Here is a 52,732-nt window from a genome sequence, read left to right as displayed (position 1 = left end):
GACACCAGCTTCGAAGACGGGATGGAAAAAGGATTGGAAAAAGGCAAGGCGGAAGAGCAATGCCTTATCGCTGCCAATTTTAAAAGACAAGGGATCAATGTCGAGACGATTGCTCAATGTACCGGTTTGTCGGTGAAAGAAATTAACGAGTTGTAACAGAAAAATCATCATTTAACAATTCAAATCTTCTTAAACACGATTATCCCTTCTTATCCTGATCTGGGAAGGGGGTTATTGTGTAATATTGTTTCGTTAACAACAAAACACATTCTTTGGGAATAGCTGTAAATTCCGGTTCTTCATCGGGAAATAAAGGTTTTCTGCCATGAAGTGCGCGGTTTTTCACAACGAAGACGGTCGCTATCACCGTGAGCTGCCGTTGCCACGGACTATGAAGACGGTCTTCATGGTAACGAGGACGGTCGTCACGGTGATGAAGACGGTCGTCATGCCGGCAAAGGGGTAAATCTCTTTTGAGATATTCAGACCTGCGGCAACATTTGTTTGCTACAAGCGATTCTCCGGGAGTTCAGTTTTTCCATAATGTCAGGATATTCAGCTTTTCGGAAACAAAGAAATTTTGTTTTTCGATTTTCTGCCGTACTCGTTTTACCGGTTGCTTATTAATTCCAATCTGAAAGAGGAAAATGTCAGACACGAATCGTCCGGGATTTCATACCAAATAGAAAAACGTTCCAATAAGGGTTATTGTCTGTTTTGCAAACATGGCTTATCTTTGTGTTTATCTCATATGTTTTCGGTATGAGTCGTGATTATCTGTTTTGGTATGATCCAGTATGGCAAATACCGGTTTCTTTTGTCTCTTTCGTTATTATTATAGGCTTTTACATTAAAGTATGTATCGAATATTTTCATTTACAAGTGCCAAATGAATAACTTTGGGATAAATTGCGGGGCTTTTTTATCGGGAGCATTCCGTTATTCGTCGGGATTTGGCCGTTGCTGGCCGTTTTTCTATTGTATAAACGGTTGTGTGACGGTAGTTTTGCAACAAATTAAAAATGTACGAGTATGAGAACAGATCATGAGGGGAATTTTGTCAGAGGTGGTTATCCCCGCCACAGTAAACTGAATACAATTGTGACGGCTGCTGTATTTATTATAGTAGGTTTGTTGTTCCTTGGACGGAATTTCGGGGTAATCGATTCTTATCTGTTCGATATCCTGGTTTCCTGGCAGATGCTGCTGATCGTGGTCGGTATTGTCAATTTGATTAAGCGGCATTTCCTGGGTGGAGTGATTACGATTGCAGTGGGAGCTTATTTCCTGTTGCCGGATATAACCGGAATAGAAGGTAAGTGGGCGGGAATGTTCTGGCCTGTCTTGCTTATTCTGGTGGGAATCATGATCCTTTTTAAACCGAGGCATCACTGTTTTAATGGTCATGGAGAGGGAAGATGGCCGGAGTATGCTAAGGAGGTATATAGCTCTGAAGACGGTTTTGTTGTGTCGGACAATACTTTCGGATCGGTCCGGCAGATTGTTTTGGACCCGGTGTTCAGAGGAGCGCGGATTAAAAACACATTTGGCGGGACTATCCTGGATTTGAGGCGTAGCAAGCTGGAGGCTCCACAGACATGCATAGATATCGATTGTACATTTGGGGGAGTCGAGATTTATTTGCCGGCGGATTGGAATTTGCAGACACAGATTGATGCGCTTATCGGAGGATGTGACGATAAACGATATAATACTTCTGTGGAGATAGATCTGGAGCATACTTTGATTGTGAGAGGAAAAGTCTCATTCGGAGGAATCGAATTTAAAAGTTGATCTATGCAGACGCATCCGTTTATAGAATCGGTCATAAATCGTATGGTGGGGATCGCCCTGACGATTCTGGTTTGGATGATTTATTCATGGCTCCTGTTCTGCTATGGGAAAGAGGGGTTTTGGATGGCTTGCCTGGATGGATGGGTCTCTGTCGGTTTATTGGCTGTCGCCGGATTTCTGTACGGGTATATCGACGGTGCTATTCATGCCTTGCAGATACAGATTGCCTTGGTTGTGTTGGTGCAGGCGATCAGTTTGGCAGGAGCCTTTGAACTGCAAGTACTTCTGGAATGGGGAAGTATCGGGGATTTTATGAATAGTATATCCCTTCGTTTGGTCTTTGGTGTATTATGCTGGATTATCTTACTGCAATGGTATTGGATGAACCGGATAAACGAGCCGGATTTAGAGGAGATGCCCGAGGATACCGGCTACAAGCTCCTGAAAGAACGTCTTTCTCTTTAAAAAGGAGAGGCTGAGATGTTAATTTTAGCATAATTTGATTCCATTGTATAAAGCTTTGCCCTTTGTAACATTTTTTACCGAAAAGTTTCTCCTGACTTAACATATATTGTCTGTGAAAGGCTTGACAAACGGGCTTGACGCATGTATCTTTGCATCATGGTTTTTTCATAATAGTATTAGATTTAAGGTTAACAAAGTTGGTTAGGGGTTGTCGTGAGACAGCCTTTAATTTTTTATAGAGGTTTCTTTTCCTCTTTTTTATCTTTCAGATGATGAGTCTTGTTATATTTATATATACTCTTCCTTTGTTTTAAAAAAGAACGTGTATCTTTATCTTCAAATAACTGGAATGTGATGGAATTACGAACAGCGAATGTGACGCGCTATATCATGCCTCTCCGCGAAGGCGGATCGTTGCCGGCATTGGCCGAAGCCGATGACGAATTTAAATATGTCGTGAAGTTCCGCGGGGCAGGCCACGGGACGAAAGCGCTGATAGCCGAACTGGTTGGCGGTGAAATAGCCCGTGCACTTGGTTTCCGGGTTCCCGAACTGGTCTTTTTGAATCTGGACGAGGCCTTCGGACGTACCGAGGGTGACGAGGAAATCCAGGATTTGTTGCAAGGCAGCCGGGGATTGAACCTCGGACTGCATTTTCTGTCGGGAGCTCTTGCCTTCGATCCGGTAGTGACGAAGGTCGGGGCTGAGTTGGCGTCCCGCATCGTGTGGCTGGATGCATTCCTGACCAATGTGGACCGTACGTTCCGGAATACCAATATGCTGATGTGGCATAAAGAACTGTGGCTGATCGATCATGGTGCTTCCCTTTATTTCCATTATTCATGGGTGAACTGGCAAAAACATGCCGTAAGCCCTTTTGTGCAGGTCAAAGATCACGTGCTGTTGCCCGAGGCTTCCGGCTTGGAAGAGGCAAATGCCGATATGAAACGCTTGCTGACGGAAGAGAAGATTCGGGAGATCGTGGCTCTGATTCCCGACGACTGGTTGCATTGGAGCGAAAGTCCCGGTACGCCGCAAGAGATAAGAGAGATTTATATCCGGTTCTTATGTGAGAGACTGACACATTCCGAAACATTTATAAAAGAAGCACAGGATGCAAGGAAAGCACTTATATGAATATGCCGTTATCCGTCTGGTTCCCAGAGTAGAGCGGGAGGAGTTCTTCAATGTGGGAATTATCCTGTTCTCGAAAAGAGCGAAGTATATCAAGGCGCTTTATAAGATAGACGAGAACAAGCTGGACCTGTTTTCTTCCGAGTTGGACCGTGAAACGTTGTTTGCCAATCTGCATGTTTTCGATAAGATCTGCTCCGGTGCGAAGGAGGGTGGTCCTATCGCCGCCTTGGACATCCCGGAACGGTTCCGCTGGCTGACAGCCGTGCGGAGTGCCTCTATCCAGACTTCGCGTCCGCATCCGGGCTTCTCCGACGACTTGGACCGAACGTTGGAGACATTGTTCAGAGAACTGGTTCTGTAGCGATTGCCTTGTCCGACGGCCATGCCCATGGAGTGATTGTCGCATGCTCATGGAATAACCGCCGCATGCCTATGGAACAAAAGAGTGACGGCGGGCGGGAAGTCATGGTTCTGCCGGAGGCGGGAGAAAGGGAGTGTCAAAAATTTGGACGTTCGGGCGTCCAAAAATTAGACGGTAGGCGGGAGATGTTTTTGAAATGTCGCTGAAAACCTGTTTGTTACATTTCTGGCACGTCATTTGCTTCCTTTCTGCCATGATGAATGCGCAAATAACGATTAAACGAAGCTTATCTCTTTTCCTTCTCGTCTTCCTGGTCTCGCCGGGAAGTTTGCGGGCACAGTCCGGTTGGACGGTGGACGATTGCATGCGTTATGCTGTCGAACAGAACTACCGGATACGGAACAGTCGCTTAAATACGCGAATTGCAGAGGAAGACCTTACCGCTGCTTATGGCGATTTCCTGCCCTCGGTGAGTGTTAACGGTGCGTTGGGCAAACGTGTGGGGCGTACTGTGGATCTGAATGTGTCGCTTCCGGTGTTCGATGGGTTTACACGTGTCAATCGTTTACAGTTCCGCAAGCTGAACAGGCAGATCAGCGGCCTCGCGGAGAAGACCGAGGAGAATCGGGTCGCTTTTGAGGTGATGGAGGCTTTCTTCCGCCTCTGCTTCGACGAGAAGATGTATCAGCTTGCCGTCGAACAGCGGAAGTTGAGCGAGCGTTATCATGAGCAGATGCTCGAATATGTGGATCTGGGCATGCGTTCCCCTTCCGATTTACAGGAAGTGAAGGCACGCTTGCAATCCGATGTTTACCAGGAGACGGTAAAGGCGAACGCTTGCCGCTTGTCGTTGCTTGCCTTGAAGGAATTATTGAATATGCGGGGTACCGATACATTGGCCATCTTTCCCGATGAGGAGAGCGAACTTCCCGTATTGCCTGCTCTCGAATCCAACGAGATCTGTGCCGCCTCCGAAACTTCCCTGCCGGAGTTCCGGGCGATGGAGTTGAGGGAAAGAGCTTCCCGCAAGTCCTTGGCGCTGGCATCCGGTGCTTTCTTTCCCTCTGTCAAGGCGGAGTTCAGTCTCTATTCCGGTTACTACGACACCGGAAGGGATGAGCAGGGCGGGGTCGTCCCGATGAAAGAGCAGCTGAAGAATAATATGAATAAATATATCGGTGTGAGTGTTTCGCTGCCTTTGTTCAGTGGACTTTCCCGCCTGACCGGTGTCAGGAAGGAGCGTTTCCGCCTGCGCCGGATACAAAATGAGAATGAGCAGCAACGTCTTGGTCTCTATAAAGAGATAGACGATGCTTGTCTGTCTCTTCGGGCAGCCATTGAGGAGCATAGGCTGGCGCTCGAACAGCTTCGTGCTTCTTCTATCATGTTGAAAGAAAGTGAGGAAAAATGGGAGGAGGGAATGATCTCCGTCTTCGAACTGATGGAAAAGCGGAACCTTTACATCATGGCAAAGGCGGAGCTAAGCCGTGTCCGGTTGCAGTATGCGTTGAAAAGGAGATTGGTGGAGTTTTACCGAACAGGGTCGTTTGTTGCGTTGGGCATGATCCGAAAGTAACGGGTATAAATATAATAATGAATAATGATGAATAATAACATGGACACCCGCATCGAGCGGAAGTCTCGGCTTCGGAAGAAACACATCTATGCCGTATCAGGAGGTGGCATCGTGCTGTTTTGTCTGTTTTGGTTTATCTTTCGTGACACATCCTCTTCCATGAAGGTGGAGAAAGAACGAATTACGATCGCCACCGTGCAGAAGGGAGAGTTTAACGATTATATCCGTGTCATCGGACAGGTATTGCCGGACCGTATCATCTATCTCGATGCTATCGAAGGAGGCCGTGTCGAAGAACGCCTGATCGAAGAAGGGGCGCAGGTTCGGGCGGGAGACGTGATCCTCCGTCTCAGTAACCCGCTCTTGAACATCGGTATCCTGCAGAGCGAAGCTGACCTGGCCTATCAGGAGAACGAACTGCGCAACACCCGTATCAGTATGGAGCAGGAGCATCTTCGGTTGAAACAGGAACGCATTTCCTTGAGTAAAGAACTGACGCAGAAGGAACGCCGTTTCCGGCAATACGACCGTCTGTATAAGAAGAATCTGTTGTCCCGCGAAGACTATTTGCAGGCACAGGAAGATTATGAAGCCGCCCTCGGACAATTGACTGTCGTGGACGAACGGATCAAACAGGACGACTTGTTTCGCAGTAGCCAATTGCAGAGCCTCGACGAGAACATCCGGAATATGAAGAAGAGCCTCGCTCTGGTTCGTGAACGACTGGAAAACCTGAAAGTGAAAGCTCCCGTCGACGGACAGTTAGGAAATTTGGAAGCTCAGATCGGCCAGTCCATCGCACAGGGCGAACGTATCGGCCAGGTGATCACGCCCGAACTGAAGGTGGAAGCTAAGATCGACGAACACTATGTGGAACGTGTCATGCCCGGCCTTCCTGCGAGCTTCGAACGCGAAGGAAAGAAATACGATATGGAGGTTGCGAAAGTCTATCCCGAAGTGCGGGAAGGGCAGTTTCGTACCGACCTGCGTTTTGTCTCCGGCCGGCCGGAGAATATCCGTGCCGGGCAAACCTACCACCTGAACCTGCAATTGGGCGATCCCGTGCAGACGGTGATCGTCCCACGCGGGAGCTTTTATCAGGCAAGCGGCGGCGAGTATATGTATGTGGTGGATGAGGAAGGAAAGACGGCTCGCCGCCGCTCTGTCCGTATCGGCCGCCAGAACCCGCAGTATTACGAGGTCGTGGATGGACTGCAACCGGAGGAGAAGGTGATTGTTTCCGGATACGACCTGTTTGGTGATAACGAAAAACTGATACTAAAATAATATATTTGCTTTATGATTAAAACAGAGAATCTGTCTATGGTCTTCACAACGGAAGAGGTGCAGACGAAAGCATTGGACGAAGTGAACCTTGAAATCAAACAAGGTGAGTTTGTCGCCATCATGGGACCTTCGGGCTGTGGCAAGTCGACCTTGCTGAATATCTTGGGAACGCTCGATTCGCCGACTTCCGGCAAATACTTCTTTAACGGCAAGGAGGTGGACAAGATGGGAGAGAGCCGGTTGACGGCTTTCCGCAAAGGGAATATCGGTTTCGTTTTCCAGAGCTTCAACCTGATAGACGAGTTGACGGTGTTCGAGAACGTGGAATTGCCGTTGGTCTATCTCGGCGACCGAAAATCTGAACGCAGACGGAAGGTGATGGAAGTTCTCGACCGGATGAATATCGCCCATCGCGCCGGACATTTCCCGCAGCAGCTATCCGGAGGACAACAGCAACGTGTGGCGATCGCGCGTGCCGTGGTGACGGATTGCCCTTTGATCCTTGCCGATGAACCGACAGGAAACCTGGATTCGACGAACGGGGCGGAGGTGATGGAATTGCTTCGCGAATTGAACAGGCAGGGGACGACAATCGTCATGGTCACCCACTCGGAGCGGGATGCCGGCTTCGCACACCGGATTATCCATCTTTTGGACGGCCGGATCGTTTCCTGAATATTCATCTTTGAAAATCTTCATCATAATGATAATAACAAACTATTGGAACAGTGCGTGGCGTAGCCTTACCAAAAGGAAAGGTTTCAGCGCCATCAATATAGTCGGTCTGGCAATCGGCATGGCGGCCGCCCTGTTGATCCTGACCTATGTGGCTTTCGAGTACAGCTACGACGACATGCACAGCCGGCAGGACCGGATCTTCAGGGTTGAAGCCCGCTTCTATGAGAACGGGGAGCTGACGGACGATTGGGCCAGTTCGTCTGCCGGCTATGCTACGGCTATGAAGCAGAACATGAGTGCTGTCGAGGATTATACACGCGTCGGAAGCCAGTATTATCCGGAGCAGGTCGTGAAATACAACGAACTGTTGTACCGCGAGACCGGTATCGGTTATGCGGAGGCCAACTTTTTCGACTTCTTTGACTTCAAACTCTTGAAAGGAAATAAGGAGAGTTGTCTGGACGGACCGAACAAGGTGGTTATCACCGAACGTATCGCCCGGAAATATTTCAAAGGAGAGAATCCGATCGGGAAAATACTGATCTTCCGGAGCAATATAGGGGAAGAAGCTTGCGAAGTGACGGGCATCATGGAGGACATGCCGGTCAATACGCATGTCCGCTATCATCTCCTGATCTCTTACAAGACGCTGCCGAAGTGGATGGATGAATATTGGTATCGCCACGAAGTCTATTCGTATGTCCTGCTGAAGTCGGCAAACCTGAAAACGCAGGTGGAAGAGGATTTCCCGGCAATGGCGGAGAAGTATAAGACGGAAGAGGCATTGAAGAATAAAACTTGGGCGATCCAGTTGACGAACCTTCGCGATATCCACCTGAATCCGCAGAAAGCGTACGAACCGGAGGTGAAGGGGAATCGTTCTTCCATCTGGGTGTTGATCTGTACGGCGCTTGCCATCCTTTGCATTGCCTGGATCAACTATATCAATATGACGGTGGCCCGTTCGATGGAACGTGCCAAAGAGATCGGTATACGCCGGGCTTCGGGGGCAAGCCGGAAGCAGGTTATTTCACAGTTCCTTTTTGAATCGTTGGTGACGAACAGCCTCGCTTTTATCCTGGCTATCGGGCTGATGGAGGCGTTGATGCCTTCCTTCAACAACCTGACGGGACGGGATCTGAGTTTCTCCGTCTGGTTTACGACTTCGCTGGGGGGATATCTGTTGCTGATCTTTGCGATCGGTGTGTTTCTGTCCGGCTTTTATCCGGCGACGGTCTTGTCCGGTATCAAGCCGATCCGGATGCTGAAAGGGAAGTTTACCCATACGCGCGGGGCGACGACCACTCGTAAGGTGCTGGTGGTGTTGCAATACACGGCTTCCTTGGTGCTGCTTTGTGGGACGTTGATCGTGTACGCTCAACTTCGATATATGCGGAATGCTTCTTTGGGAGTACGGGTGGATCAGACGTTGGTGCTTAAGTTCCCGGCACAGTGCGAGGAATTGGCGATGAAGTTGGAGGCTTTTAAGAAAGAGGTGGCGTTATTGCCCTCTGTCGGGGCGGTGACGGTTTCCGGTGCAGTTCCCGGAACGGAAGTGACCGACTTCCTGTCTATCGTCCGCGAAAGTGATGTGACGAAGCAGACGCGCCTGTTGGAGATGTTGAACTGCGACGAGTATTTTCTGGATGCCTACGATCTGAAGTTTGTTGCCGGCCGCGGTTTCTCCGAAGATTACGGGGGAGATGTTTATAAGATCGTCCTGAACGAATCGGCTGTCCGTACGTTAGGATTCGAATCGTCCGATATCGCTTTGGGGCAACGCTTGTCTGTCGAAACTGTCGACCAGCCGATGCAGATTATCGGGATCGTGAAGGATTACCATCAACAATCGCTTAACAAAGATTTTACGCCGATCTTGTTTGCCCTGCATGAGAAGTTGAGTTGGATGAAACAACGTTATATCTCTGTCGTTATGGAGAACGGTAACCCGCGTGATCTCGTGAAACAGGTCGAAGGGGTGTGGGAACGTTATTTCCCCGATTCCAGCTATGATTATTTCTTTCTCGACCAGTTCTTCGACCAGCAATACCGGCAGGATGAAGTGTTCGGGCTGATGGTGGCGCTCTTCGCGATACTGGCGATCTTTATTTCTTGTATGGGATTGGGGGTCTTAGTCATGTTCTCTTGTTCGACCCGTATCCGGGAGATGGGAATCCGGAAGGTTCTGGGAGCTTCCCGGATGCAACTTTTCTATGAGTTGGGACACGAGTTCTTCCTGTTGATCGCCATAGCTGTTGTCATCGCCCTTCCGCTTTCGGGTTGGATCATGGGGGATTGGCTGAACCATTATTCGTTCCGTACGGACTGGAAAGCGTGGTTCTTCCTCGTTCCGGTCGTTTTATTGTGTGTGATCTCCTTGCTGACCATCGGTTGGCAAACCGCCAAAACTATCTTTAGCAAACCGGCTCGCTCTTTGCGTTACGAATAAAGTAAAAATGTACGCTATTGCTGCCAGATTAGCCAATAGCGTACACTTTTATTCTATCGGGGCAAAAGGAAGTTCCGTGTCTTTCCTATAGCCTGTTCCGTTGAAGGTGGCGATCAGGTCGCCCGTTTCATTGGTGATGCGTACTTCACAGTTGGCGAGCCGCTTGTGGCTGAACACTTCACGAGCTTCGGCATAAAGAAACCCTTTGTTTTCGGCTTTGAAGAAGTGGATACTGGATGTGATGGAAAGCGTCAGGCGTGCATGGCTATTTGTTGCGGCAGCGAAGGCCAGGTCGGCCAACGTGAAGATGGCTCCTCCCTGGCATACGCCGCCGCCGTTCAGGTGTTCCGGTTTGATTTCCATGCGGGCCTTTGCATACCCGTTGCCGGTTTCCAATAGTTCGACACCGGCCAATAGGGCAAACTTATCGCCTTGAAGAAATTCGTGTATTGTCATAAACCAGTCTTACTTGCTTAATTTCCATTCGGCTCCGTCTTTCGTATCTTTGATCTCGAAGCCGATAGCTGTCAGTTCATTACGAATCTTATCCGATGTCGCCCAGTCTTTATTGGCTTTTGCCTGCTGGCGAATGGTCAGCAACAGATCCATGGCCTTGCCGAACGCTTCGTTGCTGTTGCTTCCGGCTGAAGCAGCTTCATCTTTCATTCCGAGAATATCGAAGATGAACGTATGGAATACATCCTGTAACTCTTTCAGGTCTTCGACCGAAATCGTAGCCTTGCCGTCTTTTACGGAGTTGATGGCGCGGGTTGCATCGAACAGGTGGGCGATCACGATCGGCGAGTTCAGGTCGTCGTTCATCGCATCGTAGCATTTGCGGCGCAAATCCTTTACATCCACGGTTGAAACATCGGCTGCCTTCAACTTCATTAGATGGTTGTAGGCGTCCATCAGACGTTCCAATCCCTTTTCGGCTGCTTGCAGGGCTTCGTTGCTGAAATCCACCGTGCTGCGATAATGGGCCTGGAGGATGAAGAAACGGATGGTCATAGGCGAATAGGCCTGGCTCAACACTTTATTGTCTCCGCTAAAGAACTCGTCCAGTGTGATGAAGTTGCCCAAGGACTTTCCCATCTTCTGTCCGTTGATGGTGATCATATTGTTGTGCATCCAGTAATGGACCATATCTTCGCCTTGTGAAGCGACTGCCTGTGCAATCTCGCATTCGTGATGCGGGAAGATCAGATCCATGCCACCGCCGTGGATATCGAAATGTTCGCCCAAGTATTTTTTGCCCATCGCCGTGCACTCGCAATGCCAGCCGGGGAACCCGTCGCTCCACGGAGAAGGCCAGCGCATGATATGTTCCGGCTGCGCACATTTCCAAAGGGCAAAGTCGATCGGATTATGCTTCTCGTCCTGTCCGTCCAACGCGCGGGTCGTATTCAACATATCGTCGATGTTACGTCCGGAAAGAACGCCGTAGTTATGATCCTTGTTGTATTTCTCCACGTCGAAATAAACGGAACCTTCGCTTTCATACGCATAACCGTTATCCAGGATCTTCTTGACCAGTTCGATCTGCTCGATGATATGGCCGGACGCATGCGGCTCGATGCTGGGAGGCAGTACGTTGAGCGCTTCCATTGCATGGTGGTAACGGTTCAGGTAATACTGCACGACTTCCATCGGTTCGAGTTGTTCGAGACGGGCTTTCTTGGCAATCTTGTCTTCGCCGTCGTCCGCGTCATGTTCCAGATGGCCGACATCCGTTATGTTGCGTACATAGCGTACTTTGTATCCTATATGAGTCAGATAACGAAACAGCAGGTCGAATGTGATCGCCGGACGTGCATGCCCCAGATGGGCATCGCCATAAACGGTGGGACCGCAAACATACATACCCACATGCGGTTCGTGCAGCGGGATGAACTGTTCCTTTTTTCTTGTGAGTGTGTTGTAAATGCTTAATGGATGTTCCATATCTATTTGTATTTAAGAGGGGCAAATATAGGAATAATCTCTGCCTTCGCCAACCTGTTTAAAATGTATTTCATTAATTAACCTGTAATGGAGGCGGAGTTGCAGGCGATCGTGAACCGGAATGTACTTCCCTTTCCTATTTCCGACTCCACCGAGATCTGTCCGCCCAGTTTATGCACGATCAGCTGGCAAATGGAAAGCCCCAGACCGGTACCGGGTACGAAACTGTCGAATTTGGTGAAGCGTTCGAATACCTGTTCGAGGTTCTCCTTCTCGATCCCTTTTCCCGTATCGGTTACATAGAACGACAGCTCTCCTTCGGTTACCCGGTATCCCATCGTGATGGAACCTTTGGAAGTAAACTTGGCTGCGTTGCTTAGCAAATTGGATAAGACCTGCGTCAGCCGGTTCTTTTCGGAACGGATTATGCAGGTAGGATAGGGGATGTCGCAAATAAGTTCGACTCCCTTTTCCAGTCGTGGCGTGTACACTTGCCGGAGATCGGTCAGAATCTCCGAAACGTTGAAATCAGTGATAATGAATTCTATCTTTCCGGCTTCTATCTTGGATAAGTCGAGGATGTCGTTGATGATCTGAAGCAACAGGTTGTTATTGTTTTCGATAATACGGACAAATTCGGCCTGTTCTTCCTTGTCTTCCGTTTGCGCCAGAAGTTGTGAGAAGCCGACGATAGCGTTGAGCGGCGTCCGTATCTCATGGCTCATATTGGCAAGGAAAGCGCTTTTCATCCGGTTGGACTCTTCCGCCTTTTCCAAAGGAGTCAGGTCTATCTGCAATCCGGTCAGCTTTGTAACGAACCCATCCGCATTCTTTTCGAGCGGGACAGCGAAAGAGTTCACCCATCTGTATTCGGTTTCTCCTTCCAGCATGACGCGAAGGTGAAGGGAGTGGGAACCGTCTTTCCCTTCCGTGCGTAAATCCTCTTCATTCTTTAAGACGAGCCGGTCTTCCGGATGGAGGGAGAAGTTGTACGGTTTACGGATAAACAGGTCCGGTTGTGTCGAATCGACGAAAAGACGGGTGAATTTCCGGGTTGCAACATCATAATCCCATTGGATGATGTTGGCGGAACGGATCGCCAGTTCGGAACGCTGGATATACTTTCGAAGGGCCATTTCGCGTTTGGCTTGTGCGGTGATGTCCTTTTGCGTCCCGATCAGGCGCCTGACTTTTCCGTTCTCGTCCTTGACTCCCATTGCGTAGATTTCATATCAACAGATGTTACCATCCGGTGTGACAAGCCGGAATATCTCGGCTTTCCTGTCGCATTTCCCTTCTACGATGTCCCAGACGAGGCGGCGATGCTTTTCCTGGTCTTCCGGCACGAGCTGCTTGGTTACATCTTGTAATTTCATTCCCGGCTGGGGAACCGTGCTTGTGTCCGCCAAGTCGAAACCGTCTTCTTCCGGCAGGTATGACCATACCGATAGTTCGCCTGCCTGAAGTGCAAGCGTGAGCTTGTTTTTCAGATCGATCGTTTCCTGCTGGGCTTTCAGTCGTTCGTCGATCTCTCTTTGGCGCTTATTGTTCTTTTTGCATAGTAGAAAAATAAGTATGGAGAGAAGAATAACGGCTAATGCCGATAATACCAGAATTGAAATTTGTAGCATTGACTTTATTTATATGTACCTATCAAAGTATCCGACAATGGGCAAATTTACAAATAAATGGTATATTTGCCCGTATAATTGAAAATATAATCAACGAAAGATTAAGCCATGAAATTAAACTCTGTTTTGACATTCTTGTTTATCGCCCTGTTTACGGCTTGTAAAGGCGGCGCGTATGATCTGTCCACGTATGGACTGAAACCTGATACCGGCGAAAACGCTTCTCCATTGATCGCGAAAGCCCTTCAGCAAATAGCGGCGGAATCGGACTCCGACACGGTCCGGATCTTCCTGCCGAAAGGCCGCTATGATTTTTATCCTTCGGGTTCTTCGGAGCGTGAATATTTCATCTCCAACCATGATCAGGATAATCCGAAGCAGGTGGGGCTGGCTTTCGAGAATATGAAGAACGTGGTTTTTGACGGACAAGGCTCCGAACTGGTTTTCCACGGACGGATGCTTCCGGTCTCTTTGGTAGGTTCGGACAATTGCACGTTGAAGAATTTCAGTATCGACTTTGCGAATCCGCATATCAGCCAGGTGAAAGTGTTGGAGAACGACACGGTCGGCGGTATGATCACCTACGAGGTCGCTCCCTGGGTGGAATATGAAATACGCGACAGCAACTTTGTCGCCAAAGGGGAAGATTGGGAACATGTTCCTGCTTGGGGTATCGCTTTTGAAGGAGATACGAAGCGATTGGTCTATACGACCAGTGATATCAGTGTGGGCAGCAAGCAGGTCGCCGAGATCGCTCCGCGTAAGATTCTCGCTCCCTGGAAGAACAAGAAGCTGATACCGGGTACGGTTGTCGTTTTCCGTGGATACGGTCGTCCGACTCCGGGCGTTTTCATGTATCATGATACGAATACGACACTCGAAAATATACAGGTGCATTATGCGGAAGGAATGGGCTTGTTGGCACAGATGAGCGAGAATATCACGCTGGATAAATTCTCGGTCTGCCTGCGTGGCGAGGATGATCCGCGTTATTTCACGACACAAGCCGATGCGACTCATTTTTCAGGTTGCAAGGGTCTGATCCGTTCGGTCGGCGGTCTGTACGAAGGCATGATGGATGATGCCATCAATGTGCATGGAACCTATCTGAAAGTGCAAAAGCGGATAGACGACAAGACGTTGGTCGGCGAATACATGCACGGGCAGTCCTACGGTTTCGAATGGGGCCGTCCGGGTGATGCCGTCCAGTTTATCGATTCCAAAACGATGGAAATTTTAGGGGAACAGAACGAGGTAACCGCTATTGAAGCTGTCGATAAACCTGACGATCATGGTGCGAAACAGTTCCGCATCACGTTCGAGAAGCCTGTCGATCCCGCTATCAGTGAAACCGGCACTTACGGCATCGAGAATCTGGAATGGACGCCGGAGGTTTATTTTGCCGACAATGTGATCCGTAATAACCGTGCCCGCGGTTCCCTGTTCAGCACTCCTAAGAAGACTGTAGTCGAGAATAACGTTTTCGATCACACTTCCGGTACGGCAATCCTGCTGTGCGGCGACTGTAACGGATGGTTCGAGACGGGGGCTTGTCACGATGTGGTGATCCGGAATAACAAGTTTATCAATGCGTTGACGAATCAGTTCCAGTTTACGAATGCCGTTATTTCCATCTATCCGGAGATACCGGATTTGAAAGATCAGAAGAAATATTTCCATAGCGGGATCGTGATTGAGGACAACGAGTTCGACACCTTTGACATGCCGATCCTGTATGCCAAATCGGTGGACGGCCTTGTTTTCCGCAATAATGTGATCAGGCAGAATCATGATTATCCCGCTTTCCATTGGAACAACCATCGTTTCTTTTTCCAGCGTGTTATTAATAGGGAGATCAAGGATAATCGATTTGAGGGAGGGTTTGACGAAGCTAAGGATATAATTACTGAGAACTAACCGTCTCAGTAATTATATTTAATGATCCGTCCAATCCCCGTTCTCCTTTATCAGCTGGACCAACCGTTCTACGGCTTCTTCTTCGGGAATGTTTTTCAGGACACATTCTTTGCCTTTGTACAAGCTGATCCGGTTTTTTCCGGCGCCGACATAGCCGTAATCGGCATCCGCCATTTCGCCAGGGCCGTTCACGATACACCCCATGATGCCGATCTTCAAGCCTTTCAGGTGTGAAGTGGCCTCCTTGATACGAGCGATTGTCGTTTGCAAGTCATATAAGGTACGTCCGCAGCTTGGGCAGGAGATATATTCTGTCTTGCTGATACGGGTACGGGTCGCCTGCAGGATGCCGAACATGCAACTGTCAGTTACCATCGTTTCGCAGCCTTCGTTGTGAAGCATGATCCCGTCGCCGAAACCATCTAACAGCAAAGTCCCGAAGTCGGCGGCCGATTTCAATTGCAACGCTTCGATATCCGTCTCTCGATAGTCGCGGTGCAGGACGACCGGCACATCGCAACCGGCTGCCAGCAGGCGATGCATGGCTGCCCGCTCGGCGGCGATACCATTACGGTGATGCGTGCTCAGGATCACGATTACGGAGGTATCCTTTTTCAGAACCTCGATTACGCGGTCGGTCAGATCCCGGTAGGTGAGGCGGATAAATTTCAGAGGGACGGAATAATCTTTCAGTTCCTCTATTTCCGATGCGATAAAGAAAGGATAGGCATTCGGACGTTCTTTCCAGAAGTGGGCGTCTACCAAAAGACGGAAGTTGTCCGGCAGGTTATCCGGATCTTCCTTACCTATATATATATAGTCCGGCTGTGACGCATGGTCAAACTCGAAATCACCGTTGCTGCGGTCGGAAATGACGATCGGCGGGAAGTTTCCCCCGATCCCTTCCGTCACCCGGCTGCGGCGGCGTTCGACAGTAACCGGATCATATCCCGGAGCAGGTGCGGCCTTTACCGGTTCGTGCCCTTCGCGTTCGAGTATGTAGTCGACCAGCTTGCGGGCAACCGGGATTTCTGCCTCCGGATCTTCGCTCAAAGAGACGCGTATCGTGTCGCCGATGCCATCGGACAGCAAGGTGCCGATGCCGACGGCACTCTTGATGCGGCCGTCTTCGCCGTCGCCGGCTTCCGTCACACCGAGATGCAACGGGTAGTGCATATCTTCAGCATCCATCGTCCTGACCAACAGGCGGACGGTTTTCACCATGACAACCGTGTTCGAGGCTTTAATGGAAATCACGACATCGGGAAAGTCTTCATCCCGGCATATACGCAGAAATTCCATGCACGAGGCAACCATGCCTTCGGGAGTGTCGCCGTACCGGCTCATAATTCGGTCGGACAGCGAACCGTGGTTCACGCCAATACGGATGGCGGTTCCGTGTGCTTTGCAGATGTTAAGGAATGGTATGAAACGGTCGCGTATCTTCTGTAACTCTGCGGCGTATTCCTCGTCGGTATATTCCAGCAGGTCGAATGTCTTCACCTTATCCACGTAGTTTCCGGGGTTGATGCGCACTTTTTCCACCTCTTCGGCAGCAGCATCGGCCGCACGCGGGTTGAAATGGATGTCGGCGACTAACGGAGTCGTATATCCGGCCTCGTTGAGTTGTTTGCGGATTACGCCTAAATTGCGGGCTTCACGTTCTCCCTGGGCGGTGAAACGTACATATTCGGCACCGGCTTCGATCATCCGGATCGCTTGGCAGACGGCCGCATCGGTATCCATTGTGGAGACGTTTGCCATCGACTGGATGCGAATCGGATTATCGCCTCCTAACGGAGTATTTCCTATGTTGGCAACAGACGATTTGCGGCGGCGATAGTTAAAAAAATCTTCCATCTTTATAATTGAAAATGGAAAATTGAAAATTAAAAATCAAAAAACAGGCAGAGACAGCATCTTCCCATTTTCAATTTTCAATTTTCAATTTTCAATTGGTCAGTTTGTTTTGTATTTGAAAGAAACCTTAGCCAGTTCTTCGTTTGCTTTTACGATTTTCTTTTTAAGATCTTCCTTATAGGCTGCAAGCTTATCTTGAAGCTGTTCGTCTCCGACGGCAAGCATTTGGACTGCCAGGATACCGGCGTTCAAAGCACCGTTGATGCCGACAGTGGCAACCGGGATTCCCGGAGGCATCTGTACGATGGCCAGCAAAGCGTCCATGCCGTCGAGCGTCGAATTGATAGGCACGCCGATCACGGGGACTGTCGTCATCGAAGCGATCACACCGCACAGGTGGGCAGCCATACCGGCAGCCGCAATAATCACTTTTATACCGCGACCCTTGGCTCCTTTGGCGAATGCTTCCACCTCGGCAGGCGTACGATGGGCGGACAGGGCGTGCATTTCGAACGGGATCTCCATCTCGTCGAGCAGCTTGGCCGCTTTTTCCATTACGGGCAGATCCGAAGTACTGCCCATGATAATACTTACTACAGGTGTCATTTCGCAATCATTTGTTCGTATTCGGCAGCAGACATCAGTTCATCCAGTTCGGAAGGATCTGAGATGGAGATCTTGATCAACCATCCGTTGCCATAAACATCTTCATTCACCAGTTCAGGTTTGTCATCCAGCTCGGCATTCGCTTCGATCACCTCACCGCTTACCGGCATGAACAGGTCTGAAACGGTCTTGACTGCTTCGATTGTACCGAAAACTTCTTCTTTGGCAACGACTTCGCCTTCTGTCGTGATGTCGACGAAAACGATTTCACCCAGTTCGCCCTGAGCGTAATCAGTAATACCAACGTAGGCTACATTGCCCTCTACACGGATCCATTCATGATCCTTTGTGTACTTTAAATCTGCAGGAAAATTCATAATTTTAGTGTTTTTATTAGATGAATAAATAGATATAACTCAAGAATGAGGCTACAAAGGTACATATAAATCCGAGACAAAACCCGGCATATACCTGCATGGGAGTATGCCTTTTCAGAAAGATGCGCGAAGTACCGACCAGTCCCGCTATTATGATCACGATGATAAAGGCCCAGTAAGGGTTTATCAGGTGGATCCGCGCCACGCCCATAATGCCGCCCAACAACCCGCCTATCCCGATCGCATGGGCGCTGATCTTCCAGAAAAAGTTGACGAGCAGCGCTAAGATTAATGCCACACAAGCACCTAACAATAAGGAAATAAACCAGAACGGCAACATCATCTTATACATATAAAAAGCGCAGACCATGATCGACGTGATAAAGATCAGATAGGGAACCACGCGCTCATGCCGGTCCGACAACTCCATATCGACCGCCGCCCCGTTTTTTACCATCATAAAGATGAAAACACCGGGGATAACCGCCGTGGACAGGAATGCTCCGCCCGCGAGCAACAACTTCATTGCCGGCGGATAGATTGCCAGATACGTGAAGGTGAGAGCCAGCACGACTCCATACGTCACCATCAGCAACGGATGGAACATACCGGATATGATATTTGAAAATAACCTCATGACGCTTCAAATTTATATTTCTTTTCTGAGCCGTGCAACCGGAATGCCCAATTGTTCGCGGTATTTGGCTACCGTACGGCGGGCGATGATATAGCCTTTCTCTTTCAGGATGGAGGCCAGCTCCTCGTCGGTAAGCGGTTTACGCTTGTCCTCGCCGTCGATATGCTCTTTCATTATCTTCTTCACCTCGCGGGTGGAAATTTCTTCGCCGCTGTCGGTCTGCATCGATTCGGAGAAGAAATATTTGAGCGGATAGATACCGAAATTCGTCTGCACGTACTTGCTGTTGCTCACACGCGAGATCGTCGAGATGTCGTATCCGGCCTGTTCCGCCACATCTTTGAGGATCATAGGCCGCAGGGTCGCTTCATCGCCGGTGAGGAAGAAATCGCGCTGCAAGAGGATGATCGTTTCCATCGTGCGCTGCAAGGTCTCCTGACGCTGCTTGATGGCATCGATGAACCATTGGGCGGAATCGAGTTTCTGCTTCACAAACTGGACGGCTTCCTTCATCTGGGCTGTCTGGTTCGCCTTGTTGCCGGCATAATCCTGAAACATCTCCGCATATTCGCGGTTGATGCGCATATCGGGAATTCCCCGGTTGTTCATGCTCAGGATCAGTTCGCCGCCTACCGCTTCCACTACAAAATCAGGAATGATCTGGCTCAAAGCTGTCTCCATAGAACCGCCCCAACTGGCGCAAGGTTTAGGATCGAGGGTCGTTATTTCACGGATGGCCTTTTTCAGCGCAGTTTCGTCGATGTCCAGCCCTCTCATGATCTTGTCGTAATGCTTGCGGGTGAACTCTTCGAAAAAGTCGGTCAACATCCGGGTTGCCAACTCCGTCTCAGGTGTTTTTTCCCGGCGGGCCAACTGGAGCAGAAGGCATTCCTGAAGATTACGGGCGCCGACTCCTGCCGGATCAAAGTCTTGTATGATGGTAAGAACTGCCTCTATTTCTTTTTCCGTCACCTCCTGTCCCGCTTGAAACACCAGGTCATCGGCTATGGCGGACAGGTCACGGCGCAGATAGCCGTCATCATCTATATTTCCGATGATATATTCGGCGATCTTCACCAACTTCTCCGGCAAATCCCGCAGTCCGAGCTGTTGGAGCAGATATTCGTTCAGGGATTCGCTGACCGAGAAAGGGACATCCTCTTTCTTTTCCGCCCGCTCGCTCAGCTCACGAAGTTTGTAATCGGGTATGTCGTCCTCGCTCATATAGTCACCGAGTGAAAGGTCGGTGTCTGTCTCGTTTCCTCTCTCCATCTCGTTAGATGCCAACTCCTCACCACCTTCGTCAGTACGGTCAAAGTCATCCGCAATTTCCTTTCCTTCTTCCAAAGCGGGATTGTCCTCCAGTTCATGCTTCACGCGTTCTTCCAGCTCTATGGCGGGGAGTTCCAGAAGCCGGATCAACTGAATCTGCTGCGGAGAGAGTTTTTGCTGTAACTTTTGTTGTAACTGTTGCTTCAACATAATCGAATTCAATAATGAAAGGACAATCAACCCGACCGTCCAATGTTAGAACATGCAAATATAACTTTTTACACCGAATGACCTCGACATACAAGATATAATAGTTCTAAAAGGAAGCATCGAACCGCTATGGTATGGTTCAATACGGCATATCATGGAATACACCTGTTTGTTAAAACCGATAAGGGATGTTGTGGGAACAAGCCTCCGTCTTGATGCCTTACGCCCGGATCCCGAATATTATTATTTCCAAAAACAACTCAAAATCAAAACTATTTTCTATTTTTGCGATCAGATAAAGAATCTGATATGACTCTTAAAACATCGCCATACGATCGGTTGCCCCGGGAAGAATTAATACGATTACTGGAAGCCAGAGATAATGAATCTGACAATGCCGAGGTTTGTATATCCTCGGAAACGCCAACTATCAAACGTATTATTTCTGAAGTCCTGGTGATCCTTTTCAACGAAGAGAACAAGCCTATCGAAAAAGCAATGAACTTGTTACTGGACTATTTCGTTGCCGATTGGGGCTACGTTGCCATCTTTGAGGAAGACGGACTGACGGCCAATTTTACCTGTGAAGTGTTGAGTGAATGGACAAAGATCCCTAAAGATGACCGGAATAAGTTGACGTACGACACGATCCCGTGGATTATCGACACCGTCAAAGCCGGACACGATATCGTGCTGGGAGATATTGCCGGCCTGCCCGCCGAAGCGGATATCGACAAAATCCTGTTGACCGAACAGCAACTGAAGTCCATGCTGATCATCCCGCTTACCTTCCATAATAAAGTACAAGGCTTCATCGGTTTCGATTCGATCCGGACGAGCCGTTTCTGGACAGCTTCGGAAGTGGAGGACATGCACATCATTGCCGGTATTTTCTCTATCATAATCGAGCGTTGGCAAACCAATAACAACCTGGAAGAGTCGAGAAAACGCATCTCCAAGCTGAGCACGAAGTTTCAGCAGTTTTTCAATAATCTGCCGATCGGGGTGGAACTATACGATGCGGAAGGGAGCCTGATCGATATAAACGACGCCGACACTAAAATCTTCGGCAGCTCCCGTGAACAGTTGTTAGGAGTCAACCTGTTCGAGAATCCGGCCGTCCCTGAGAAAATCCTTAATCAGATCAAAAGAAAGAAGGCATTCAGTTTCCCGCTTGCATACGATTTCAATCGCATCCGGGATTCCCGTTACTATCGTTCCGATATTTCCGACCAGACCAAATACCTGATGGTGAAAGGAATCGGGTTGAACGACCGGGAGTTCGGCCATATCGGCTATTTGCTGATCATCTCCGACGAGACGGAAAATCAGGCCAAAGAGGAGCAGACGCAAAATAATCTGGCGATCCTCAAGGCCGTTCTCTTGTCCGGCCATTCCCTTATTGTCGAATATGATATCGAAAAGAAAGAATTGTTTGTCAATCCGCTTCTGAACGAAACGCCGGAAGATAACAAGCTTTTCAACTACTTGAGAAGTAATAAGTATATGACGCTCGAAGGCGTACAGCGGATTGTCCGTTCGGCCGATAATGTCAACCAGCTTTTCCAGGTGATAGAAGGGAAGCAGGATCATTGCAGCTTCGAATGCCGTACCGCCATCGAAAACGAAACGATCTGGATCCGTATCAACGCGCAGGCTTATAAGACGAAAGGGAGCAAGCGGCAGAACAAAATGATCTGCCATGTCACCAACATCACCGAAGAAAAGCTGTTGGAAGAGAAACTGCATCATGCGGAATACGAAACCCGGCAGTCGGAACTGGAGATACAGAAGGTACGCGAGGCGGACAAGCTGAAATCCGCCTTCCTTGCCAATATGAGCCACGAGATCCGGACACCGCTCAACGCCATTATCGGATTTTCCAATATTCTCGCCGAGACTGAAGATAAGGAAGAAAAAGAAGAGTTTGTCAAAATAATCAATAAGAACAGCGACCTGCTCCTGCGCCTGATTACCGATATCCTGGACTTTTCCAAAATAGAAGCGGGTATCTTAGATTACTCGCTTGCCGACGCCAGCCTGAAGGAGATCTTCCATGAACAGTATCAGGTGCACGCGTTGAAAATGCCCGAAGGTGTTTCCCTGATCTGCGACTTCGACGCCCTGCCGGACATCCTCGTCCATACCGATCCGAAGCGGGTCACGCAGGTGATCTCGAACCTGATCTCGAACGCTGCCAAGTTTACGGAGGAGGGAAGCATAAGGATTTCTTACCGCATCGTGGAAGGGCATGTGCTGATCGAAGTAATCGATACGGGCATCGGAATCCCGCTCCAGCATCAACTGACGATCTTCGACCGTTTCGTGAAAGTCAACTCGTTCAAGCAGGGAACGGGCTTAGGCCTGACAATCTGCAAAACCATCATCGAAGCCCTCAACGGGACAATCGGCGTCGATTCGAAGCCGGGAGAAGGCGCACGGTTCTGGTTCACGCTTCCTTACAACGGATAGCCTCTGCCTATGGAAAACCTTTCCCATGCCTATGAGAAACTTTTCTCATACGGGTGAGAAAGATTTCTCACTTGCATGAGAATCTTTTCTCACCGAATCGAGAATGCCTGTGAAAAACAAACGATTGTTTCGTAGTCTACGCCCTTTCTGATATAAACCGTATATGTGAGGAATAGATCAGTACCGGAAACTTCCGCCTCCGAGGAACTCGCGCAACAGGGAAGTACCCGGAAGCCCGACGTCGGGGATATAATTGAAGTAGCGGAGGAAACGGAGCAGACGGTACGCCTCGGCATTCTCCGGATCGCATTCGCGCACTTCGCCCAGAATCGGTTCGGCTTCCTTGCGCAGGGCGGCCAGCTCATACAACATGGCGCTGTTGAACATCGCATCCGCGTTCTCCTGGTACGGGAATATCCATTTGTCCTCGCCCCGGCGCACACTGGGCCAACGGGCGATCGTATCGCGGGCGGAATATCCGCGGAAGCGGTAATCGCGGATGATGCGGCGCAAAAGGCGGTTGTCGGTCGTCGGAATCCAGTTATGATTGTCAAGCGAGATGGAAGTCAGCACGGACACGTAGATCCGGTATTTGTAGCGATCCTCGATCATGGAGGTCAGTTCGGGGTTCAAGGCGTGGATGCCTTCTATCACCAGGACGGAGTTTTTGTGCATCTTCAGTCTCTTTCCTTTGAAAACGCGGCGGCCTGTTTCGAAGTCAAAGCTCGGCACATCGATCTCTTCGCCTGAGAGGAGTTTCTGCAATTCACTGTTGAAATAAGGCAGGTCGAGCGCATACAGCGACTCGAAGTCATATTCGCCGGATTCGTCCTTCGGCGTATCTTCACGGTTCAGGAAGTAATCGTCCAGTGAAAGTCCGACCGGATGGATCAGGTTTGTAATCAGCTGGACTTCCAGCCGTTTGCAGAAAGTCGTTTTACCCGAAGAAGACGGTCCGGAAATCAGCACCATGCGGATGCCGTTGTCGTAGCGGGCGGCAATCTCTTCCGCGATCTTGGCAACCTGCTTTTCCTGCATGGCTTCGGAGACCATAATGACTTCGGATGCCATGCCTTTCTCTATCGCCCGGTTCAGGTCTCCGACGTTGTCCAATCCGACCGTGCGTTGCAGGGTCAGGTGTTCCTTATAAACCTGAAACATTTTGTCCTGGCGGATGACCGGTTCCAATTCCGCCGGATTCGCCCTTTGAGGCACGCGCAGCAACACGCCGTCGAAATAGGGAACGAGGTCGAAATGCCGGATATAGCCGGTGGAAGGGGTCAGGCAACCATAGAAGTAATTGATGTAGCCGTCCAGTTCGTAATAGGACGTATAAGGCATACCGGCGCTTTCGATCAGGCGGGCCTTGTCGTTCATGCCTCTTTCGCGGAACAGGACGGCGGCATCGACCGTGCGGACCGTCTTCAAATGAAAAGGAAGGTCGGCGTCGATGATTTCACGCATCCGCTTCTTGATTTTGCCGATCGTCTCCTCGTCTATGTCTTTGCCGTTGTGGATGACGCAATAGTAGCCTTTCGAGATGGGATGCTCCAGGTTCAGGGTTGCCGAAGGGAGCACGTCGTTCACCGCTTTCGAGAAGATATGGCAAAGGGAACGGACGTATGTCCGCATTCCCGAAAGCCCGGAATAATCGACATATTCAATGTCTTTCGGATGCCAGCAACGGAAGGTCAGCCCTTCTGTTTTATTATTTACCTGCGCATTCATCGGGCGTAACCGGAGCGGTGCGCCGACCAGCGAATAGATGTCCAACAGCGAAGAACCCATCGGCACTTCTCTATAAGTATTGTTATTTTTGCAATAAATTGTAATAGTTTCAGACATGGTATCTCAGTTATTATTTATACTTTTGTCCCCTAAAGTTAGGAATATTAATCGGATATACATCCACTTAAACGTATTTTAAATGGACTATTCATTTTTTGATTTTCTACGCCTTATAGGTTCCTTGGGGTTGTTCCTGTATGGTATGAAGATCATGAGCGAAGGTCTGCAGAAGTTTGCGGGGGACAGTCTGCGCAGGATTCTGACGGCCATGACGACCAACAGGGTTACCGGTGTTCTTACGGGGGTCTTGATCACCGCCCTGATCCAATCATCGTCCGCCACTACAGTCATGGTGGTCAGTTTCGTAAACGCCGGCCTGCTCACCCTTACCCAATCCATCGGAGTCATAATGGGAGCCAATATCGGTACGACCGTTACCGCCTGGTTGATCTCGGCTCTCGGATTCAAGGTCGATATTGCGGCTTTCGCCCTTCCTCTACTCGCGTTCGGTATTCCGCTTTTGTTTTCCGGGAAAAGTTCACGTAAATCGATCGGAGAATTCATATTCGGTTTCTCTTTCCTCTTTATGGGACTTCAAGCCCTGAAAGCCAATGCTCCGGATCTCGGAGCCAATCCGGAGATGCTTGCCTTCGTGCAGAATTATGCCGATATGGGCTTCTTCTCTATCATCCTCTTCCTGTTTATCGGGGCTATCCTGACCATGATCGTGCAGGCTTCCGCTGCGACGATGGCTATCACGTTGATTATGTGTGCCAACGGGTGGATCGACTATCAATTGGGTGTGGCGCTCGTATTGGGCGAGAACATAGGAACGACGATCACGGCCAACCTGGCGGCTTTGACCGGTAACACGCAAGCCAGGCGGGCGGCGCTGGCGCATCTTGTCTTTAATATATTCGGCGTGATCTGGGTACTGATTCTGTTTTATCCGTTCACCAATGCCGTTTCCTGGTTCGTCACGAACGTGATGCGCATTTCCGATCCGTCGGTGGCAGTCTCTTTCAAGCTGGCGGCTTTCCATACGGCTTTCAATATCAGCAATACGTTTATCATGATCTGGTTTGTCGGGCTGATCGAGAAAACAGTCCGGTTCCTTATCAAAGGCAAGAAGGAGGAAGACGAAGAGTACCGCCTGCGCTATATTACGGGTGGTATGCTGTCGACCGCCGAACTTTCGATCTTGCAGGCACATAAGGAGATCACGTTGTTTGCCGAGCGTACCGGCCGTATGCTGGATATGGTGAAAGAGCTGTTCTACGAGAAGAACGAGGATGCTTTCCTGAAAACCTATAGCCGTGTCGAGAAATACGAAAGCATTAGCGACCGGATGGAGATAGAGATCGCCAACTATCTGACCTGCGTGGCTGAAGGCCGCTTGAGTTCGGAAGGTAAGGAAGAAATCCGCATCATGCTGCGTGCCGTATCGGAAATCGAGAGTATAGCAGACTCTTGCAATAACATGGCGCGAAGCATCAAACGCCGCAACGAGTTCAAATCGACATTCACAGACGAGCAGAACCATAATGTGGACCAGATGCTGGCACTTACGGAGAAAGCCTTGCATCGCATGATCGAGATTCTGAAGAAGTCGGAGCTTGTGCGCGACGATGTCAACCCGTCTTACAACATCGAAAACGAAATAAACAATTACCGCAACCAGTTGAAGATCCACAATGTGGAAGACATCAACAACAAGAAATACCAGTATCAGGACGGTGTCTACTACATGGATATCATTGGCGAAGCCGAAAAGTTGGGCGACTACGTGCTGAATGTGGTACAGGCGGTTATCGAGAAGAAGATATAAGGAGATATAAGAATATTTGAAACATTAAAGAACCAGGTTCGCGGATGACGCGGATCGGGCGGATCTTAACGGATAAAATAATTAAAATCCGCTTTCATCCGTTTCATCCGCGTCATCCGCGAACCTGGTTCTTTAGTGGGACATTTAGTTTCACACCTGCCAACACCGAGCTGTTCTTTTATATTGGACTTGAGTGAATCACAGCGTCACGCCGGATTTGAAGATTGCGATCTCCCTGTAGCCGTTTTTTTCGTTGTTAGTCGGGCTGCCGCTTGCGATACCGATGATAAACCGGATAAAGCATTCACAAAGTTCCTCCATGCTTTTGCCCTCCAAAAGGGAGCCGGCATTGAAGTCGATCCAGTTCGGCTTGCGGGCATATAGATTGCTGTTGGTCGAAACTTTGACCGTCGGAACAAATGTTCCGAACGGAGTTCCTCTGCCGGTCGTAAACAAAACCAGATGGCAACCGGAACCGGCAAGTGCCGTACTGGCCACGAGGTCGTTTCCGGGAGCGCTCAACAAATTCAGTCCCTTTGTCTTTAGCCGTTCACCGTAAAGCATGACATCCCGGACAGCAGAAGTTCCGGCTTTTTGCGTACAACCCAGTGATTTTTCTTCCAGGGTGGAAATGCCTCCCGCCTTATTACCCGGAGAAGGATTCTCGTAAATCGGCTGTTTGTTCTCTATAAAATAGGATTTGAAGTCGTTAATCAGATGAACGGTCTTCTCGAAGACGGCTTTCGATTCGCTCCGGTTCATCAGAATCGTCTCGGCTCCGAACATCTCCGGAACTTCCGTCAGGACAGTCGTTCCTCCTTGTGCTACCAGAAAGTCGGAAAAGACACCCAGCAACGGATTGGCCGTAATGCCGGAAAAGCCGTCCGATCCTCCGCATTTCAGTCCTACACGCAATTCACTTAAAGGAATATCCGTCCGCTGGTCGTGCGAAGCAATCGCATAGAGTTCCCGCAACAGTTCCATTCCCGTTTCCAGTTCATCGTCCACCTTCTGCGTTTCCATAAAGCGGATGCGTTCCGTATCGTAATCGCCAAGCATTTCCCGGAAAGCGCCGGCCTGATTGTTTTCACAGCCTAATCCGACAACGAGAACGGCGCCGGCATTCGGATGCAGGACCATGTCCCGCAAAATCTTCCGGGTGTTTTCATGATCGTCTCCCAGTTGGGAACAGCCATAGTTATGAGGGAATGCGACGATCGCATCGACTCCGGCGCCTTGCGTCTCCTCACGCAATTTGTCTGCCAGCCGGTGGGTGATGCCGTTGACGCAACCGACGCTCGGGATGACCCATATCTCATTCCGGATTCCCACTTCTCCGTTTTTGCGGCGATATCCTTTAAAGGAAAGCGGTTTTCCGGATGGCTGTTCCGGAATGGGCTGCGGATTGAATTCATACTCCCGTAACCCTTCCAGATTGGTCTTGATATTCTTTTCGTTCACCCAACTTCCGGCAGTGATCGTCTCGCGGGCATGTCCGATCGGAGCACCATATTTAACGATAAGGTCTTTCTCCTTAAAGTCCTGTAAGGCTACTTTGTGTCCTGCAGGGATATCCTGCAGGACGACGATCGTTTGACCGTTGATGTCCAAAGTTGTACCGGCCTGTAAATCCTTTACGGCGACAACGACATTGTCTGCCGGATTTATCTGTATATAAGTCCGCATCAGCAAATTTCTTTAACGACATTAAGCATTCCTTTTTCTTCAATGGCATCCAGGAACCCTTTTACCATACCGGTCAATCCCGGAATGCGGTTCAGGTCTTCCCCCCAAATGGAAGTCGCTGCCAATACGCCTTCGGCGACCTGTCCGGTCGAGCCGGTAGCCCAAAGGTCCTGTAGCAGTTGAAGGATTTCGGCGGAATCATTCGGCTCGGATCTTGTCCCGTCGGTACGGACATATCCCTTATAATAGGTAATAATGGCTGCCAAGCCTAACACCAGTCCTTGGGGCAACTCGCCTTTCCGTTCCAGATAGGTTTTCAAACCCGGCAGGTCGCGTGTTTCATATTTAGGGAAGGAGTTCAGCATGATGGAAACGACCGAATGGTCGACGAACGGGTTATTAAAACGCTCCATGACGTCATTGCCGAACTGCACCAGTTCTTCTTTCGGCAGATCCAATGTTTCCAGCAGTTCCCCGAACATCACCTTGCGGATATATTTTCCCAAAATATCGTGTTGGCAGGCATCCCGCACGATATTCACCCCGGAAAGCCAGGAAACGGGAGCCAAAACCGTATGAGGGCCGTTCAAAAGGGTCACCTTCCGCTGGTGGTAAGGCTCCTCGCTCGGAACAAACAGCACATTCAAGCCTGCCTTGTCTGCCGGGAACTCGTGGGCAACCGATTCGGGCGCTTCGATTACCCATAAATGGAATATCTCCGCCTGCACGACCAGATTGTCGTTATATTGCAGTTTCTCTTTGATCGAATCGATCTCTTTACGCGGGAATCCCGGAACAATACGGTCGACCAGCGTCGCATATACACCGCAACAGTCCGTAAACCAGGCTTTGAAATCTTCTCCTAATTGCCATAAATCGATATACTGGTAAATGGTTTCTTTCAGCTTATGCCCGTTCAGGAAGATCAATTCGCATGGAAAGATAATCAAGCCCTTGTCTTTGTCTCCGTTAAATGTCTTGTAGCGGTGATAAAGCAATTGTGTCAGCTTGCCCGGATAGGAAGAGGCAGGCGCGTCCTCCAACTTGCATGACGGATCGAAGGCGATTCCTGCTTCCGTCGTGTTTGAAATGACGAAACGCATCTCCGGCTGTTCCGCCAGTTGCATAAAAGCGGAAAAGTCCGCATAAGGATTCAACGCACGGCTTATCACATCGATCCGGGTAAGGCTGTCGACCTTTTCGCCTTTGTCCAACCCCTGAAGATTGACATGGTACAAGCCATCTTGTGCGTTCAACATGCCGACCATCCCCCGGTCGATGGGCTGGACTACCACGACACTGCTGTTAAAATCTACTTTCTCGTTCATTTTCTGGATAATCCAATCCACGAATGCACGGAGGAAATTGCCTTCGCCGAACTGGATGATCCGTTCCGGATACAGCATTTTGCCGGCAGTTTTTTCATTCAACTCTTTCATTTTAATCTTAATTTAAAATCTGTTCATTAATGGCAATCAGAGCCGATTATATAAATTCGGGCTCTAATTTAAAGGAAATCTCGGATTTATTTAGTATGTTTGCATAAAACTTATCCATAACTGGCAAGAACAGGCTTTATTTATACCATGAAACATTTTCTTATTAACACATCTGTTTTACTATCTATTTTAATTATGACGACATCCTGCTCACCTAAGGTCGAAATGATTCCGGCAGAGTTGGCTTATCAGGCTGAAGCGACTACCGGAGAAGGTTCTATCTGGCATCCCGAACGTCACACCTTATTCTGGGTGGATATTGAAGGGCAAACATTATACGAATATCATCCCGATACAAAAGAATGCAGTTCCTGGAAATTCGATCGTATGGTATCGACGGTGGTTCCCGAAACGGACAGTACGGTTATCATAGCCCTGCAAAATGAAATCGTACGGGTAAACCTGCATGACGGACATACCACTTCTATCGCTCCGATACCGGACGAAAACGGAAAAGTGCGCTGCAACGACGGTAAATGCGATCCTGCCGGACGTCTATGGATCGGGACGATGGGGTTCGGTGCGCCTAAAGATGCCGGGACCTTATATGCTGTTTCGCCTGCCGGAACCGTCACTGAAAAACTGGAAAAGGTCACGATCTCAAACGGGATCGTCTGGTCGTCCAATAAGAAGTTCATGTACTACAACGATACGCCGACCGGCAAAGTAGCCCGCTACCGCTACGATGCCGACAACGGAGAGATCCTGTTCGACGGTATAGCCGTTACTTTGCCCGATGGAACGGGAGCGCCCGATGGTATGGCAATCGACAGCGACGACCACCTCTGGGTTGCCCAATGGGGCGGTTATGGTGTCTATTGCTACAATCCTTACACAGGAGAGTTGCTGGCAAAAGTAGAGGTGCCGGCGCCTAATGTCGCTTCCTGCGCTTTCGGAGGTAAAAAAATGGATACGCTTTATATTACAACGGCTCGTGCAGGATTGTCCGAAGAGCAACTTCGGGAATACCCGTTAAGCGGCAGTGTATTTTGTTGCAAACCGGGGGTTAAAGGTGTAAGGGCCAACTGTTTCGGGGAATGAAATCTCCCGAAGATTATTTATCACAAATGTAAACAGCTTCTCGAAATTTATTGTTTACTTTGTAAAACATTGAAAAAGAAATATGACTAAGAATAAATCTGAAAAGAAAAGTAATAAACCGGGGAAGAAGAAAAGCAGCTCCAAAGGTGAAAACAAACGGATGAAAAAAGAGACTATGATCAATGCCATCATCAACGTTTTCAAGTCTTCTCCCAAAGAACCTTTTAACTATCGACAGATCAGCAGTCTGATAGGAGTAACCAATCAGGTGCAGAAATTGCAGGTGGTGGATATCCTGTACGATCTTTCTTCCGATAACTTCATATCCGAGATAGATCGGGGTCGCTACCGTTATAACGATTGGGGAACGACTGCTGTCGGGACCTTTATGCGCCGTCAGAATGGCAAGAACTCTTTTATTCCCGAAGATGGGGGGACGCCTATTTTCGTGGCTGAGCGAAACTCCGCACATGCGCTTAACGGCGATAAGGTAAAAATACAGCTTCATGCCAAGAGAAAAGGAGCTGATCCGGAAGGCGAGGTTATCGAGATATTAGAGAGCCAGCGACGCTCGATCACCGGAAAGCTACAGGTGACCAGAGGCTTTGCGTTTCTTATTACGGAAGACAAGACGCTCGCAAACGACATCTTTATTCCGAAAGACAAGCTGAAAGGAGGCAAGACCGGCGACAAAGCAATCGTCCGTATCACCGAATGGCCGGAAGAAGCCAAGAACCCGCTGGGTGAGGTGGTCGATATCTTGGGTGCTGCCGGTGACAACAATGCGGAGATGAACGCTATCCTGGCTGAGTTCGACCTCCCGTATAGCTATCCGGCCAACGTTGAAAAGGCTGCGGAAAGGATATCGGAAACTATCTCTGAGGAAGAAATTGCCAAACGTGAGGATTTCCGTAACATCACGACTTTTACGATCGACCCGAAAGACGCTAAGGACTTCGATGATGCCCTTTCCGCCCGTAAGCTGGAAAATGGCAATTGGGAAATAGGCGTCCATATCGCCGACGTGACCTATTACGTCAGACCGGAAAGCCTGATAGACCGGGAGGCTTTCAGTCGTGCGACATCTATTTATCTTGTGGATCGCACCATCCCGATGCTGCCGGAACGTTTGTGCAATCAGATCTGTTCGCTCCGGCCGGATGAAGAAAAACTTTGTTTTTCCGTGATTTTCGAGCTGAGTAAGAATGCCGAAGTCCGACAATCCCATATCACCCGTACCATTATCAAGAGCGACCGCCGCTTCACTTATGAAGAAGCTCAGGCTGTCATCGAGACGGGAGAAGGTGAATATAAAGAAGAAATCCAAGCGCTTAACGGCCTGGCGCAAAAACTGCGCGACCGGCGTTTCAAAGACGGGGCAATCGCTTTCGACCGTTACGAAGTCAAATTCGACATAGACGAGACCGGTAAACCGTTAGGAACTTATATCAAAGAATCGAAGGAAGCCAATAAACTGATCGAAGAATTCATGTTATTGGCAAACCGTACGGTCGCCGAGTTCGTCGGATTGAGCAAGAATAAGACAAAAAAAACGTTCGTCTATCGTATCCATGAACAGCCGGATGCTGAGAAACTAAAAGACTTTTCCGCATTCATCAGCCGCTTCGGTTATAAGATGCGTACGGAAGGGACGAAAACGGATATCTCAAAAGGGATTAACAAGCTGCTGGATAGCGTACAAGGTAAACCGGAAGAGAATCTGGTGGAGACGCTGGCCATCCGTTCCATGCAGAGAGCCCGTTATACGACGGATAATGTCGGCCACTATGGGTTGGCAATGGACTATTACACACACTTCACTTCTCCCATCCGCCGTTATCCGGATATGATGGTGCACCGTTTGCTGGAACGCTATCTGTCAGGCGGTCGCAGTGTGATAAAGAGCAAATATGAGGATTATTGTAAACATTGTTCCGATATGGAAGTGTTGGCTTCAAGTGCTGAACGCGCTTCTATCAAGTACAAGCAGGTCGAATTTATGAAGGATAAGTTGGGGCAGGTATTCGACGGAACCGTGTCTGGTGTCGCCGAATGGGGATTGTACGTGGAACTGAATGGAAACAAATGCGAAGGGCTTGTTCCGATTCGCGACCTCGATGACGACTTTTACGAGTTTGACGACAAGAACTATTGCCTGCTCGGACGTAAGACAAAGCGTATTTACCGATTAGGAGATGCCATCACGGTGAGAGTGGCACAAGCTAACCTGGAAAAGAAACAACTGGACTTTGCATTGGTCTGAACAAATGACAATTGATAATTGACAATTGGTCCGGGCCTTGGCCGGTTCGTTACATCTTAAATTGTCAATTGTCAATTGTTCATTGCCTTGCTCATTGTCAATTCCAGAAGATAAGTCCTGCCATTCCACAGGCTATCAATCCCAATCCTAAAAGAGCATAAAAGATACGGGCGCCTTTGCGTCCCAGCCACTTGACGAATGTCATGGCTCCGCTGGTCTGGAAATACCAGTCGAGATTCAGGATCGCAGCGATAATCGAGAATGCCCCTAATGCGATAAAGAGTATCAGGATAAAATATTCGGTAGGTTCCATCTTACTTCACTTCTACGGTGCGGGAACCGTCCGGGTTCTCTGTAATGGCGACTTCCACAACGTCACCCGGCAATAATTCTTCGATCTTTTCCGGCCATTCGATAAAGCAGAGAGCACCGCTATAGAAATAGTCTTCCGTGCCTATATCTTCCGCTTCACTTAGTTTGTTGATGCGGTAGAAGTCAAAATGATAGATCAGTTCACCGGTTTCGCTGCTGCGATATTCGTTGATAATGGCGAACGTTGGGCTGTTGATGACATCCTCTACGCCTAACTCTTCGCAGATAGCCTTGATAAAAGTGGTCTTCCCGGCTCCCATATCGCCCCGGAAAGCGAAAACGGTACGGTCGTCCATTTCGGCAATAAACTCTTTGGCTGCTTGACGGATCGTATCTAAACTTTCGATTTTAATTGTACGCATAACTTTAATAATTGACAATTGGCAATTGACAATAGACCATTCAGAAAGAAAGAGAATCGGTAACTGGCAACCGGCAATTGGTGTTTATGGTTGCAAAGTTAAAACAATTGTCAATTGTCGATTGCCAATTGCCAATTATTTTGCAGTTGCCGATTATTTTACTGTCATCGTGATGAAAGGAACCAGCATTTCCTCCATCGAGATACCGCCGTGTTGGAATGTGTTCTTATAATAAGAGACATAATAATTGTAGTTGTTCGGATAAGCAAAGAAATCGTTGTTCATCGCAAAGATATATTTGCTGCTCAGGTTCGGGGAAGGTAACCCCGCTTTGTCGGGAAAACGGATGTCAAAAACATCCTTCGGGTTATAATTCAAGTTCTTGCCAACCTTGTAGCGCAGGTTGGTATTTGTATTCTTATCGCCTATTACCTTCTGCGGGTTATCGACGCGGATCGTACCGTGGTCGGTCGTGACGATCACTTTATACCCTTTTCCGGCGATACGCTTGAAAAGTTCCAGCGTGCCCGAATGTTGGAACCAGGAGCGTGTCAGGCTGCGATAAGCCGCTTCGCTCTGGGCCAGTTCGCGGATCATCTTGTTTTCGGTACGGGCATGGGACAGCATGTCGACAAAGTTCAGTACCACCACATTCAACTGGTTATGGAGCAGGGAAGGGACGATATTCAGCAATTTGTCGTTATACTGCGAATCATGTACCTTATGGTAGGAGAAGGTATATTTCTTGCGGAACCGCTCGATCTGCGTCTGGATAAGCGGCGCTTCGTTCAGGTTTTTCCCTTCCTCGCTGTCCTCGTCCACCCAAAGTTCCGGAAACATCTTTTCGATCTGCAAAGGCATCAGTCCGGAGAAGATCGAGTTGCGGGCATACTGTGTGGCGGTCGGAAGGATGCTGTAGTACAGGCTCTCGTCGAACGTATAGTATTCGGCAAGCAGATCTTTTACTTCGCGCCACTGGTCAAGACGGAAATTGTCGATCAGGATGAAAAAGACTTTATCTCCGTTGTCGAGCATCGGGAATACTTTCTTTTTAAACAAATCCGGACTCATCAACGGGCGGATATCGGGATTCTGAATCCAGTCCACATACTTCTTTTTGACAAATTTGCCGAATGCACTGTTTGCCTCCTGTTTCTGCATGCGAAGCATGTCGGTCATCGGTACCTGGCTGTTTTCCAGTTCGATCTCCCAATAGACGAGCTTCTTGTACACCTCCATCCAGTCGTCGGTCGTCAGCGAGTCGTTGATCTGCATGCCGATACGCCCGAACTCCTGCTGATAGCCGACAGTCGTCGTCTCGGATATGATTACATTCTTATGGACATTCTTCTTGATAGACAAGAGCAGTTGGTTCGGATTGACCGGTTTGATCAGGTAATCGGCGATCTTGTTACCGATAGCCTGGTTCATGATGCTTTCTTCCTCGCTCTTGGTAACCATGACGACAGGGACATCGGGATTGATCGCCTTGATCTGCGCCAATGTTTCCAATCCGGTCAGCCCCGGCATATTCTCGTCCAGGAAAATAATGTCGAACGACTCTTCCTTGCAGCATTCGATGGCGTCTTGCCCGCTGATAACCGGAATCACTTCATATCCCTTGTCCTGCAGGAAAAGGATGTGGGGCTTTAACAAATCTATCTCATCGTCTGCCCAAAGCACTCTGTCTTTCTTTGCTGTCATAGTCTTGTCTTTCTTTTTTGAAGATGAACAAACGGGTTCATCCCTACAAATGTATGATATTATAACGATATACCCCTTTAATTTGTATGTTCTTCCCTCATTTTTTAGTCTCTTTTGTATTACCTTTGTATAATATAAACGAGTTAACTGTACACGTATGAGACTATCCGTATTTGCCCTGATCTGCCTGTTCCTTGCCGCATGTGCCGCACAGGAAAAAGGTCGTGAAAGAATCTCTTTCAACAAGGAATGGCGCTTTGCCCTGACTGAACCACAAACCAATGCTTCCGCACCCGGTGCGGATGACAGCGATTGGCGAGTCCTGAACCTGCCTCACGACTGGAGCATCGAGGCGGATTTCTCCCTCGATAACCCGGCGACTCCCGGAGGCGGTGCGTTGCCCGGCGGAACGGGATGGTACCGGAAACACTTCAAACTGCCGGAAAGCGACAAGGGGAAGGTCATCTATGTCGATTTCGACGGCGTTTACCGGAACAGTAAAGTCTGGCTGAACGGGCATTTGTTAGGTTTCCGCCCCAACGGGTATGTCTCGTTCCGTTATGACCTGACACCCTATCTGAATTATGGCAAGGAGGAGAATGTCTTGGTTGTCCGGGCCGATAACAGCGACCAGCCTAACTCCCGCTGGTATTCGGGTTCCGGCATTTACCGGAATGTGTGGTTGGTGAAAACCGGACAAGTCCATGTGGACAATTGGGGGACGAACATCACTACTCCGGTCATGAATGCGGACAAGAGTACGGTCGAGATTGAAACGACTTTGAAAAACGAGGCATCCGATGTGACCGTGGAAGTTTCTACCCTGATACAAGACAAGGAAGGAAAGACCCTCTACCGGATATCCTCCCCGGCCGAGATAGCCGCAGGAGGAAAGAAAATCGTTACACACACGATAGAAATGTTCTATCCGGAACTATGGAGCGTCCGGAATCCTTATCTGTACACCGCCGTAACCGAGGTGAAAGTCGGCAATAAACTGACGGACCGCTATCGAACCACATTCGGCATACGCAAGTTCGATTGGGACGAGCATACGGGATTCTCCCTGAACGGAGAACCGACCAAAATATTGGGCGTCTGCCTGCATCATGACCTGGGATGCCTCGGAAGCGCGGTCAATCCGAGGGCGCTCGAACGCCAGCTGCAAATGATGAAAGACATGGGCGCCAATGCCGTCCGCACCAGCCATAACCCCCCGGCACCCGAATTGCTCGACATCTGCGACCGGATCGGATTGCTGGTGCAGGACGAGGCTTTCGACATGTGGCGGAAACGGAAATCGCCGTACGACTATGCCCAGTATTTTGACGAATGGCATGAAAAGGACTTGACAGACCAGATCCTGCGCGACCGTAACCATCCGTCCGTCTTTATGTGGAGCATCGGAAACGAAGTGCTGGAGCAATGGCAACATGCCGATGCCGACACCCTCAGCCTCGAAGCCGCCAACCTGATCCTCAATGCAGGCCATCCGGTGGATGACAAGATCTTGTCCGATACCGCCATGAGCGTACAAGGATTGATCGCCCATTCGCTGGCGGCGATCGTCAAGCGCCTGGACAAGACACGCCCTGTCACTGCTGCCAACAACGAAGCGACGCCGGGTAACCTGATCTTCCGTTCGAATGCGTTGGATGTATTGGGGTTCAACTATCACGAAAAGAATTACGAGCCGTTCCCGCAGAACTTTCCGGGCAAGACGTTAATCGTAAGCGAGTCTACTTCCGCCCTGATGACACGCGGCTACTACCAGATGCCCTCCGATTCGATGTATGTCTGGCCGAACACCTGGCGGGATCGTTTCGACCGCCCCGAACATCTTTGCTCGGCTTATGACAACTGCCATGTGCCTTGGGGTTCGACCCACGAGGTGACTTGGCGGGAAGTCAAACGGTTGCCTTATGTTTCAGGTATGTTTATCTGGACGGGCTTCGACTATCTGGGCGAACCGACACCTTACTGGTGGCCGAGCCGTAGCAGTTTCTTCGGTATTGTCGACTTGGCAGGTATTCCGAAAGATGTCTATTATATGTACCAGAGCGAATGGACCGACACGCCGGTCCTTCATCTTTTCCCGCACTGGAACTGGGAAAAGGGAGAGACTGTCGATGTCTGGGCCTACTATAACCAGGCGGACGAAGTGGAGCTTTTCCTGAACGGCGAGAGCCTGGGTGTCAAGAGCAAGCCGGACGATGCTTTCCATGTCTGCTGGCGGGTTCCTTTTACGCCGGGTACGTTGAAAGCCGTTTCCCGCAGGGACGGCAAGGAAGTGCTTGCACGTGAAATCCGTACGGCCGGCGAACCAGCCCGGATCATGCTGATCCCCGATCGTTCCGCCTTGCACGCCGATGGCACGGATCTTTCATTCGTGACCGTGGAAATACAGGACAAAGACGGAAACTTGGTGCCGTATGCCGACAACCTGCTTCGCTTTACGGTCGAGGGGGACGGCTTTATCGCCGGGACAGATAACGGAGATCAGAATGATCCCGTCAGCCTCAAGAAACCGGAACGCCACGCTTTCTACGGAAAAGCAATGGCGGTCGTACAAAACACGGGCAAGGCTGGCGCCATCCGGTTGAAAGCTACGGCGGAAGGCCTGCCGGATGCAATCGTGGAAATAAAGGTAGGGGAATAAGAGGAACAGGGATTGGCTACATATCCTGTTATTGCGGAATCCTCTGTCACTCTATCACACTTTACCATGCGGGTTTTGATAATCATAGTGCATAGGAGTGATAGATGCCGTATTTGTCTATCACTTATCTATCACTTATGTATCACTTATGTATCACCGGTTTCCTGAAAGTCATAGTCGAAGTTTTGCAATATAAGTATGTGCTAATCAATCGGTCGGTATGTATTGCTTCCGTACACCCGGGTGTCCGGAGCGGAAACATCCGGGTGTAGCCGTCCCCTACACCCGGATGTTGAAAGTTGCAAGATGGGGATGTTTGTGAGCATTTCCGCTTGTTTCCCGTACTTTTCCTGCTTGTTTTGTGGAAAAAGCGCCTTAAGGGGACCAAAGTACTCCGGTGCAGACGCATATAGGTGTACTTAGTATAATTTAAAGAATAATGGAACTTCCGGGAGATGGTAATCAGGGATATTTATGTAAATTTGCCCGGAAATAAAGAGTTTATGGAAGTAAAGATCATCAATAAGTCACACCATCCGCTGCCCGGATACGCGACTCCGCTGTCGGCGGGAATGGACATTCGTGCAAATCTGACGGAACCGGTAGTGTTGAAACCCCTTGAACGGAAACTGATTCCGACCGGACTATATATCGCGCTGCCGGAAGGCTATGAGGCACAGATGCGTCCCCGTAGCGGCCTGGCATTGAAACATGGCATCACATTGTTGAACACGCCGGGCACTATCGATGCCGACTATCGCGGCGAGATCGGCATAATCCTGATAAATCTCTCATCCGAACCGTTTACCGTCAACGACGGGGAGCGTATTTGCCAGATGGTGATCACGACTCACAGCCAGGTCGTTTGGCAACCGGTGGAAGGGCTGGACGACACCGAACGGGGAGCCGGCGGCTTCGGTCACACGGGGAAATAATTAAAAATTAAGAATTAAGAATTAAAAAATATGGGAGGGATGCTAAAGTCTCTGATCTCGATATCTTTTCTGTTATTCCTGGTCGGGAGTTCGCAATCGTTGAGGGCGCAGGATCAGGATGCGAAGGTAGGAACAACGCCGAAGCCGAATAAAGTGAGCGCCGGAGATCAGCGGAAATTCGATTACTTCTTCTACGAAGGGCTGAACCTGAAGACTGCCGGAAAATTCGATGCCGCTTATGATGCCTTTAACCATTGTCTGGCGATCGACTCGACTGCCTCGGCCGTCTTATACGAGCTTTCTTCGTTTTATGCCCAGCTGAACCGTCCGGAGAAGTCGCTGGAGATGTTGCGGCGTGCGGTGGCTTACAGTTCCGATAATTTTACCTACCGACTGGCGTTGGCGACAATGAGCCGCAACCTCGGCATGTTCGGCGAGGCGGCGGAAGAGTATGAGAAGCTGGTGAAAGAATATCCCGGAAAACCGGAATTGAACTATTACCTGGCGGATGCGCTTACGCAGGAAGGTGAAATCGGGAAGGCGATCGATGCCTATGACGCCCTCGAATCGTCCATCGGCATGAGCGAAGCGCTTTCGATGCAGAAGTATAAGTTGTATAACGCGCTGGAGCAGACCGGTAACGCCTTCAAAGAGGTGGAAAAGCTTGCCGCCAAGTTCCCGATGGAATCCCGCTACCAGATCATTCTGGGGGATCTCCACCTGGAAAAGAACGATACGGTCAAGGCATTGAAATATTATCAGAAAGCACACGAAATCGATCCGGGAAGTCCCTATTACATTGTCTCCATGGCGAACTATTATGAAGCCGTCGGCAATAAGGACGCCGCCGAGACACAGATACGCAATGCATTGGTGAATGAGAAACTGGATGTCGATACGAAAGTCGGTATCCTGTCCCGCTATATTCTCAAACTGCAGCAGACGAAGAAGGGGACCGAGAGCGCGAATGCCCTTTTCCAGACATTGCTGGAACAGCATCCGGAAGATATCGATCTGAAACAGATGTACGGCAGCCTGCTGATTACGCAGGGAAAGACGGACGAGGCGCGTTTCCAGTTCCAGCTGATTACCGAGATGGAACCTTCGGATGCGGCTGCCTGGCAACAACTCCTGAACCTGGCGTTGAAGTCGGAAGACATTCCCGAAGTGATCCGTATCTGTACCCGTTGCCAGGAGCTTTTCCCCGATGCGCCGGAGTATTACTTCTATCTTGGGATCGCTTATTTCCAGCAAGAAAAGTACCAGGAGGCACTGGATACCTACAAGGCGGGCCTGGCGATTATCCCGGAGACGAACGTAGGGTTGAAATCCGATTTCTACGGGCAGATAGGCGATATCTACTATCAGGTCAAGAATATGCCGGAAGCCTACAAGGCGTATGACGAAGCGCTGAAATACAACGACAAGAATGTGGTTGTCCTCAATAATTACGCCTATTTCCTTTCACTGGAAAAGAAAGACCTGAAAAAGGCGGAGCGGATGAGCGCGTTGGCAGTCAAACTGGAACCGGACAATTCGACTTACCTCGATACGTATGCCTGGATATTCTTTGTGCAGGGAAACTATACGCTTGCCAAGATATACATAGAGAGTGCGCTTGCCAAGGATACGACCGAAAGCTCCGAGTTGGTGGATCATTACGGCGATATCCTCTTCATGAGCGGCGATAAGGAAAAGGCGCTTGAACAGTGGAAGAAAGCGAAGGAGATGGGAAAAGAAAGCGATGTGCTGGATCGCAAGATCGCAGAGGGAACCTATATAGAAGAGGAGGTCAAGAATGAATAAGATAAGCCTTGCCTTTGCGCTGGCCTTTTTTATCGCCCTGTCGTTCACGGGCTGTAAATCGACCAAGAAGGTCGGTACGGTCGAAGCGGGCGGAGCGAAAGCGCATAACGAGTTCTTTGCGCTTATGCAGGAGCAGGCGTTCAAGTATGAAACCCTGACTGCACGCTTGAACGTGGACTTGAATCTGCCGGGCAACAATATGAGTTCGCGTGTGGACCTGAAGATGGTAAAAGACAGTGCTTTCCAGTTGTCCGTGCAACCTTTTTTAGGCATCGAGGTTTTCCGCGCCGAGATCAGTGTGGACAGCGTAAAGGTGATCGACCGCATGAATAAGCGCTATGTGGCTGACAATTACGCCAACCTGAAAGGGCAGACGCCGATCGAGTTCAATTTCTATAATCTGCAGGCGCTTTTCACCAACCGTCTGTTCCTTCCCGGACAGCAAGGGATCAGCCCGAAGCAGTACAACCGTTTTAAGTTGAAGCAGGACGGCCCCGTGGCCGAAATACAGGTGAAGGATGTGATGGGGCTGCTGTACACCTTTATGGCGGACGGGGAGGAGAAGATTCTCTCAACCTGTATCGCCGAACCTTCGGACCGCTACGCCCTGCAATGGGACTATGCCGATTTTCGCCTGGCGGACGGACAGCCCTTCCCGATGAAGATGGATGTGCAGGTGATGAAGGATGGCGCTTCGCAAGGGGGGATCACGTTGCATTTCTCCCGTATGCAGACGGATGTCCCGGTGAAAATGGAGTTTTCCATTCCTGCCAAATATAAACGTATCACATTGGCTCAGATCATCAAATCGTTGAGTAGTAATAAAATGTAAGATGAGATACTTCTGGTTCGTCATATTCGTGCTGTCGATCGGTCCTGTTTCCGCACAGAACTCGGCAAGAGTACGCGAACTTGAAAATCAGCGTAAAGCCGCACTTGCCGAGATCGAGATGACCAGCCAGCTATTGGACGAGACGCGGCAGACGGCGCGTAACTCGCTGAACCGGCTGAACCTGCTCTCCAAACAGATCCTTTCCCGTCAACAGGTCATCAGCCTCCTGAACCAGGAGATCGGGGAAATAGACAAGCAGATCGCCGCTTCCCGCCGGGACATTTCCCAATTGGAAAGAGAGTTGGGGAATAAGCGGCAGAATTACGGGAAATCGGTTCAAAGCATATACAAACGCCGCAGTTCGCAGGATAAGTTGTTGTTTATCCTTTCCGCCGACAATTTTGCCCAGTCCCTTCGCCGTATGCGTTACCTTCGCGAGTATGCCGACTGGCAGAAGAAGCAGGCATCCGAAATTATCGATAAGCAGAAAGAGATTGCCGGCAAGCAGAAAGAACTGGAAAAGACGCGTGACGAGAAGAACGCCTTATTGGGTGTGCGCGAGGATGAAAGCCGCAAGCTCCAGACCGAGGAATCGAGCCGGAAAGAGGAGGTGCAGCAGTTGAACAAGAAACAGAAGCAGTTGCAGGCCGACCTGAAAAAGAAAAAGCAGCAGGCTGATGCCTTGAACCGCCGGATCGAAAAGCAGATAGCCGAAGAAATCGCCCGTGCCGAAGCCGAGGCCAAAGCCGCCCGCGAGCGTGCGGCTCGCGCTGAAAAGAACCGTGTGGCACGTGAAAAGGCGGCTGCCTCAGGAAAGAAAGTCCCCGAAACAAAACCGGAGACGGAGCCGGTCCGCGAGGAACGTGTCGCCGACACCAAAGGCGGGTATGCCATGACAAAGGCCGAGAAGCGCCTGTCCGATGATTTCGCAGGCAATAAGGGCCGTTTGCCTTATCCTGTGTCCGGTCGCCATACGATTGTCGCGACCTTTGGCGAACAGCAGCACCAGGAGCTGAAGTATGTCCGTACGAATAACAGCGGCATCGACATCCAGACCGCTCCGGGTACGGATGCCCGCGCCGTGTTCAATGGCGAGGTGACGCGCGTGTTCGTTGTTCCGGGATATAACAACTCGGTCATTGTCCGCCACGGTAACTATCTGACGGTCTATAGTAACCTGAGCCAGGTCTATGTGAAGGCAGGCGATAAGGTGAGTACCCGCCAGGCGATCGGAAAGATCTTTACCGATACCGAGGACGGCAATGCCACGATCCTTCATTTCCAGCTTTGGAAAGAAAAGACGAAACTGAATCCGGCGCCGTGGCTGGATTGACGCAGGGGGGGGCGTCAGGACGGACACCGGTGTTGCGTCAGGGTTGGCTCCCGTCATGCGTCAACCGGAGTTTCCGGAGTGCGAACCTCACATCCTCTTTATTGATCAGGAAGTCCTTTGGCCGGGTTCCCGTTTTCCGACAAAAGATAATCATGGAGAATGCCAGCATGATGCAGAAGGCTATACTGGTGCTGATGGCCGATCCGACCACTCCGTAAGAGGGAATTAGCAGATAGCCCGAAACAAGCAGGCTTATCAAACCGGTAAAGGAACTGCCCGCGCTGTAGCGTATTTTCCCGCTCCCGATAAAATATTGGCTTAATATGCTGTTACAGGCCAATGCAATGATCCCGGTTGACAGACCCGTTATGACGTTGCGCATCCCTGCAAACTCGGCACTGAACAGATAATCCGTGTACACCCATTCCGGTATCAGAAGAATACAGCCGGTCGCAAGCGTGACGGCACAAAAGGTTAGTTTGAAGAACCGGAGCGTGGTCTGCTTCTGCTCGCCGGGATCATGTGTCCGGGCAACGCGGCTGTACGCGATAAAGCCGATGCTGCGGTTGATATGCCAGACACTTTCGGAAATCTTGGTTCCCGCATCCAATAGCCCGACGCTTCCTAACCCGGCAAACCGTTTGATCAGGAAATAGTTGAGGCGGGTGGTCAGGATTTCGGCGATATTGTCCGCACTTCCCCAAAGCCCGTAGGTGAACATCTCCTGCAAAAGAGCGTATCGGGAACGTCCTTTCCGGGGATCTGCCTCTTTTCTGTTCAGAAACGGCAGGAGCAGGAACAGGCTGACAAGGAACGCAATGCCGTTTGTGAGATACATTCCCCACAGATAGGCGGTCACATTCTGTATTTTCAGTCCGTAATAGAGGAACAGCAATACAAAGAACAATAATCCCCCTTGCAGGACAAAGGTGAGGTTGAACCCGAAGATCAGATTCTTTCCCAACAGGAAACGGGAGTTCGCGGCAACGAGGGAAGTCAGGATGGAAAGAATATAAATGTCAAAGGCATACCCTTCGGGAAGCAGTCCGAGGATAGCCATGCAGCCGCAAGCGATGCCCGCTCCGACCGGTGTCCAGCAGTAGGAAGGCAAAAACACGGCTTTCATGGAATAGCGGTTCATGAAATAGACAATTGTATTTCCCGCCAATATTCCGCAGAACATGGTTGCAATTCCTACTGCCGCCAGGATCAGTCCGACCAACCCGACTCCTTCGACTCCCAATACCTTGGCATTGATAAAGATCAGCACCAGGTTCAGGATGGCAATCAGATAGCGTGTACCGATGGTTGTGAAGAGGTCCCTCATATTAACTTGCTCATTTCCAACTTTCAATCGTCAATTGGTCGAGCAGCTTGATATACGTGTCGATCGCTTCCCGTATCTCCATCAGGCCGATATATTCGTCGGCGGCATGGGAACGGGCGGAGTTTCCCGGTCCGATCTTCACGGAAGGGAAGTGCATGAGGGCCTGGTCGCTCAAAGTAGGCGAACCGAAGGGTACTTTCCCCATCATGACGGCACGGCGTACGAACGGATGTTGCAGATCCGTACGGGTGGAGTTGAGGCGGAAGCTGCGGGCCTTTATTTCGCAGCCGACCTGCGGCTTGACCAGTTCGAACAGTTTTTCGTTGGGATAGAATTCGTTTGTCCGGATATCGACGGTGAATTCGCAGCGGTCCGGAACGACATTGTGCTGTGTCCCGGCATGGATAATCGTGACGCTCATCTTTACCGGTCCGAGGAAATCGCTTTTTTCCGGGAACTGATAGGTGTTGAACCACTCGATGTCTTTCATGGCAAGCGTGATCGCATTGATCCCCTCGTTCCGGGCGGCGTGTCCGGCTTTGCCGGTGCTGACGCAGTCCAGTACCATCAGCCCCTTTTCGGCTACGGCAGGTTGCATGCCGGTCGGTTCGCCGACAACGGCGAATGCGATGGGGGGAAGGTCGGCAAGGACGCTTTCCAGCCCGTTCTTGCCGGAGACTTCTTCTTCGCATGAAGCAAGGAAGATCAGGTTGTAGGGTTGTTCCTTCCCTGACAACGCCCTGAATGCCTCGTAAAGAGAGACTACGCTCGCGCCGGCATCGTTGCTGCCGAGGCCGTACAGACGTTCGTCTTCCGTCTCCTCCGGATTGAACGGGTCTTTCGTCCAGCCCGAAGCCGGCTTGACTGTGTCGATATGGGAGTTGAGCAGCAGGGTCGGCTTGTCCAAATCGAAACCGGGGGCGATCAGCCACAGATTATTCCCTTTGCGGTTTACCTTATACCCGGCCTTTTCCCAGCTTTGCTTGAGAAAATCAGCCGTTTCTCCCTCTTCCCTGCTGAAAGAAGGACGTGAAATCATCCCTTTTAATAGGTCTATTGCGTCGTAGTACATGATATGTTTTATTCCGTTAATATTCTATCCACCGTCTCCCTGTCTTTTTTCAGTTGGTCGATCAGCTGGTCGAGGGTGTTGAATTTGATGTCGCCTCGTACGTGTTGTATGAACGTGACTGTTATTTCGTTATTGTAGATGTCGCCTGAGAAGTTGAGGATGTTTACTTCCAGCGTGATGTTGTCCCCGTTGTCCAGGGTCGGGCGGTTGCCGATGTACAGCATTCCCTTGTAACGCTGTCCGTTCAGGTACACCCGAACGGCATATACGCCGATGCCCGGAATAATCTTGTAAGGTTCGTCCACTTGGATATTGGCGGTCGGGAAACCTAATTTCCGGCCGACCTTATAACCGCTGACGATGCTTCCCTTCAGCCCGTAAGGATAAGTCAGCAGATGAGTCGCCTCCTCCACACGGCATTCCGCAAGGAGTTTCCGTATTTCGGACGAACTGACGGCCGCCTCGCCTTCGCTGTATTGCGAAGCCTTGATAACCCGGATGCCGCAAGTCTCGCCATAGGTTACATACTGCTCGAAACCATCTTCGCGGTTATGCCCGAAACGGTGGTCGTAGCCGATCAGCAACGTGTCCACATGCAACCGGTCTGCCAATACGGTAGTGATAAACTCTTTTGCCGTCAGGCGGGATAGTTCGAGGGTGAAGTCCAGCACGATACAATAGTCGATCCCGGTGGAAGCCAGCTGTTTCAACTTTTCTTCGAACGAATTGAGCAACTTCGGCTGATAGTCGGCGTGCAGGACTGCGCGGGGATGTTCGGGAAACGTGATGACGGCGGAAGGCAAACCGGCGGCTTCGGCCACCTGCTTCAGTTCGTGAATCAGAAAACGATGTCCCAGATGAACTCCGTCGAAAAAGCCGATAGTGGCTACCAGCCTTTTCCCTTTCAATGTCTCCGTGTCTCTTACAACAATCATCTTTTCAGTCTTAGGTACTTATAATTATACCTACAAAAGTACATAAAAACTGCGAGTAATAATAATACGGAAATAAATCGTACATTTGGAAAGTGATTTGAACGAAAAACATTTGTATTAAGTTTATATGAAAAAAACATGTATCTCCCTATGCCTAATCGCATTTGCCGCACTTCAGGCATACGCCGCATCTTCCTGGAAAGAGACAAGAACGGTTGTCTTTACTCCCGCAGGAAGTGAAAAAACACATCTGCTCCAACCCGATCAGAGCATTTCCGAAACCGTCACCTTCGGACAGTCCGGAATCCCGACGCGGAAATTCCTGCGTGTGATCGGAGGAGTGAAGATGCCTGCCCCTTTCCGGAACAGAGGTGAAGAAATGTTCCGCCGGTCCGAGTTTTATATTGATGACAACCTGGATTCGGTGATCCGTAAAAAGGACCGTTATTCGCTTTATTTCAAAGGCGAAGACAATGATTTCGAGCGCCATGCCTATTACCGCGTTTCCGGTAAGTTGCTGAAACCGGGTGAACTGACGGTTACGCTGCCGGTCGTGAAGAAACAGGGTCTGACTGTTTCCGGAAAGGGCGATTTCGGAGTCGGGATCGAACTGTTCTACCGGAAACCGGGACGGGCGGCTGACGATATCTATGACAAGCCGGACTCCGTGTTCTACATGCCGGTCCCGGAAGGTACGGGAAACTATCAGACGGTGTCGGAGACATTCGTGTTGCCGGAAAATGTGGCTTGTGCTTTCCTGCGTGTCGGCGGGACGCATTTCAGCGGCGAATGTTGGGTGGAAGCTCCGCGCCTGGCACAGGACAAGAAAGCGGTTTGCTCCATACCGTTCACCCGATTTGCTCAAAAAACGGACGACTACAACTACTGGATCGGCTGTAATCTCGCAACCCGCAGCTGGCCGATGTGGAAGCTCGAATTTAACGGGGAGACGATCTTCGAGGGAAACATTTTCGACCGCGCATCCAATGTGGCGGACTTCTATATCCCGCTTCCGTCTTCCTTGCAAGGCAGTGGCGAGATGAAACTGACGCTCCGGAAAGAACCGCATCGCGCCGCTTATCCGTATGAACTGCGCGGCCTGGAGATCATCGAAGAGACCGCACGCGATTTCGAAGTCGTTTCCGTCCCTGAATATGTTGCCAAAAACGCCTCTTTCGGCATATTGGTGGAGACGAACAAACCGAATGTCAGCCTCAAAGTGAAGGCAAACGGTGCAGCCGCACCTGCCGAGCAGGAATGCCTGTTTGAAACTCCCGGTCTGCATGTCGTGGAAATGCGTGCAAGCGAGGCCGGCCACGCTATCCCGTTGGTGTTTGACGACGGCAGCCGTACGGAACAGGCGCAAATCCGCCAGGTGATCGACAAGGAGGCTGAACAGATCTACCTTTCGTCCGGTGACGAAATCTATATCGACAAGCAATATACGCCGTATGATTATTTCTTCAAATGGTATATCTCCAACCGGGTCGGCAACTGGTATCAGTTCCGCCCTTCCTACCAGTGGAGCGGTTTCCGCGTAGCCGATCCTGCCGTCATCGGCCATTACACCCGGTTGCTGGACCAGCTGAAGATCCCGTACGCCTGGCAAGTCGAAGGACGTACGCTGGCAGGCAGCCGGATCAATCCCTCCTTGGAAACATTGGCCTCCCCGATGTTCCGCGGCAAGCAGGCGCATGAGAATGACGGCGGCTACTATTACTGGCAGCATTTCCAGTACCAGGGAGTATTCTCCGATATGGCGGCCCGCAACCGTCCTTATGGCGGAATCTTTGCCAAACATCGTCCGATTTATACCGACCACGGTGTCTTTATCCATTATGATCCGGAGGGGGTGACGGACATGGCCGACGGCGCCCGCAAGCTCGTTGCCAATTTCCGCTATTCCAAAGGTCCGAGCACGCGCCATACGGGACCGTCCACGCTGTTCCGCTATCTGTATCAGGCCGGTTACGACTGGCTGGGAGCCGAACAGATGTACGGGCCGGAAGAAATCATACTCTCTTCCCTGCGCGGTGCGTCCCGCGCCTACAGCCGTCCGCTTTACGGGACGCTTCATGCCATGCAGTGGGGCTCAGGGCCGTTTACCGATCCGAAACATTCCCTGCGCCTGTATATGTCGCTGGCCGTTGCTTATATGCACGGTTCATCCCATATGAATACGGAAGAGGCCTTGTGGACGGACGAATACATGAACGACCGTTATTCCGTTTCCGGCAAGGAACACCTGTTCGCCCAGCATCAGATGCTCGATTTCGTGGAAACGCATTCCCGCCGTGGTGACCTGAGAAGCAATATTGCCGTGATCCAGGGACGTAACGACGCCTGGAAGTCGTTCGGCCGCGGTAGTCTGTGGTCGCAGAAGGGTGATAAATGGAAGTTCGACAAGGCATGTGAAAGTTTCGATCTGTTGAATGTCTTCTATCCGGACAATATCGTGGATGGCTGCGGGCCGGAAGGTTGGTTCACTTCCACCCCTTACGGCACGGTCGATCTGCTGCCTGTCGAAGCGCCGCAAGACGTGATGGACCGGTATAAGGCGATGATCTTCCTCGGATGGAACAGTTACGACGCGGATGACTTCCTGCGTATCCGCGATTTTGTATTCAAGGGCGGAACGCTTTTGCTCACGGCAGCCCATCTGAACGAAGAGTTGCAGCCCGACCAGCCGGTCCGTTTCCCTGCCGACGACGCGGTTATCCGTGAGATGTTGGGAGAGAACTACCGGCAGTTGGCAACTAAGACGGAGATCGGCTTCGGTTCGGGAAAAATCATCTATTTCCCCCGGAAAGCCTATCCTGCCGAAACGACGTTGAAAGCCGACTACGTGGCAGCCATGAAAGAGATCGCTGCCAAGACTGCCGGCGAGGAAGCCTGCAAAGGCTGGATGGAAGCGGCTCCTTCCGTCGGCTTCACGGTTTGGGACCATTCGGACGGCCGTACGATCTATCTGCTGAATGCCGATTGGGCGAGCGATCAGGATCAGCGCCCGGCCACCTTTATTTATAAAGGTAAAAAGTTCCCGGTAGCTGTGCGTCGTTATCATATCGAGACCATCCACTGCGCTGACGGATTGGCTGTCATGCCGGCTTCCAATACGACGGATATCCTGTCTGTCTGCAAGAAAGGAAACGGTTGGGCGGTCAAGGTCCAGACTGCCGGAGACGATGTCGTCCAATGTATGAATGCTGTCACCGGAAAGGTCGAACCGCTAAAATTCAATGGGCCGGGCGTGCATGACGTATTTGTTAATGAATAATTGGATTTTTTCTATATTTGCAAATATGGGGAATACATCTTTGGACATAGATCAATATCAGCATATTTATACGGAGTATGCCCCGATGTTGATGCGCTTCGCGGAGAAGTTCGTTTCCGGCTTCTTTGCCGAAGATATTGTTCATGATGTATTCCTGAAACTGTGGGACAAGCAGGTGTTCCGCCTTCCGGAGAATGACCTGAAACGGGTGCTTTATGTCTCCGTCCGGAATGCCTGCCTGGATTATCTTCGCCGGATAAATATGGAGCAGGAGATCATCGATCATCGCGCCCTTCAGCTAAAATTGGACGAACTTGACTTCTTTGAGGCATCCGACGAACTCTTCATGCGAAAAGACCTGCTCGATCTGTTGATGAAAAAGGTCGCCGAGCTGCCTGAAAGAAGCCGGCAAGTCTTCCGCATGTCCTATCTCGAAGGCATGAAAGCGGCCGAAATAGCGGAACACCTGAATCTTTCCGTACGTACGGTCGAGAACCTGCTCTATCGTTCCCTCCTTTATCTGCGCAAGAACTGTTCGAATCTGTTCCTGCTTATCTTCCTTCTCGATTGAATGCTGTTCCTGTTTTTCAACATAGGCACTCTTTCGTAAGTTCCCAAGGGATATTGTCCTGTAGATGCAAGTGTAATCTGTTTTCTACATTGTCGGGAATAAATTCGACATTGTCAAGTATATGTTTGACATTGTCGGGAATATATACGACATTGTCGAAAACAAATTACATGCCGGGAAATTCTGAAATACTATTGGTGAAATTCTGATAATTGCCGGGTGAACAAAGCAAATAAAGTCAGCCCTGCGCCCCCCCTTACTGTATATGTTATCTCTATAACGCGCCTTTTCCCAATGATAAAGATATGAAATAAAATGAATAACGGTAACCGAATGTTCTGTTTTAGCGATGCCATGGAGATATTTTATAAAAAAATCATTTTTCTTGTGAGTACTTTTTTCCTCCCGTTCGTTGTGTATATGTAAGAGCTAAGTTAACCATGTGTCGACTTTGTATCTACATCTAATAATTAAGAAAACATGGAAAACGAACATTCGGAATTAATCATCGGGTATTTGCAAGGACGGCTGCAAGGTCGGTCTTTGGACGATTTTTATGCTTGGGTGAATGAAAGTGCGGACAATAAGAAATTGTTTTTCGAGATGAAAGCGCTTTATGAAGCCTGTGCTCCCTCCCGCGATGCTTCTGAAATACATGATAGCTGGCTTCGCCTTCTCGATAAGAGAAAGTCCCGCCAGCGCAAAAGGTTTACCTTATTGATGCGCATAAGTACTTATGCGGCTGTGGCAATGTTTGCCGCAGCGATTACTTCTACCGTTTTTCTCTATTCTTCAAGGGAACATGCTGACCGGATTACCAGTTATGTAGGTGGGGACGGGCTTGAAGCGGATGTGGTTGTCTTGCCGGACGGAACCCGCGTCAGTCTCGGAACCCGGACTTCTTTCTCCTATGATTCCCGTTATGGTAAATCCGAACGTATCGTGTATCTGGAAGGGGAAGCCTATTTTGAAGTCGCCAAAAAGAAAGATAAGCCTTTTATTGTCAAAACGAACGAACAATCTGTCGAAGCGCTCGGGACGAAGTTCAACGTCTCCGCTTATCCGGCCGATTCGCTCCTGACGACAACACTGCTGGAAGGTTCTGTCCTGCTGACTACGCAGCACCTGTCACACCCTACGATCTTAAAGCCGAACGAACAGTTTGTCTATAACAAAAAAACGCAATCGGCCCTCCTGCAACAGGTCGACGCCAATCGGTTTGTCTCGTGGACAACCGGATATTATTATTTCCCCGAACAAAGTCTGGAAGCTATCCTGTACCGGTTGAGCCATGTCTACGGCGTGCAGTTCACTGTCAAGTCGGAAGCGTTGAACCACCGGAAATTTACCGGGACTTTCTATCGCGGGCAAAGTCTCAAGGACATCATGGAGATTATCCATCTGTCGATCCCGATCCGGTATAAGATCGACGATCATCACGTGACAATATCGGAAATCTAAATAAGAACAAATTGCTAATCTTTGTAGGAAATATGAATACCAGTTAGTAGTAAACAAAAAAGAAGAGAAAATCTTGCCGGATCTTCTCTTCTAAAGTGTGAACAATTAAACTCCCATTGCCGTGGGATCGTGTTTAATCTTAAAAACATTCAAAAATATGAATAATCAACGTATAGTTGTTTCTCTTAACCTGAAAAGAACTATAAAAATCATGAAATTAACCGTGTTAATGTTGGCTGTTTGCTTGTCGAGCGTGGTTGCTTCCACCTATGCACAAACTGCCACTCTAAATGTTTCAGCTAAGAATGAGACGTTAGAAAAAGTGTTGAAACAGATCGAAAAGCAGTCTGAATTCCTGTTTTTCTATAATCTGGAAGAGATCAACAAGAATGAAAAGATCTCTATCAATGAGAAGAATGCTACCATTCAGACTGTCTTGGACGCCATAGCTGCTAAAACAGGTTTGAAGTACACGATCAAGGATCGTCACATCGTCCTGACTTCCGAAGTCGCTCCGGCGTCTGCCGCTGTCGCACAACAGGATCGTAAGGTGACCGGTACTGTAAGCGATGCTTTCGGCCCTGTTGCCGGTGCGAACGTCATCCAGAAAGGTACGACCAACGGTACGACTACCGATATGGATGGTCACTTCTCCATCGAAGTGCCGGCCAATGCGACTTTGCAGATTTCCTTCATCGGATACATTCCGCAGGATATCGCTGTGAAGAACCAGAGTGTGATCAACGTCCTGTTGAAAGAAGATACGCAGGCTCTGGAAGAAGTGGTGGTTGTCGGTTACGGTACGATGAAGAAGAAAGACTTGACGGGTGCGGTCGCTTCTGTCAAGATGGATGACACTCCTGTCGGTACGGTCTCTTCTATCAGCCACGCTTTGGCTGGTAAAGCTGCCGGTTTGCAGGTAAGCACGATCAGTGCGCAGCCGGGTGGCCAGTCTACTTTCCGTGTGCGTGGTGCTGCCTCTTCCGATAAGGCCGGTAACGATCCGTTGATCATTATTGACGGTTTCCCAGTCAGTACGCCGGGTTCTTTGGACAGCGGTAACCAGTATAAGGATGGCAACACGGATAACATCTTAGGTTCTATCAACCCGAACGATATCGAATCTATTGAAGTGCTGAAGGATGCAAGTTCTACGGCTATTTATGGTGCGCGTGCCGGCAACGGTGTGATCATCGTAACGACAAAACGCGGTAAGAGCGGTGCTGCTAAGGTTCAGTATTCAGGTTCTGCTTCTGTTCAACAGATTGCCAAATCGTATGAAATGCTCGATGCTTCCGGCTTTATGCA

The 52,732-nt window shown here is 49.8% G+C and carries 40 protein-coding genes (1 of these 40 running past the window's edge); 22 read left to right on the top strand and 18 right to left on the bottom strand.

Annotated features, from left to right (window positions below; translation table 11 throughout):
• Nucleotides 1-1,032: 1,032 nt before the first annotated feature.
• The 8 genes from RDN79_RS08300 (at nt 1,033) to RDN79_RS08265 (ending at nt 9,747) form a co-directional block, all read left to right on the top strand.
• Nucleotides 1,033-1,794, top strand: coding sequence for a LiaI-LiaF-like domain-containing protein (locus RDN79_RS08300; RefSeq protein WP_298553153.1), 762 nt, complete (start codon nt 1,033-1,035; stop codon nt 1,792-1,794).
• 3 nt (nt 1,795-1,797) lie between these two features.
• Entirely contained in the window at nt 1,798-2,259 is a 462-nt protein-coding gene (locus RDN79_RS08295) for a hypothetical protein (protein ID WP_298553151.1), read from the top strand.
• 354 nt (nt 2,260-2,613) lie between these two features.
• Nucleotides 2,614-3,396, top strand: a complete 783-nt coding sequence (locus RDN79_RS08290) for a HipA family kinase (protein ID WP_298553149.1) — start codon at nt 2,614-2,616, stop codon at nt 3,394-3,396.
• Nucleotides 3,374-3,757: a DUF3037 domain-containing protein gene (locus RDN79_RS08285; RefSeq protein WP_298553147.1), complete on the top strand. Its 384-nt coding sequence runs from the start codon at nt 3,374-3,376 to the stop codon at nt 3,755-3,757. Before RDN79_RS08290 ends, RDN79_RS08285 begins: the two co-directional genes overlap by 23 nt.
• Before the next feature lie 253 nt (nt 3,758-4,010).
• The gene (locus tag RDN79_RS08280) at nt 4,011-5,333 is read left to right on the top strand and encodes a TolC family protein (RefSeq protein ID WP_308573122.1); all 1,323 of its coding nucleotides are present in this window, start codon (nt 4,011-4,013) and stop codon (nt 5,331-5,333) included.
• A 39-nt stretch (nt 5,334-5,372) separates the two neighbouring features.
• Entirely contained in the window at nt 5,373-6,620 is a 1,248-nt protein-coding gene (locus tag RDN79_RS08275) for an efflux RND transporter periplasmic adaptor subunit (RefSeq protein ID WP_298553158.1), read from the top strand.
• A gap of 12 nt (nt 6,621-6,632) precedes the next feature.
• Nucleotides 6,633-7,295 (top strand): ABC transporter ATP-binding protein, encoded by a 663-nt coding sequence (locus RDN79_RS08270; RefSeq protein WP_298553143.1) that lies wholly within the window; start codon nt 6,633-6,635, stop codon nt 7,293-7,295.
• Between the two features lie 28 nt (nt 7,296-7,323).
• Nucleotides 7,324-9,747: an ABC transporter permease gene (locus RDN79_RS08265; protein WP_298553140.1), complete on the top strand. Its 2,424-nt coding sequence runs from the start codon at nt 7,324-7,326 to the stop codon at nt 9,745-9,747.
• Between the two features lie 48 nt (nt 9,748-9,795).
• Here RDN79_RS08265 and RDN79_RS08260 read toward each other — a convergent pair whose 3' ends face one another.
• From RDN79_RS08260 to RDN79_RS08245, 4 genes are all read right to left on the bottom strand, one after another.
• Entirely contained in the window at nt 9,796-10,203 is a 408-nt protein-coding gene (locus tag RDN79_RS08260) for a PaaI family thioesterase (protein ID WP_298553138.1), read from the bottom strand.
• A gap of 9 nt (nt 10,204-10,212) precedes the next feature.
• On the bottom strand, nt 10,213-11,691 hold the full coding sequence (cysS, locus tag RDN79_RS08255; protein WP_298553136.1) for a cysteine--tRNA ligase: 1,479 nt from the start codon (nt 11,689-11,691) through the stop codon (nt 10,213-10,215).
• Nucleotides 11,692-11,768: 77 nt separating this feature from the next.
• On the bottom strand, nt 11,769-12,908 hold the full coding sequence (locus RDN79_RS08250; RefSeq protein ID WP_298553134.1) for a PAS domain-containing hybrid sensor histidine kinase/response regulator: 1,140 nt from the start codon (nt 12,906-12,908) through the stop codon (nt 11,769-11,771).
• Between the two features lie 15 nt (nt 12,909-12,923).
• Nucleotides 12,924-13,322, bottom strand: a complete 399-nt coding sequence (locus RDN79_RS08245) for a hypothetical protein (RefSeq protein ID WP_298553132.1) — start codon at nt 13,320-13,322, stop codon at nt 12,924-12,926.
• 108 nt (nt 13,323-13,430) lie between these two features.
• Between RDN79_RS08245 and RDN79_RS08240 the strand changes: the two genes are divergently transcribed.
• Nucleotides 13,431-15,239, top strand: a complete 1,809-nt coding sequence (locus RDN79_RS08240) for a right-handed parallel beta-helix repeat-containing protein (protein ID WP_298553131.1) — start codon at nt 13,431-13,433, stop codon at nt 15,237-15,239.
• An 18-nt stretch (nt 15,240-15,257) separates the two neighbouring features.
• Here RDN79_RS08240 and RDN79_RS08235 read toward each other — a convergent pair whose 3' ends face one another.
• The 5 genes from RDN79_RS08235 to rpoN all read right to left on the bottom strand — a co-directional run bounded on the left by RDN79_RS08235 (nt 15,258) and on the right by rpoN (nt 20,201).
• Nucleotides 15,258-17,099 (bottom strand): 4-hydroxy-3-methylbut-2-en-1-yl diphosphate synthase, encoded by a 1,842-nt coding sequence (locus RDN79_RS08235; protein ID WP_298553129.1) that lies wholly within the window; start codon nt 17,097-17,099, stop codon nt 15,258-15,260.
• A gap of 99 nt (nt 17,100-17,198) precedes the next feature.
• Nucleotides 17,199-17,705, bottom strand: a complete 507-nt coding sequence (gene purE, locus RDN79_RS08230; protein WP_293733066.1) for a 5-(carboxyamino)imidazole ribonucleotide mutase — start codon at nt 17,703-17,705, stop codon at nt 17,199-17,201.
• On the bottom strand, nt 17,702-18,082 hold the full coding sequence (gene gcvH, locus RDN79_RS08225; RefSeq protein WP_298553128.1) for a glycine cleavage system protein GcvH: 381 nt from the start codon (nt 18,080-18,082) through the stop codon (nt 17,702-17,704). Before gcvH ends, purE begins: the two co-directional genes overlap by 4 nt.
• Before the next feature lie 16 nt (nt 18,083-18,098).
• On the bottom strand, nt 18,099-18,719 hold the full coding sequence (locus tag RDN79_RS08220) for a hypothetical protein (protein WP_298553127.1): 621 nt from the start codon (nt 18,717-18,719) through the stop codon (nt 18,099-18,101).
• A gap of 12 nt (nt 18,720-18,731) precedes the next feature.
• Nucleotides 18,732-20,201, bottom strand: coding sequence for an RNA polymerase factor sigma-54 (gene rpoN / locus RDN79_RS08215; RefSeq protein ID WP_298553126.1), 1,470 nt, complete (start codon nt 20,199-20,201; stop codon nt 18,732-18,734).
• 309 nt (nt 20,202-20,510) lie between these two features.
• Between rpoN and RDN79_RS08210 the strand changes: the two genes are divergently transcribed.
• Complete coding sequence (locus tag RDN79_RS08210) at nt 20,511-22,673, top strand: ATP-binding protein (protein WP_298553125.1); 2,163 nt, start codon at nt 20,511-20,513, stop codon at nt 22,671-22,673.
• A gap of 177 nt (nt 22,674-22,850) precedes the next feature.
• Here RDN79_RS08210 and RDN79_RS08205 read toward each other — a convergent pair whose 3' ends face one another.
• Nucleotides 22,851-24,518, bottom strand: coding sequence for a nucleoside kinase (locus RDN79_RS08205; RefSeq protein WP_298553124.1), 1,668 nt, complete (start codon nt 24,516-24,518; stop codon nt 22,851-22,853).
• 82 nt (nt 24,519-24,600) lie between these two features.
• Here RDN79_RS08205 and RDN79_RS08200 point away from each other — a divergent pair, with 82 nt between their 5' ends.
• Entirely contained in the window at nt 24,601-26,289 is a 1,689-nt protein-coding gene (locus RDN79_RS08200) for a Na/Pi cotransporter family protein (protein WP_298553123.1), read from the top strand.
• A gap of 198 nt (nt 26,290-26,487) precedes the next feature.
• Here RDN79_RS08200 and RDN79_RS08195 read toward each other — a convergent pair whose 3' ends face one another.
• Nucleotides 26,488-27,975: a UxaA family hydrolase gene (locus RDN79_RS08195; protein WP_298553121.1), complete on the bottom strand. Its 1,488-nt coding sequence runs from the start codon at nt 27,973-27,975 to the stop codon at nt 26,488-26,490.
• Complete coding sequence (locus tag RDN79_RS08190) at nt 27,975-29,414, bottom strand: tagaturonate reductase (protein WP_298553120.1); 1,440 nt, start codon at nt 29,412-29,414, stop codon at nt 27,975-27,977. The genes RDN79_RS08195 and RDN79_RS08190 overlap by 1 nt, the downstream gene beginning before the upstream one ends.
• A gap of 195 nt (nt 29,415-29,609) precedes the next feature.
• On the opposite strand from RDN79_RS08190, the gene RDN79_RS08185 reads away from it, so the two are divergent.
• Both RDN79_RS08185 and rnr read left to right on the top strand, forming a co-directional pair.
• Complete coding sequence (locus RDN79_RS08185; protein WP_298553119.1) at nt 29,610-30,515, top strand: SMP-30/gluconolactonase/LRE family protein; 906 nt, start codon at nt 29,610-29,612, stop codon at nt 30,513-30,515.
• Nucleotides 30,516-30,597: 82 nt separating this feature from the next.
• The gene (gene rnr, locus RDN79_RS08180) at nt 30,598-32,778 is read left to right on the top strand and encodes a ribonuclease R (RefSeq protein ID WP_298553117.1); all 2,181 of its coding nucleotides are present in this window, start codon (nt 30,598-30,600) and stop codon (nt 32,776-32,778) included.
• Between the two features lie 97 nt (nt 32,779-32,875).
• Here the strand turns inward: rnr and RDN79_RS08175 are convergent, their stop codons facing one another.
• The 3 genes from RDN79_RS08175 to RDN79_RS08165 form a co-directional block, all read right to left on the bottom strand.
• Nucleotides 32,876-33,091 (bottom strand): immunity 17 family protein, encoded by a 216-nt coding sequence (locus RDN79_RS08175; RefSeq protein ID WP_298553115.1) that lies wholly within the window; start codon nt 33,089-33,091, stop codon nt 32,876-32,878.
• 1 nt (nt 33,092) lies between these two features.
• Nucleotides 33,093-33,512, bottom strand: coding sequence for a tRNA (adenosine(37)-N6)-threonylcarbamoyltransferase complex ATPase subunit type 1 TsaE (gene tsaE, locus RDN79_RS08170; RefSeq protein ID WP_298553113.1), 420 nt, complete (start codon nt 33,510-33,512; stop codon nt 33,093-33,095).
• A 153-nt stretch (nt 33,513-33,665) separates the two neighbouring features.
• Nucleotides 33,666-35,216: a PglZ domain-containing protein gene (locus tag RDN79_RS08165; RefSeq protein ID WP_298553111.1), complete on the bottom strand. Its 1,551-nt coding sequence runs from the start codon at nt 35,214-35,216 to the stop codon at nt 33,666-33,668.
• Between the two features lie 157 nt (nt 35,217-35,373).
• Between RDN79_RS08165 and RDN79_RS08160 the strand changes: the two genes are divergently transcribed.
• The 5 genes from RDN79_RS08160 (at nt 35,374) to RDN79_RS08140 (ending at nt 42,781) form a co-directional block, all read left to right on the top strand.
• Nucleotides 35,374-37,875: a sugar-binding domain-containing protein gene (locus RDN79_RS08160; protein WP_298553108.1), complete on the top strand. Its 2,502-nt coding sequence runs from the start codon at nt 35,374-35,376 to the stop codon at nt 37,873-37,875.
• A 503-nt stretch (nt 37,876-38,378) separates the two neighbouring features.
• A complete protein-coding gene (gene dut, locus RDN79_RS08155) occupies nt 38,379-38,810 on the top strand; it encodes a dUTP diphosphatase (protein WP_298553106.1) in 432 nt (143 codons plus the stop codon).
• 30 nt (nt 38,811-38,840) lie between these two features.
• Nucleotides 38,841-40,616: a tetratricopeptide repeat protein gene (locus RDN79_RS08150; RefSeq protein ID WP_374044498.1), complete on the top strand. Its 1,776-nt coding sequence runs from the start codon at nt 38,841-38,843 to the stop codon at nt 40,614-40,616.
• Nucleotides 40,609-41,448 (top strand): DUF4292 domain-containing protein, encoded by an 840-nt coding sequence (locus RDN79_RS08145; protein WP_298553102.1) that lies wholly within the window; start codon nt 40,609-40,611, stop codon nt 41,446-41,448. Before RDN79_RS08150 ends, RDN79_RS08145 begins: the two co-directional genes overlap by 8 nt.
• Before the next feature lies 1 nt (nt 41,449).
• A complete protein-coding gene (locus RDN79_RS08140) occupies nt 41,450-42,781 on the top strand; it encodes a murein hydrolase activator EnvC (RefSeq protein WP_298553100.1) in 1,332 nt (443 codons plus the stop codon).
• Nucleotides 42,782-42,818: 37 nt separating this feature from the next.
• On the opposite strand, the gene RDN79_RS08135 is transcribed toward RDN79_RS08140, so the two are convergent.
• The 3 genes from RDN79_RS08135 to ribF are packed head-to-tail and all read right to left on the bottom strand — an operon-like array spanning nt 42,819 to nt 46,115.
• The gene (locus RDN79_RS08135) at nt 42,819-44,108 is read right to left on the bottom strand and encodes a lipopolysaccharide biosynthesis protein (RefSeq protein WP_298553098.1); all 1,290 of its coding nucleotides are present in this window, start codon (nt 44,106-44,108) and stop codon (nt 42,819-42,821) included.
• A gap of 10 nt (nt 44,109-44,118) precedes the next feature.
• Nucleotides 44,119-45,180, bottom strand: a complete 1,062-nt coding sequence (locus RDN79_RS08130; RefSeq protein WP_298553096.1) for a M20 family metallo-hydrolase — start codon at nt 45,178-45,180, stop codon at nt 44,119-44,121.
• 8 nt (nt 45,181-45,188) lie between these two features.
• Complete coding sequence (gene ribF, locus RDN79_RS08125) at nt 45,189-46,115, bottom strand: riboflavin biosynthesis protein RibF (RefSeq protein WP_298553094.1); 927 nt, start codon at nt 46,113-46,115, stop codon at nt 45,189-45,191.
• A gap of 127 nt (nt 46,116-46,242) precedes the next feature.
• Between ribF and RDN79_RS08120 the strand changes: the two genes are divergently transcribed.
• The 4 genes from RDN79_RS08120 to RDN79_RS08105 form a co-directional block, all read left to right on the top strand.
• Complete coding sequence (locus RDN79_RS08120; protein ID WP_298553092.1) at nt 46,243-49,392, top strand: hypothetical protein; 3,150 nt, start codon at nt 46,243-46,245, stop codon at nt 49,390-49,392.
• A 25-nt stretch (nt 49,393-49,417) separates the two neighbouring features.
• Nucleotides 49,418-49,963: an RNA polymerase sigma-70 factor gene (locus RDN79_RS08115; protein WP_298553089.1), complete on the top strand. Its 546-nt coding sequence runs from the start codon at nt 49,418-49,420 to the stop codon at nt 49,961-49,963.
• Nucleotides 49,964-50,443: 480 nt separating this feature from the next.
• Nucleotides 50,444-51,424 carry a FecR family protein gene (locus tag RDN79_RS08110; protein ID WP_298553087.1) on the top strand — a complete coding sequence of 327 codons (981 nt, stop codon included), beginning with the start codon at nt 50,444-50,446 and terminating at the stop codon, nt 51,422-51,424.
• A 157-nt stretch (nt 51,425-51,581) separates the two neighbouring features.
• Nucleotides 51,582-52,732: the start of a TonB-dependent receptor gene (locus tag RDN79_RS08105; protein WP_298553085.1), read on the top strand. Its footprint extends 2,329 nt past the window's final position; the window shows 1,151 of its 3,480 coding nt (coding positions 1-1,151); the start codon lies at nt 51,582-51,584; the stop codon falls past the right edge of the window.

Origin of the sequence: uncultured Parabacteroides sp. (assembly GCF_902493135.1) — a bacterium.
GTDB lineage: Bacteria > Bacteroidota > Bacteroidia > Bacteroidales > Tannerellaceae > Parabacteroides.
Note: the sequence above shows the minus strand (reverse complement) of the source record. Positions and strands in the feature narration are given on the sequence as shown.

Coding starts and splice junctions, on each gene's coding strand:
- RDN79_RS08300 (WP_298553153.1), top strand. CDS start 1,033: ATGAGAACAGATCATGAGGGGAATTTTGTCAGAGGTGGTTATCCCCGC.
- RDN79_RS08295 (WP_298553151.1), top strand. CDS start 1,798: ATGCAGACGCATCCGTTTATAGAATCGGTCATAAATCGTATGGTGGGG.
- RDN79_RS08290 (WP_298553149.1), top strand. CDS start 2,614: ATGGAATTACGAACAGCGAATGTGACGCGCTATATCATGCCTCTCCGC.
- RDN79_RS08285 (WP_298553147.1), top strand. CDS start 3,374: ATGCAAGGAAAGCACTTATATGAATATGCCGTTATCCGTCTGGTTCCC.
- RDN79_RS08280 (WP_308573122.1), top strand. CDS start 4,011: ATGATGAATGCGCAAATAACGATTAAACGAAGCTTATCTCTTTTCCTT.
- RDN79_RS08275 (WP_298553158.1), top strand. CDS start 5,373: ATGGACACCCGCATCGAGCGGAAGTCTCGGCTTCGGAAGAAACACATC.
- RDN79_RS08270 (WP_298553143.1), top strand. CDS start 6,633: ATGATTAAAACAGAGAATCTGTCTATGGTCTTCACAACGGAAGAGGTG.
- RDN79_RS08265 (WP_298553140.1), top strand. CDS start 7,324: ATGATAATAACAAACTATTGGAACAGTGCGTGGCGTAGCCTTACCAAA.
- RDN79_RS08260 (WP_298553138.1), bottom strand. CDS start 10,203: ATGACAATACACGAATTTCTTCAAGGCGATAAGTTTGCCCTATTGGCC.
- cysS (WP_298553136.1), bottom strand. CDS start 11,691: ATGGAACATCCATTAAGCATTTACAACACACTCACAAGAAAAAAGGAA.
- RDN79_RS08250 (WP_298553134.1), bottom strand. CDS start 12,908: ATGGGAGTCAAGGACGAGAACGGAAAAGTCAGGCGCCTGATCGGGACG.
- RDN79_RS08245 (WP_298553132.1), bottom strand. CDS start 13,322: ATGCTACAAATTTCAATTCTGGTATTATCGGCATTAGCCGTTATTCTT.
- RDN79_RS08240 (WP_298553131.1), top strand. CDS start 13,431: ATGAAATTAAACTCTGTTTTGACATTCTTGTTTATCGCCCTGTTTACG.
- RDN79_RS08235 (WP_298553129.1), bottom strand. CDS start 17,099: ATGGAAGATTTTTTTAACTATCGCCGCCGCAAATCGTCTGTTGCCAAC.
- purE (WP_293733066.1), bottom strand. CDS start 17,705: ATGACACCTGTAGTAAGTATTATCATGGGCAGTACTTCGGATCTGCCC.
- gcvH (WP_298553128.1), bottom strand. CDS start 18,082: ATGAATTTTCCTGCAGATTTAAAGTACACAAAGGATCATGAATGGATC.
- RDN79_RS08220 (WP_298553127.1), bottom strand. CDS start 18,719: ATGAGGTTATTTTCAAATATCATATCCGGTATGTTCCATCCGTTGCTG.
- rpoN (WP_298553126.1), bottom strand. CDS start 20,201: ATGTTGAAGCAACAGTTACAACAAAAGTTACAGCAAAAACTCTCTCCG.
- RDN79_RS08210 (WP_298553125.1), top strand. CDS start 20,511: ATGACTCTTAAAACATCGCCATACGATCGGTTGCCCCGGGAAGAATTA.
- RDN79_RS08205 (WP_298553124.1), bottom strand. CDS start 24,518: ATGTCTGAAACTATTACAATTTATTGCAAAAATAACAATACTTATAGA.
- RDN79_RS08200 (WP_298553123.1), top strand. CDS start 24,601: ATGGACTATTCATTTTTTGATTTTCTACGCCTTATAGGTTCCTTGGGG.
- RDN79_RS08195 (WP_298553121.1), bottom strand. CDS start 27,975: ATGCGGACTTATATACAGATAAATCCGGCAGACAATGTCGTTGTCGCC.
- RDN79_RS08190 (WP_298553120.1), bottom strand. CDS start 29,414: ATGAAAGAGTTGAATGAAAAAACTGCCGGCAAAATGCTGTATCCGGAA.
- RDN79_RS08185 (WP_298553119.1), top strand. CDS start 29,610: ATGACGACATCCTGCTCACCTAAGGTCGAAATGATTCCGGCAGAGTTG.
- rnr (WP_298553117.1), top strand. CDS start 30,598: ATGACTAAGAATAAATCTGAAAAGAAAAGTAATAAACCGGGGAAGAAG.
- RDN79_RS08175 (WP_298553115.1), bottom strand. CDS start 33,091: ATGGAACCTACCGAATATTTTATCCTGATACTCTTTATCGCATTAGGG.
- tsaE (WP_298553113.1), bottom strand. CDS start 33,512: ATGCGTACAATTAAAATCGAAAGTTTAGATACGATCCGTCAAGCAGCC.
- RDN79_RS08165 (WP_298553111.1), bottom strand. CDS start 35,216: ATGACAGCAAAGAAAGACAGAGTGCTTTGGGCAGACGATGAGATAGAT.
- RDN79_RS08160 (WP_298553108.1), top strand. CDS start 35,374: ATGAGACTATCCGTATTTGCCCTGATCTGCCTGTTCCTTGCCGCATGT.
- dut (WP_298553106.1), top strand. CDS start 38,379: ATGGAAGTAAAGATCATCAATAAGTCACACCATCCGCTGCCCGGATAC.
- RDN79_RS08150 (WP_374044498.1), top strand. CDS start 38,841: ATGGGAGGGATGCTAAAGTCTCTGATCTCGATATCTTTTCTGTTATTC.
- RDN79_RS08145 (WP_298553102.1), top strand. CDS start 40,609: ATGAATAAGATAAGCCTTGCCTTTGCGCTGGCCTTTTTTATCGCCCTG.
- RDN79_RS08140 (WP_298553100.1), top strand. CDS start 41,450: ATGAGATACTTCTGGTTCGTCATATTCGTGCTGTCGATCGGTCCTGTT.
- RDN79_RS08135 (WP_298553098.1), bottom strand. CDS start 44,108: ATGAGGGACCTCTTCACAACCATCGGTACACGCTATCTGATTGCCATC.
- RDN79_RS08130 (WP_298553096.1), bottom strand. CDS start 45,180: ATGTACTACGACGCAATAGACCTATTAAAAGGGATGATTTCACGTCCT.
- ribF (WP_298553094.1), bottom strand. CDS start 46,115: ATGATTGTTGTAAGAGACACGGAGACATTGAAAGGGAAAAGGCTGGTA.
- RDN79_RS08120 (WP_298553092.1), top strand. CDS start 46,243: ATGAAAAAAACATGTATCTCCCTATGCCTAATCGCATTTGCCGCACTT.
- RDN79_RS08115 (WP_298553089.1), top strand. CDS start 49,418: ATGGGGAATACATCTTTGGACATAGATCAATATCAGCATATTTATACG.
- RDN79_RS08110 (WP_298553087.1), top strand. CDS start 50,444: ATGGAAAACGAACATTCGGAATTAATCATCGGGTATTTGCAAGGACGG.